At 60.2% G+C, this 55,403-nt stretch carries 53 protein-coding genes and 3 pseudogenes (1 of these 56 only partly in view); 36 read left to right on the forward strand and 20 right to left on the reverse strand.

The features are described from left to right. Positions 1-10, reverse strand: the beginning of a protein-coding gene (locus tag ACGSLL_RS23980; protein WP_394508196.1) for an RNA polymerase sigma factor. The gene continues 509 nt to the left of window position 1, outside the view; 10 of the gene's 519 nt are visible here — the first part of the coding sequence; it begins with the start codon at positions 8-10; the stop codon falls past the left edge of the window. A 200-nt stretch (positions 11-210) separates the two neighbouring features. Then, entirely contained in the window at positions 211-1,212 is a 1,002-nt protein-coding gene (gap, locus tag ACGSLL_RS23985; RefSeq protein ID WP_203419217.1) for a type I glyceraldehyde-3-phosphate dehydrogenase, read from the reverse strand. Between the two features lie 220 nt (positions 1,213-1,432). Between gap and edd the strand changes: the two genes are divergently transcribed. The 11 genes from edd to ACGSLL_RS24040 all read left to right on the forward strand — a co-directional run bounded on the left by edd (position 1,433) and on the right by ACGSLL_RS24040 (position 15,197). Then, positions 1,433-3,259 carry a phosphogluconate dehydratase gene (gene edd / locus ACGSLL_RS23990; protein WP_394508197.1) on the forward strand — a complete coding sequence of 609 codons (1,827 nt, stop codon included), beginning with the start codon at positions 1,433-1,435 and terminating at the stop codon, positions 3,257-3,259. Continuing rightward, complete coding sequence (locus ACGSLL_RS23995; RefSeq protein ID WP_394508198.1) at positions 3,256-4,215, forward strand: glucokinase; 960 nt, start codon at positions 3,256-3,258, stop codon at positions 4,213-4,215. The genes edd and ACGSLL_RS23995 overlap by 4 nt, the downstream gene beginning before the upstream one ends. A 296-nt stretch (positions 4,216-4,511) precedes the next feature. Further along, complete coding sequence (locus ACGSLL_RS24000) at positions 4,512-5,243, forward strand: response regulator (RefSeq protein WP_394508199.1); 732 nt, start codon at positions 4,512-4,514, stop codon at positions 5,241-5,243. Next, on the forward strand, positions 5,233-6,702 hold the full coding sequence (locus ACGSLL_RS24005; RefSeq protein WP_394508200.1) for an ATP-binding protein: 1,470 nt from the start codon (positions 5,233-5,235) through the stop codon (positions 6,700-6,702). The genes ACGSLL_RS24000 and ACGSLL_RS24005 overlap by 11 nt, the downstream gene beginning before the upstream one ends. Positions 6,703-6,927: 225 nt before the next feature. Continuing rightward, a complete protein-coding gene (locus tag ACGSLL_RS24010; protein ID WP_394508201.1) occupies positions 6,928-8,187 on the forward strand; it encodes a D-mannose isomerase in 1,260 nt (419 codons plus the stop codon). Between the two features lie 118 nt (positions 8,188-8,305). Next, positions 8,306-9,607 (forward strand): ABC transporter substrate-binding protein, encoded by a 1,302-nt coding sequence (locus tag ACGSLL_RS24015; RefSeq protein ID WP_394508202.1) that lies wholly within the window; start codon positions 8,306-8,308, stop codon positions 9,605-9,607. A gap of 145 nt (positions 9,608-9,752) precedes the next feature. Then, the gene (locus tag ACGSLL_RS24020; protein WP_042607263.1) at positions 9,753-10,661 is read left to right on the forward strand and encodes a carbohydrate ABC transporter permease; all 909 of its coding nucleotides are present in this window, start codon (positions 9,753-9,755) and stop codon (positions 10,659-10,661) included. Beyond that, positions 10,654-11,499: a carbohydrate ABC transporter permease gene (locus ACGSLL_RS24025; RefSeq protein ID WP_016773534.1), complete on the forward strand. Its 846-nt coding sequence runs from the start codon at positions 10,654-10,656 to the stop codon at positions 11,497-11,499. The genes ACGSLL_RS24020 and ACGSLL_RS24025 overlap by 8 nt, the downstream gene beginning before the upstream one ends. A 2-nt stretch (positions 11,500-11,501) precedes the next feature. Further along, the gene (locus tag ACGSLL_RS24030; RefSeq protein ID WP_208940064.1) at positions 11,502-12,662 is read left to right on the forward strand and encodes an ABC transporter ATP-binding protein; all 1,161 of its coding nucleotides are present in this window, start codon (positions 11,502-11,504) and stop codon (positions 12,660-12,662) included. 223 nt (positions 12,663-12,885) lie between these two features. Then, positions 12,886-14,235 carry a carbohydrate porin gene (locus ACGSLL_RS24035; RefSeq protein WP_039758111.1) on the forward strand — a complete coding sequence of 450 codons (1,350 nt, stop codon included), beginning with the start codon at positions 12,886-12,888 and terminating at the stop codon, positions 14,233-14,235. A 107-nt stretch (positions 14,236-14,342) separates the two neighbouring features. Further along, on the forward strand, positions 14,343-15,197 hold the full coding sequence (locus ACGSLL_RS24040) for a D-hexose-6-phosphate mutarotase (RefSeq protein WP_133339717.1): 855 nt from the start codon (positions 14,343-14,345) through the stop codon (positions 15,195-15,197). A 122-nt stretch (positions 15,198-15,319) separates the two neighbouring features. Here ACGSLL_RS24040 and ACGSLL_RS24045 read toward each other — a convergent pair whose 3' ends face one another. Beyond that, positions 15,320-16,180, reverse strand: a complete 861-nt coding sequence (locus ACGSLL_RS24045; protein ID WP_169842436.1) for a MurR/RpiR family transcriptional regulator — start codon at positions 16,178-16,180, stop codon at positions 15,320-15,322. Positions 16,181-16,406: 226 nt separating this feature from the next. On the opposite strand from ACGSLL_RS24045, the gene zwf reads away from it, so the two are divergent. The 4 genes from zwf to ACGSLL_RS24065 all read left to right on the forward strand — a co-directional run bounded on the left by zwf (position 16,407) and on the right by ACGSLL_RS24065 (position 20,018). Continuing rightward, a complete protein-coding gene (gene zwf, locus ACGSLL_RS24050) occupies positions 16,407-17,873 on the forward strand; it encodes a glucose-6-phosphate dehydrogenase (protein WP_394508203.1) in 1,467 nt (488 codons plus the stop codon). Then, complete coding sequence (gene pgl, locus ACGSLL_RS24055) at positions 17,860-18,573, forward strand: 6-phosphogluconolactonase (protein ID WP_394508204.1); 714 nt, start codon at positions 17,860-17,862, stop codon at positions 18,571-18,573. Before zwf ends, pgl begins: the two co-directional genes overlap by 14 nt. A 17-nt stretch (positions 18,574-18,590) precedes the next feature. Beyond that, positions 18,591-19,256: a bifunctional 4-hydroxy-2-oxoglutarate aldolase/2-dehydro-3-deoxy-phosphogluconate aldolase gene (locus ACGSLL_RS24060; protein WP_090285536.1), complete on the forward strand. Its 666-nt coding sequence runs from the start codon at positions 18,591-18,593 to the stop codon at positions 19,254-19,256. Positions 19,257-19,442: 186 nt separating this feature from the next. Further along, positions 19,443-20,018 (forward strand): peptidase associated/transthyretin-like domain-containing protein, encoded by a 576-nt coding sequence (locus ACGSLL_RS24065; RefSeq protein ID WP_394508205.1) that lies wholly within the window; start codon positions 19,443-19,445, stop codon positions 20,016-20,018. Here ACGSLL_RS24065 and ACGSLL_RS24070 read toward each other — a convergent pair. Continuing rightward, a complete protein-coding gene (locus ACGSLL_RS24070) occupies positions 20,015-21,196 on the reverse strand; it encodes an aminotransferase class V-fold PLP-dependent enzyme (RefSeq protein WP_394508206.1) in 1,182 nt (393 codons plus the stop codon). The genes ACGSLL_RS24065 and ACGSLL_RS24070 overlap by 4 nt on opposite strands. Before the next feature lie 30 nt (positions 21,197-21,226). Then, positions 21,227-21,463: a DUF3820 family protein gene (locus ACGSLL_RS24075; RefSeq protein WP_208940070.1), complete on the reverse strand. Its 237-nt coding sequence runs from the start codon at positions 21,461-21,463 to the stop codon at positions 21,227-21,229. A 204-nt stretch (positions 21,464-21,667) separates the two neighbouring features. On the opposite strand from ACGSLL_RS24075, the gene ACGSLL_RS24080 reads away from it, so the two are divergent. Further along, a complete protein-coding gene (locus tag ACGSLL_RS24080; protein ID WP_090285529.1) occupies positions 21,668-22,135 on the forward strand; it encodes a ferritin-like domain-containing protein in 468 nt (155 codons plus the stop codon). A gap of 257 nt (positions 22,136-22,392) precedes the next feature. On the opposite strand, the gene ACGSLL_RS24085 is transcribed toward ACGSLL_RS24080, so the two are convergent. After that, positions 22,393-22,863, reverse strand: a complete 471-nt coding sequence (locus tag ACGSLL_RS24085) for a MaoC family dehydratase (RefSeq protein ID WP_003227420.1) — start codon at positions 22,861-22,863, stop codon at positions 22,393-22,395. A 39-nt stretch (positions 22,864-22,902) separates the two neighbouring features. Then, positions 22,903-23,847 carry an alpha/beta hydrolase gene (locus tag ACGSLL_RS24090; RefSeq protein ID WP_394508207.1) on the reverse strand — a complete coding sequence of 315 codons (945 nt, stop codon included), beginning with the start codon at positions 23,845-23,847 and terminating at the stop codon, positions 22,903-22,905. 200 nt (positions 23,848-24,047) lie between these two features. Between ACGSLL_RS24090 and fadD2 the strand changes: the two genes are divergently transcribed. Continuing rightward, positions 24,048-25,736 (forward strand): long-chain-fatty-acid--CoA ligase FadD2, encoded by a 1,689-nt coding sequence (gene fadD2, locus ACGSLL_RS24095; RefSeq protein ID WP_394508208.1) that lies wholly within the window; start codon positions 24,048-24,050, stop codon positions 25,734-25,736. Positions 25,737-26,085: 349 nt separating this feature from the next. After that, positions 26,086-27,783, forward strand: coding sequence for a long-chain-fatty-acid--CoA ligase FadD1 (gene fadD1, locus ACGSLL_RS24100; RefSeq protein ID WP_090285522.1), 1,698 nt, complete (start codon positions 26,086-26,088; stop codon positions 27,781-27,783). Positions 27,784-28,001: 218 nt separating this feature from the next. On the opposite strand, the gene ACGSLL_RS24105 is transcribed toward fadD1, so the two are convergent. Next, on the reverse strand, positions 28,002-28,379 hold the full coding sequence (locus tag ACGSLL_RS24105) for a hypothetical protein (protein WP_007917843.1): 378 nt from the start codon (positions 28,377-28,379) through the stop codon (positions 28,002-28,004). Between the two features lie 192 nt (positions 28,380-28,571). Between ACGSLL_RS24105 and ACGSLL_RS24110 the strand changes: the two genes are divergently transcribed. The 3 genes from ACGSLL_RS24110 (at position 28,572) to def (ending at position 30,419) form a co-directional block, all read left to right on the forward strand. Beyond that, on the forward strand, positions 28,572-28,763 hold the full coding sequence (locus tag ACGSLL_RS24110) for a CsbD family protein (protein ID WP_394508209.1): 192 nt from the start codon (positions 28,572-28,574) through the stop codon (positions 28,761-28,763). A 163-nt stretch (positions 28,764-28,926) separates the two neighbouring features. Continuing rightward, positions 28,927-29,877, forward strand: coding sequence for a YihY/virulence factor BrkB family protein (locus ACGSLL_RS24115; RefSeq protein ID WP_258448234.1), 951 nt, complete (start codon positions 28,927-28,929; stop codon positions 29,875-29,877). Positions 29,878-29,879: 2 nt separating this feature from the next. Beyond that, a complete protein-coding gene (gene def / locus ACGSLL_RS24120) occupies positions 29,880-30,419 on the forward strand; it encodes a peptide deformylase (protein ID WP_394508210.1) in 540 nt (179 codons plus the stop codon). A 116-nt stretch (positions 30,420-30,535) separates the two neighbouring features. Here def and ACGSLL_RS24125 read toward each other — a convergent pair whose 3' ends face one another. Continuing rightward, positions 30,536-30,958, reverse strand: a complete 423-nt coding sequence (locus ACGSLL_RS24125) for a GNAT family N-acetyltransferase (RefSeq protein WP_394508211.1) — start codon at positions 30,956-30,958, stop codon at positions 30,536-30,538. Positions 30,959-31,538: 580 nt separating this feature from the next. Here ACGSLL_RS24125 and ACGSLL_RS24130 point away from each other — a divergent pair. Next, positions 31,539-32,309 (forward strand): annotated as a pseudogene (locus ACGSLL_RS24130) (PAS domain-containing protein); the annotation flags it as partial. A 120-nt stretch (positions 32,310-32,429) separates the two neighbouring features. Continuing rightward, positions 32,430-32,858, forward strand: a pseudogene (locus ACGSLL_RS24135) (methyl-accepting chemotaxis protein); the annotation flags it as partial. 140 nt (positions 32,859-32,998) lie between these two features. On the opposite strand, the gene ACGSLL_RS24140 reads toward ACGSLL_RS24135, so the two are convergent. From ACGSLL_RS24140 to ACGSLL_RS24150, 3 genes are all read right to left on the reverse strand, one after another. Next, positions 32,999-33,541 (reverse strand): hypothetical protein, encoded by a 543-nt coding sequence (locus ACGSLL_RS24140; RefSeq protein WP_394508212.1) that lies wholly within the window; start codon positions 33,539-33,541, stop codon positions 32,999-33,001. Between the two features lie 153 nt (positions 33,542-33,694). Then, the gene (locus ACGSLL_RS24145; RefSeq protein WP_394508213.1) at positions 33,695-35,119 is read right to left on the reverse strand and encodes an MFS transporter; all 1,425 of its coding nucleotides are present in this window, start codon (positions 35,117-35,119) and stop codon (positions 33,695-33,697) included. Positions 35,120-35,245: 126 nt separating this feature from the next. Continuing rightward, positions 35,246-35,686, reverse strand: coding sequence for a PACE efflux transporter (locus ACGSLL_RS24150; RefSeq protein ID WP_394508214.1), 441 nt, complete (start codon positions 35,684-35,686; stop codon positions 35,246-35,248). Positions 35,687-35,807: 121 nt separating this feature from the next. On the opposite strand from ACGSLL_RS24150, the gene ACGSLL_RS24155 reads away from it, so the two are divergent. Next, complete coding sequence (locus ACGSLL_RS24155) at positions 35,808-36,680, forward strand: LysR family transcriptional regulator (RefSeq protein ID WP_394508215.1); 873 nt, start codon at positions 35,808-35,810, stop codon at positions 36,678-36,680. Between the two features lie 153 nt (positions 36,681-36,833). Here the strand turns inward: ACGSLL_RS24155 and gntR are convergent, their stop codons facing one another. Then, on the reverse strand, positions 36,834-37,865 hold the full coding sequence (gene gntR, locus ACGSLL_RS24160; protein WP_394508216.1) for an HTH-type transcriptional regulator GntR: 1,032 nt from the start codon (positions 37,863-37,865) through the stop codon (positions 36,834-36,836). Positions 37,866-38,081: 216 nt separating this feature from the next. Here gntR and ACGSLL_RS24165 point away from each other — a divergent pair, with 216 nt between their 5' ends. Beyond that, the gene (locus tag ACGSLL_RS24165; RefSeq protein ID WP_394508217.1) at positions 38,082-38,615 is read left to right on the forward strand and encodes a gluconokinase; all 534 of its coding nucleotides are present in this window, start codon (positions 38,082-38,084) and stop codon (positions 38,613-38,615) included. 82 nt (positions 38,616-38,697) lie between these two features. Continuing rightward, positions 38,698-40,050, forward strand: coding sequence for a GntP family permease (locus tag ACGSLL_RS24170; RefSeq protein ID WP_093099116.1), 1,353 nt, complete (start codon positions 38,698-38,700; stop codon positions 40,048-40,050). 178 nt (positions 40,051-40,228) lie between these two features. Here ACGSLL_RS24170 and alaC read toward each other — a convergent pair whose 3' ends face one another. Continuing rightward, complete coding sequence (gene alaC, locus ACGSLL_RS24175) at positions 40,229-41,446, reverse strand: alanine transaminase (RefSeq protein WP_394508218.1); 1,218 nt, start codon at positions 41,444-41,446, stop codon at positions 40,229-40,231. Positions 41,447-41,585: 139 nt separating this feature from the next. Here alaC and ACGSLL_RS24180 point away from each other — a divergent pair, with 139 nt between their 5' ends. The 3 genes and pseudogenes from ACGSLL_RS24180 (at position 41,586) to ACGSLL_RS24190 (ending at position 43,377) form a co-directional block, all read left to right on the forward strand. Continuing rightward, positions 41,586-42,248 (forward strand): LysE family translocator, encoded by a 663-nt coding sequence (locus ACGSLL_RS24180; RefSeq protein WP_394508219.1) that lies wholly within the window; start codon positions 41,586-41,588, stop codon positions 42,246-42,248. A 69-nt stretch (positions 42,249-42,317) separates the two neighbouring features. Next, the gene (locus ACGSLL_RS24185; protein ID WP_394508220.1) at positions 42,318-42,803 is read left to right on the forward strand and encodes a GyrI-like domain-containing protein; all 486 of its coding nucleotides are present in this window, start codon (positions 42,318-42,320) and stop codon (positions 42,801-42,803) included. Between the two features lie 86 nt (positions 42,804-42,889). Next, positions 42,890-43,377 (forward strand): annotated as a pseudogene (locus ACGSLL_RS24190) (GNAT family N-acetyltransferase). Between the two features lie 139 nt (positions 43,378-43,516). Here the strand turns inward: ACGSLL_RS24190 and ACGSLL_RS24195 are convergent. Both ACGSLL_RS24195 and ACGSLL_RS24200 read right to left on the reverse strand, forming a co-directional pair. Then, the gene (locus ACGSLL_RS24195; RefSeq protein WP_394508221.1) at positions 43,517-44,122 is read right to left on the reverse strand and encodes a pyridoxamine 5'-phosphate oxidase family protein; all 606 of its coding nucleotides are present in this window, start codon (positions 44,120-44,122) and stop codon (positions 43,517-43,519) included. Between the two features lie 18 nt (positions 44,123-44,140). After that, positions 44,141-44,626: a GNAT family N-acetyltransferase gene (locus ACGSLL_RS24200; RefSeq protein ID WP_394508222.1), complete on the reverse strand. Its 486-nt coding sequence runs from the start codon at positions 44,624-44,626 to the stop codon at positions 44,141-44,143. Positions 44,627-44,766: 140 nt separating this feature from the next. On the opposite strand from ACGSLL_RS24200, the gene ACGSLL_RS24205 reads away from it, so the two are divergent. Genes ACGSLL_RS24205 through ACGSLL_RS24215 form a run of 3 tightly spaced genes read left to right on the forward strand, consistent with a single transcriptional unit; the run spans position 44,767 to position 46,811 of the window. Further along, positions 44,767-45,192, forward strand: coding sequence for a YybH family protein (locus ACGSLL_RS24205; RefSeq protein ID WP_394508223.1), 426 nt, complete (start codon positions 44,767-44,769; stop codon positions 45,190-45,192). A gap of 40 nt (positions 45,193-45,232) precedes the next feature. After that, positions 45,233-45,577 carry a YciI family protein gene (locus ACGSLL_RS24210; RefSeq protein ID WP_336355244.1) on the forward strand — a complete coding sequence of 115 codons (345 nt, stop codon included), beginning with the start codon at positions 45,233-45,235 and terminating at the stop codon, positions 45,575-45,577. Next, a complete protein-coding gene (locus tag ACGSLL_RS24215) occupies positions 45,570-46,811 on the forward strand; it encodes an RNA polymerase sigma factor (protein ID WP_394508224.1) in 1,242 nt (413 codons plus the stop codon). The genes ACGSLL_RS24210 and ACGSLL_RS24215 overlap by 8 nt, the downstream gene beginning before the upstream one ends. 184 nt (positions 46,812-46,995) lie before the next feature. Here the strand turns inward: ACGSLL_RS24215 and ACGSLL_RS24220 are convergent, their stop codons facing one another. Next, the gene (locus ACGSLL_RS24220; protein ID WP_394508225.1) at positions 46,996-47,850 is read right to left on the reverse strand and encodes a LysR family transcriptional regulator; all 855 of its coding nucleotides are present in this window, start codon (positions 47,848-47,850) and stop codon (positions 46,996-46,998) included. A gap of 89 nt (positions 47,851-47,939) precedes the next feature. On the opposite strand from ACGSLL_RS24220, the gene ACGSLL_RS24225 reads away from it, so the two are divergent. Continuing rightward, a complete protein-coding gene (locus ACGSLL_RS24225) occupies positions 47,940-48,377 on the forward strand; it encodes a multidrug/biocide efflux PACE transporter (RefSeq protein ID WP_394508226.1) in 438 nt (145 codons plus the stop codon). A 48-nt stretch (positions 48,378-48,425) separates the two neighbouring features. Here the strand turns inward: ACGSLL_RS24225 and ACGSLL_RS24230 are convergent, their stop codons facing one another. Next, positions 48,426-49,184, reverse strand: a complete 759-nt coding sequence (locus tag ACGSLL_RS24230; RefSeq protein ID WP_394508227.1) for an SDR family NAD(P)-dependent oxidoreductase — start codon at positions 49,182-49,184, stop codon at positions 48,426-48,428. Between the two features lie 122 nt (positions 49,185-49,306). Here ACGSLL_RS24230 and ACGSLL_RS24235 point away from each other — a divergent pair, with 122 nt between their 5' ends. Then, a complete protein-coding gene (locus tag ACGSLL_RS24235; RefSeq protein ID WP_394508228.1) occupies positions 49,307-50,203 on the forward strand; it encodes a LysR family transcriptional regulator in 897 nt (298 codons plus the stop codon). Between the two features lie 122 nt (positions 50,204-50,325). Here ACGSLL_RS24235 and ACGSLL_RS24240 read toward each other — a convergent pair whose 3' ends face one another. Together ACGSLL_RS24240 and ACGSLL_RS24245 are read right to left on the reverse strand one after the other, a co-directional pair. Continuing rightward, a complete protein-coding gene (locus ACGSLL_RS24240) occupies positions 50,326-51,939 on the reverse strand; it encodes an inorganic phosphate transporter (RefSeq protein WP_332766649.1) in 1,614 nt (537 codons plus the stop codon). Positions 51,940-52,189: 250 nt separating this feature from the next. Then, positions 52,190-53,212 carry a transporter gene (locus ACGSLL_RS24245; protein WP_090285469.1) on the reverse strand — a complete coding sequence of 341 codons (1,023 nt, stop codon included), beginning with the start codon at positions 53,210-53,212 and terminating at the stop codon, positions 52,190-52,192. Between the two features lie 276 nt (positions 53,213-53,488). Here ACGSLL_RS24245 and ACGSLL_RS24250 point away from each other — a divergent pair, with 276 nt between their 5' ends. Beyond that, positions 53,489-55,111: a methyl-accepting chemotaxis protein gene (locus ACGSLL_RS24250; protein WP_394508229.1), complete on the forward strand. Its 1,623-nt coding sequence runs from the start codon at positions 53,489-53,491 to the stop codon at positions 55,109-55,111. A 220-nt stretch (positions 55,112-55,331) separates the two neighbouring features. After that, on the forward strand, positions 55,332-55,403 hold a 72-nt coding region (locus ACGSLL_RS24255), incomplete at its 3' end, for a hypothetical protein (protein ID WP_394503822.1).

Below are 55,403 nucleotides of genomic sequence, written 5' to 3' on the forward strand. Positions count from 1 at the left end.
ATTGACTCACGGGAGGACCTGATCCATTTCAAGCGAATGATAATGCTTATCATCTAGGTGAATGGTCAAGCAATGATTTCAGATTGAAATCAGAAACCCCTGTGGGAGCGAGCCTGCTCGCGAACGCGGAGTGTCAGGCGACCTGGATATCGACTGACAGATAGCTTTCGCGAGCAGGCTCGCTCCCACAGGGAAGGGGATAACCTGAAGTTATTCGGCGTTACACAACGCCAGGCAGTTATCCAGCATGCGGTTGGAGAAGCCCCATTCGTTGTCGTACCAGGCCAGCACTTTCAGCAGTTTGCCGCTGGATTTGGTGTGGTTGGCGTCGAAGATCGACGACAGCGGGTTATGGTTGAAGTCGCTGGAAACCAGCGGCAACGTGTTGTAGCCGAGGATCTTCGAATGCTGGCTCGCCGCTTTGAGCAGGGCATTGACTTCGTCGGCGCTGGCTTCTTTCTTCAACTGCACGGTCAGGTCCACCAGCGACACGTTGATCACCGGCACACGCACGGCCATGCCGGTCAGTTTGCCGGCCAGTTCCGGCAGCACCAGGCCTACCGCTTCGGCGGCGCCGGTCTTGCTCGGGATCATGTTCTGCGTGGCCGAACGCGCGCGGTACGGGTCGGTGTGATAGACGTCGGTGAGATTCTGGTCGTTGGTGTAGGCGTGGATAGTGGTCATCAGACCGCTTTCGATGCCCAGCTCGCGGTGCAGCACCTGCGCAACCGGCGCCAGGCAGTTGGTGGTGCATGATGCGTTGGAAATGATCTGGTGCGACTGGCGCAGGATGTCGTGGTTGACGCCGTAGACCACGGTGGCGTCGGCGCCTTTGGCCGGGGCCGAGATGATCACTTTGCGTGCGCCGGCGCTAATATGCGCGGCGGCTTTGGCGCGGTCGGTAAACAGACCGGTGCATTCGAACACCACATCGATCTTTTCCGCCGCCCATGGCAGTTCGGCCGGATTGCGAATGGCGCTGACTGCGATGCGGTCGCCGTTGACCGTCAGGCTCTCGTTATCGTGCGCCACTTCGGCGTCGAAGGTGCCGTGAACGGTGTCGTATTTGAGCAGATGGGCATTGATCGAACTGTCGCCCAGATCGTTGATGGCGACGATCTGCAGATCCTGTCGATAGCCTTGGGTATACAGTGCGCGCAGGACATTACGGCCGATGCGGCCAAAACCATTGATTGCGATTCGAAGAGTCATGGAACAGCGCCGCCGTCGTTTTGTTGTTGGAATTACAAGATTATTCGCATAAAAATAGAAAACAAGCCTTTTTAGTGGCAATATTTTGTTTTATCTACAACGAGTGACCTGAATCAACTGGTCCGAATGGTCAAAAAAGCCGTCTGTCATTCCACCGACACCGGCGTTTGATCAGCATAGACAATCAGGTCGCCACATCCGTTAGCCTGGAGTTCTACACATGCATCCCCGCGTTCTTGAGGTCACCGAACGGCTTATCGCCCGCAGCCGCGCCACGCGTCAGGCTTACCTTGCATTGATTCGCGGCGCCGCCACTGACGGGCCGATGCGCGGCAAGCTGCAATGCGCCAACTTCGCCCACGGGGTAGCCGGTTGCGGCAGCGAAGACAAGCACAGCCTGCGGATGATGAACTCGGCGAACATCGCCATTGTGTCTTCGTATAACGACATGCTCTCGGCGCACCAGCCGTACGAAGTGTTCCCCCAGCAAATCAAAAATGCCCTGCGCGAAATCGGCTCGGTCGGCCAGTTCGCTGGCGGCACCCCGGCGATGTGCGACGGCGTGACCCAGGGCGAGCCGGGCATGGAGCTGAGCCTGCCGAGCCGCGAAGTGATTGCCATGTCGACCGCCGTGGCGCTGTCCCACAACATGTTCGACGGTGCGCTGATGCTCGGCATCTGCGACAAGATCGTGCCGGGGCTGATGATGGGCTCGCTGCGCTTCGGTCATCTGCCGACCATTTTCGTCCCGGGCGGGCCGATGGTCTCGGGGATTTCCAACAAGGAAAAAGCCGACGTGCGGCAGAAGTACGCCGAAGGCAAGGCGACCCGCGAAGAGCTGCTGGAATCGGAGATGAAGTCCTACCACAGCCCGGGCACCTGCACCTTCTACGGCACCGCCAACACCAACCAGTTGCTGATGGAAGTCATGGGCCTGCACTTGCCGGGCGCGTCTTTCGTCAACCCGAACACGCCGCTGCGTGACGCGCTGACCCGCGAAGCCGCGCATCAGGTCACGCGCCTGACCAAGCAGAACGGCAACTTCATGCCGATTGGTGAAATCGTCGACGAGAAGGCGCTGGTCAACTCGATCGTTGCCCTGCACGCCACCGGCGGCTCGACCAACCACACCCTGCACATGCCGGCGATCGCCATGGCCGCGGGCATTCAACTGACCTGGCAGGACATGGCCGACCTCTCCGAAGTCGTCCCGACCCTGAGCCACGTCTACCCGAACGGCAAAGCTGACATCAACCACTTCCAGGCAGCGGGCGGCATGTCGTTCCTGATCCGCGAACTGCTCGGCGCCGGTCTGCTGCACGAAGACGTCAACACCGTGCTTGGCCACGGTTTGAGCCAATACACCAAAGAACCATTCCTTGATAACGGTGAGCTGGTCTGGCGCGAAGGCCCGACCGACAGCCTCGACGAAAACATTCTGCGCCCGGTGTCCCGTGCCTTTTCGGCCGAGGGCGGCTTGCGCGTGATGGAGGGCAACCTCGGTCGCGGCGTAATGAAGGTTTCGGCGGTGGCGCTGGAAAACCAGATCGTCGAAGCGCCGGCGATGGTGTTTCAGGACCAGCAGGATCTGGCCGACGCGTTCAAGGCCGGTCTGCTGGAGAAGGATTTCGTTGCAGTGATGCGCTTCCAGGGTCCGCGTTCCAACGGCATGCCGGAGCTGCACAAGATGACGCCGTTCCTCGGCGTGCTGCAGGATCGCGGCTTCAAAGTCGCCCTGGTGACCGACGGGCGCATGTCCGGCGCGTCGGGGAAAATCCCGGCGGCGATTCACGTCAGCCCCGAGGCTTATGTCGGTGGTGCTTTGGCGCGCGTGCAAGAGGGCGATATCATCCGCGTCGATGGCGTCAAAGGCACCTTGGAACTGAAGGTCGACGCCGACGAATTTGCCGCACGCGAACCTGCCAAAGGCCTGTTGGGCAACAACATCGGCAGCGGTCGCGAACTGTTCGGCTTCATGCGCATGGCCTTCAGCTCGGCGGAGCAGGGCGCCAGCGCCTTCACTTCTGCCCTGGAGACGCTTAATTGAAACTGGCTTTGGTCGGTGACATCGGAGGCACCAACGCACGTTTCGCGTTGTGGCAAAACCAGCAACTGCAATCGGTTCAGGTGCTGGCCACGGCCGACTTTGCCAGCCCGGAAGAGGCGATCAGCCTGTATCTGAGCGGGCTCGGTCTGGCGCCGGGGGCGATCGGTTCGGTGTGCCTGTCGGTCGCCGGCCCGGTCAGCGGCGACGAATTCAAGTTCACCAACAATCACTGGCGCCTGAGCCGCAGTGCGTTCTGCAAGACCTTGCAGGTCGAGCAGTTGTTGCTGACCAACGATTTTTCAGCGATGGCGCTGGGCATGACCCGCTTGCAACCGGGCGAATTCCGGGTGATCTGCGAGGGCACGCCGGAGCCGTTGCGTCCGGCGGTGGTGATTGGTCCCGGCACCGGACTTGGCGTCGGCACCCTGCTGGATCTCGGCGAAGGCCGGTTCGCCGCATTGCCGGGCGAGGGCGGTCACGTCGACCTGCCGCTGAGCAGCCCGCGCGAAACGCAACTGTGGCAGCACATCTACAACGAGATCGGCCATGTCAGCGCCGAGACCGCATTGAGCGGCGGCGGCTTGCCGCGACTGTACCGGGCGATCTGCGCAGTCGACGGGCATGAACCGATCCTCGACACGCCGGAAGCGATTACCGCGGCCGGTCTGGCGGGCGATCCGATTGCCCTCGAAGTGCTCGAGCAATTCTGCTGCTGGCTCGGCCGCGTGGCCGGCAACAACGTGCTGACCACTGGCGCGCGCGGTGGGGTGTATATCGTTGGCGGGGTGATTCCACGGTTTGCCGATTTCTTCGCCAGCAGCGGTTTCGCCCGCAGCTTCGCCGACAAGGGCTGCATGAGCGATTACTTCAAAGGCATCCCGGTGTGGCTGGTGACGGCGCCGTATTCCGGCCTGGTCGGCGCCGGCGTGGCCCTCGACCAAGCCCTCCCGATCTGAAACCCAATCCGCCTCTGTGGGAGCGAGCCTGCTCGCGAAAGCGGTGTATTAGTCAACAAATGTGTTGAAGGTAAAACCGATTCGCGAGCAGGCTCGCTCCCACAGTGGATTTGTGGTGTTAGTGATCGTTCCCACGCTCTGCGTGGGAATGCAGCCCGTGACGCTCCGCGTCACTGGACGCGGAGCGTCCCCAGAGGCATTCCCACGCAGAGCGTGGGAACGATCAGCAGAGCGTGGGAATGATCGGTTCATCAGGCATAATCCGCCCCAATTCCAACAACAAGGATGCCTTCGAAGTGAGTTCAGTCAACAAGTCGATATTGTTGGTCGATGACGATCAGGAGATACGCGAGTTGCTGGAAACCTACCTGACCCGCGCCGGGTTTCAGGTACGCGCCACCGCCGACGGGGCCAGTTTCCGTCAGGCGCTCAACGAGGCGCCAAGCGATCTGGTGATTCTCGACGTCATGCTGCCCGACGAAGACGGCTTCAGCCTGTGCCGTTGGGTGCGTCAGCATCCGCGTCAGGCGCAGGTGCCGATCATCATGCTGACCGCCAGTTCCGACGAAGCCGACCGGGTGATCGGTCTGGAACTCGGCGCTGACGATTACCTCGGCAAACCGTTCAGCCCGCGCGAACTGCAAGCGCGGATCAAGGCCCTGCTGCGCCGCGCACAGTTCGCCCACGAACGCAGCGGCAGTGAAGTGCTGGCTTTTGATGAGTGGCGGCTGGATATGGTCAGCCATCGGCTGTTTCACACCGACGGCGAAGAGGTAATTCTCTCTGGTGCCGATTTCGCGCTGCTGAAACTGTTTCTCGATCACCCGCAGGAAATCCTCGACCGCGACACCATTGGCAATGCCACCCGTGGCCGCGACCTGATGCCGCTCGACCGGATCGTCGACATGGCGGTCAGCCGCTTGCGCCAGCGTCTGCGCGACACCGATAAACCGCCGCGACTGATCCGCACCGTGCGCGGCAGCGGCTACCAACTGGCAGCCAACGTGGTTGCCGGCAATGCTCACTGAGTCGCTGCGCAGACTCGCCGCGAAAGTGCCGATGCCGCGCTCACTGCTCGGGCGCATGCTGCTGCTGACCCTGCTCGCGGTGCTGTTTGCGCAAACCCTGTCGAGCGTGATCTGGGTCTCGCAGTTGCGCGCGACGCAGCTCGAAGGGCTGGTCACCAGCGCTCGCAGCCTGGCCCATTCGATGACTGCCAGCGTCAGCTATTTTCGCTCGCTGCCGGTGGCCTACCGGCCGCTGGTACTCGACCAGTTGCGCAGCATGGGCGGTACGCGTTTCGTCGTGACCCTGAATGACAAACCGCTGGGCATGGACGTGTTGCCGGTCACCCCGCGCAAAGCGGCGGTGATGCAAGCGGTGGATGAAGTGCTGCGCCAGACCCTGGGCCATGACACCGATATTTCGGTGACCTTCGTCAGCCCCGAGGACCTGCGCATCTTCAATGCCGGCCTGAAGCTCGATGAGCTGCCGCGCTCGTGGGCGCACTACGCGCTGACGCTCGAGCCGGTCAATCCGCCGGTGCTGGTCACACAGATTCAAATGGCCCCGGGCGAATGGCTGTACATCGCCTCGCTGCTGCCCGAGCCCTACACCAGTCTCGAAGAACAAGGCCTGCCGTCGCAGCAGGTGTGGTTCATCGTCCTTACCAGCGGTTTTCTGCTGTTGTTCATCGGCCTGCTGGTGCACTGGCAGAGCCGCCCGCTCAAGCGTCTGGCGCGCTCGGCGCGGGATCTGTCGCTGGGCGCCGACGTCGAGCCGGTCGCCGAGGGCGGCGGCAGCGAAGTGGTCGAAGTGGGCCGTGCGTTCAACACCATGCGCGAGCGCATCAGCCGTTACTTGACCGAGCGCAGCCAGTTGTTCAGCGCGATTTCCCATGACCTGCGCACGCCAATCACCCGTTTGCGTTTGCGCGTTGAACTGCTCGAAGACGAACAGCTGCAAGCCAAGTTCGGCCGTGATCTGGATGAGCTGGAACTGCTGGTCAAAGGCGCGCTGCAATGCGTCAAGGACACCGATATCCACGAGAACATCGAACCGGTGGATCTCAACCATGTGCTCGATTGCCTGGTCGAGCCGTACCTGGCGCCGAATGGAAACGGCCGCGTGACCCAGCACGGCCGCGCGTTGACGGCGTATCCGGGCAAGCCATTGGCGTTGAAGCGCTGCATCGGCAACCTGATCGACAACGCGCTCAAGTACGGGCAGAACGCACATCTGCACATCGACGACGATGAAAGCGCGTTTGTGCTGCACGTCGACGACGAAGGCCCGGGCGTGCCGGAGCAGCGCCTGGAGCAGGTGTTCGAACCGCATTTCCGCCTGGCCGGGCAGCAGCAGGGTTATGGGTTGGGGTTGGGCATTGCGCGCAATATTGCCCATAGCCATGGTGGGGAAGTGACGTTGCAGAATCTGCGTGAGGGTGGGTTGCGGGTGACGTTGCAGTTGCCGCGCAGTGTGGATTAGTCAGACCGCGTTATCGTTCTTCGCGAGCAGGCTCGCTCCCACAGGGGATTGCGTTCCAACTTAAGGAATGCGGTGGAATGTGGGAGCGAGCCTGCTCGCGAAGACGTCAGATGCATCAATACAAATGTCACAGGTCAGTGACAAACCCCGTCCCCTTCGTTACAAGCCCACCCCGGCCCGTTGTTTAGACTGCCCGCAGTCCTAACAACAAAAAAGGGTCACGCCATGGACACCTTTCACCCAGGCTTCAGCAGTTGGCTGAACGCTCCTGCCCACCAGCAATGGCTCGCCGCCGAAGGCTTGCGCCTGCTGGATTTCGCCAAGGCAGCAAGACTCCCCGAAGGTTTCGGCAACCTCGACGAGCGCGGCCAATTACCGGCCAATGCGCAAGCCGAAACCATGAACACCGCGCGCATGACTCACAGCTTCGCCATGGCCCATATCCAGGGCCTGCCGGGCTTCGCCGAGCTGGTCGACCATGGCATCGCCGCGTTGCGCGGGCCGTTGCGTGATGCGTTGCACGGTGGCTGGTTCGCGGTCGCCGAACATCGCGACGACAACACCGGCAAGAATGCCTACCTGCATGCTTTTGTCGCACTCGCCGCCAGCTCCGCCGTGGTCGCACAACGGCCCGGCGCCCAGGCTCTGCTCGATGATGCGATCGACATCATCGACACGTATTTCTGGAGCGAAGAAGAGGGCGCCATGCGCGAATTCTTCAACCGCGACTGGAGCGAAGAAGAAGCCTATCGCGGCGCCAACAGCAACATGCACGCGACCGAAGCGTTCCTTGCGCTGGCTGATGTCACCGAAGACCCGCGATGGCTGGTGCGCGCCCAGCGCATTGTCGAGCGAGTGATTCACGGCCACGCTGCGGCCAACGATTACATGGTCATCGAACACTTCGATCGCGACTGGCAGCCGCTACGCGACTACAACCACGACAATCCCGCCGACGGCTTCCGTCCGTACGGCACCACGCCGGGCCACGGTTTTGAGTGGGCGCGGCTGTTGCTGCACCTCGAAGCGGCGCGGGTCCAGGCCGGCATGCTGACGCCGGGGTGGCTGGCCACTGATGCGCAAAAACTCTTCGACAACAACTGCCGGCACGGCTGGAACGTCGACGGGGCGCCGGGCATCGTTTACACCCTCGATTGGGACAACAAAGCGGTGGTCCGCCATCGCTTGCACTGGACCCACGCCGAAGCCAGCGCCGCCGCGAGTGCCTTGCTCAAGCGCACCGGCGAGGCGCAATACGAGACCTGGTACCGACTGTTCTGGGAATTCTGCGAAGTGCATTTCATCGACCGCTGCAACGGCAGTTGGCACCACGAACTCAACCCACAAAACCAGCCAAGTGCCGATATCTGGCCGGGCAAGCCTGATCTGTATCACGCCTGGCAGGCTGTTTTGATTCCGCGATTGCCGCTGGCACCGAGCATGGCCACGGCTTTGGCGCAGTTATCCCAAGGCAGTCCTGTGTAACCATGTCGTGACATTTACGCGTCCCTTCGTTACCTGCGAAGGGAAACGCTCTGTTTAAACTCCGTGCAGCGCAAGCACCAGACTTGCAATGCATAACAACAAGAAAGGTACATCTCGAATGAATGCGATTTCTCGCCTCGCTACTGTCGTTTCTGTCGCCTCCCTGTTCCCGCTCGCAATCCTGCCGCTCAGTGTCTCCGCTGCCGAATCCAAAGGTTCGGTCGAAGTCGTGCACTGGTGGACCTCCGGTGGCGAAAAAGCCGCTGTCGATGTGCTCAAGGCCCAAGTCGAAAAAGACGGTTTCACCTGGAAGGACGGCGCTGTCGCCGGGGGTGGCGGTGCGACTGCCATGACCGTGCTGAAAAGCCGCGCCGTTGCCGGCAACCCGCCGGGCGTTGCGCAGATCAAAGGTCCGGACATCCAGGAATGGGCGTCAACCGGCCTGCTCGACACCGACGTTTTGAAAGACGTTGCCAAGTCGGAAAAGTGGGACAGCCTGCTCGACAAGAAAGTCTCCGACACCGTCAAGTACGAAGGTGATTACGTGGCGGTTCCGGTGAACATTCACCGTGTCAACTGGCTGTGGATCAACCCGGAAGTGTTCAAGAAAGCCGGGATCACCAAAAACCCGACCACTCTTGAAGAGTTCTACGCCGCCGGCGACAAGCTGAAAGCCGCAGGCTTCATTCCGCTTGCTCACGGCGGTCAGCCTTGGCAGGACAGCACCGTGTTCGAAGCCGTGGTGCTTTCGGTCATGGGCGTGGATGGCTACAAGAAAGCCCTGGTCGACCTCGACAACAAAGCGCTGACCGGCCCGGAAATGGTCAAGGCGCTGACCGAGCTGAAAAAAGTCGCGACCTACATGGACGCCGATGGCAAAGGTCAGGACTGGAACCTCGAAGCAGCCAAGGTCATCAACGGCAAGGCCGGCATGCAGATCATGGGTGACTGGGCCAAGTCCGAATGGACCGCGGCCAAGAAAGTCGCCGGCAAGGACTACGAGTGCGTAGCGTTCCCGGGCACCGACAAAGCGTTCACCTACAACATCGACTCGCTCGCCGTGTTCAAGCAGAAGGACGCAGGTACTGCAGCCGGTCAGCAGGACATCGCCAAAGTCGTGCTGGGTGAAAACTTCCAGAAAGTCTTCAGCATCAACAAAGGCTCGATCCCGGTACGCAACGACATGTTGAACAACATGGACAAGCTCGGCTTCGACTCCTGCGCACAGACCGCTGCCAAAGACTTCCTCGCGGACGCCAAGTCCGGCGGCCTGCAACCGAGCATGGCGCACAACATGGCGACCACGCTGGCGGTGCAGGGCGCGTTCTTTGACGTAGTCACCAACTACATCAACGACCCGAAAGCCGACCCGGCCGATGCGGCGAAGAAACTCGGCGCGGCGGTTCAGTCAGCCAAGTAAGCAAAAGCAGGTTCGACCCTGTGGGAGCGAGCCTGCTCACGAAGGCGTTATGTCAGTTGCTACATCCGTCGACTGACCTACCGCTTTCGCGAGCAGGCTCGCTCCCAAAAGGGAAGGCGTTTGTAATCTAATTGTGGATTTGCTCATGAGTTCTGTTGCTGTGTTCAGCAAGGCCTCGCCGTTCGATGCATTGCAGCGCTGGCTACCGAAACTGGTGCTGGCGCCGAGCATGTTCATCGTGCTGGTGGGCTTCTATGGCTACATCCTGTGGACGTTCATTCTGTCGTTCACCACGTCGACTTTCCTGCCCAATTACAAGTGGGCCGGTCTGGCGCAATACGCGCGCTTGTTCGACAACGACCGCTGGTGGGTCGCGAGCAAAAACCTTGCAGTGTTCGGCGGCATGTTCATCGGCATCACCCTGGTGATCGGTGTGCTGCTGGCGGTGTTCCTCGACCAGCGCATCCGTCGCGAAGGCTTTATCCGCACCATTTACCTGTACCCGATGGCGCTCTCGATGATCGTGACCGGTACCGCGTGGAAATGGCTGCTCAACCCGGGCATGGGCCTGGACAAATTGTTACGTGACTGGGGCTGGGAAGGCTTCCGTCTCGACTGGCTGATCGACCCCGATCGCGTGGTTTACTGCCTGGTGATTGCCGCTGTGTGGCAAGCCTCGGGCTTCATCATGGCGATGTTCCTCGCCGGCCTGCGTGGCGTCGATCAATCGATCATCCGTGCTGCGCAAATCGATGGCGCGAGCATGCCGCGCATCTACTGGAAAGTCGTGCTGCCAAGCTTGCGTCCGGTGTTCTTCAGTGCGGTGATGATTCTGGCGCACATCGCGATCAAGAGTTTCGACCTGGTCGCCGCGATGACCGCCGGTGGTCCAGGTTATTCCTCCGACCTGCCAGCGATGTTCATGTATTCGTTCACCTTCAGTCGCGGCCAGATGGGCATGGGCTCGGCCAGTGCGATTCTGATGCTCGGTGCGATCCTCGCGATCATCGTGCCTTACCTGTATTCCGAGCTGAGGACCAAGCGCAATGACTAGTCTCGCTGCCAAACCTGCGATCAGCTTCAGCCGCATCGCGATCTACGCGGTGCTGATCCTCGCGGTATTCCTGTATCTGGTGCCGCTGGTGGTCATGTTGCTGACCAGCTTCAAAACGCCCGAAGACATCAGCACCGGCAACCTGCTGAGCTGGCCCACCGTGGTCAGCGGCATCGGTTGGGTCAAGGCCTGGGCCACGGTTGACGGTTACTTCTGGAACTCGATCAAGATCACCGTGCCAGCCGTGATCATCTCGACCGCCATCGGTGCGTTGAACGGTTATGTGCTGTCGATGTGGCGCTTCCGTGGTTCGCAGTTGTTCTTCGGGCTGCTGTTGTTCGGCTGCTTCCTGCCGTTCCAGACCGTGCTGCTGCCGGCCTCGTTCACCCTCGGCAAGATGGGGCTGGCGAGCACCACCACCGGCCTGGTGTTCGTGCATGTGGTTTACGGCCTGGCGTTCACCACGCTGTTCTTCCGTAACTACTACGTGAGCATTCCCGATGCGCTGGTCAAGGCTGCGCGTCTGGACGGTGCCGGTTTCTTCACGATTTTCCGCCGGATCATTCTGCCGATGTCGACGCCGATCATCATGGTCTGCCTGATCTGGCAGTTCACCCAGATCTGGAACGACTTCCTCTTCGGTGTGGTGTTCTCCAGCGGCGATTCGCAGCCGATCACCGTGGCGCTGAACAACCTGGTCAACACCAGCACCGGCGCCAAGGAATATAACGTGGACATGGCAGCGGCGATGATCGCCGGCCTGCCGACCCTGCTGGTCTATGTGGTCGCAGGCAAGTATTTCGTGCGCGGGCTGACGGCCGGCGCGGTCAAGGGGTAATCATGGCAACGCTCGAACTTCGCAACGTCAACAAGACTTACGGTGCCGGCCTGCCGGACACCCTGAAGAACATCGAACTGTCGATCAAGGACGGCGAATTTCTGATCCTCGTCGGCCCGTCGGGCTGCGGCAAATCGACTTTGATGAATTGCATCGCTGGCCTGGAAACCATCACCGGCGGCGCGATCATGATCGGCGATCAGGACGTCAGCGGCATGAGCCCCAAGGATCGTGACATCGCCATGGTGTTCCAGTCCTACGCGCTGTACCCGACCATGAGCGTGCGCGAGAACATCGAGTTCGGTCTGAAGATCCGCAAGATGCCGCAGGCAGCGATCGACGAAGAAGTCGCGCGCGTGGCCAAGCTGCTGCAGATCGAACACTTGCTCAATCGCAAGCCGGGCCAGCTCTCCGGTGGGCAGCAACAGCGCGTGGCGATGGGCCGTGCGCTGGCGCGGCGGCCGAAGATCTACCTGTTCGACGAACCGCTGTCCAACCTCGACGCCAAGCTGCGTGTCGAGATGCGCACCGAAATGAAGCTGATGCATCAGCGTCTGAAAACCACCACGGTTTACGTGACCCACGACCAGATCGAAGCGATGACCTTGGGCGACAAAGTCGCGGTGATGAAAGACGGAATCATTCAGCAGTTCGGCACCCCTAAGGATATCTACAACGATCCGGCCAACCTGTTCGTCGCCAGCTTCATCGGCTCGCCGCCGATGAACTTCATTCCGCTGCGCTTGCAGCGCAAGGACGGTCGTTTGCTGGCGCTGCTCGACAGCGGCCAGGCGCGTTGCGAGTTGCCGATGAGCATGCAGGACGCCGGGCTTGAAGACCGCGAAGTGATCCTCGGCCTGCGCCCGGAGCAGATCTGTCTGGCGAACGGCGAGGGCAATGGCCTGCCGAGCATTCGTGCTGAAGTGCAGGTCACCGAACCGACCGGTCCGGACACGTTGGTGTTCGTCAATTTGAATGACACCAAAGTCTGCTGCCGACTGGCGCCAGACGTGGCACCGCAGGTGGGCGAAAGCCTGACGCTGCAATTCGATCCATCGAAAGTGTTGTTGTTCGACGCCAAAACCGGCGAGCGTCTGGGCGTTGCGGGCCAGATGCAGACAGAAACCCGGTCGGCGAATGTGGCGCAGTTCAAAGGCCGCTGAAGAACAAGGCTGGAATGCTGTCCTGTGGGAGCTGGCTTGCCAGCGATGGCATCAACCCGATTCGACGACGGACCGAGTTGCCTGCATCGCTGGCAAGCCAGCTCCCACATGGGCCGGTTCCAACAAAAAAGGAGCACGCGGCGAATGGCCTGTCATTCGTCGCACTTTATGTAAACCGCGTTAGATAAAAACAGTTAATAACAATAAAGACGAGGATGTAGGGATGAAAAAGAAACACGTCAATGCCCGGTTGATCTGCCAGGTTTCTGCGGCGGCAGCACTGGTGCTGGCCGGTAACGCGATGGCGGCGGATGCGTTCAGCTCCGACTCCAAATGGATGACCGGCGACTGGGGCGGTGAGCGGACCAAGCTGATCGAGCAGGGTATCGACATCAAGGCCGACTACGTGGGTGAAATGGGCGCCAACCTGCACGGCGGTTACGACGACGACAAGACCGGCCGTTACAGCGACCAGTTCGGCCTCGGCGTGGCGCTCGACCTGCAGAAACTGTGGGGCTGGGACAACACCCAGGCGAAGATCCAGCTGACCAACCGTAATGGCTACAACATCTCCAACGACCGCGTTGGCGATCCGCGTGCCGGCACCCTCAGCTCCTCGCAGGAAGTCTACGGTCGTGGGCACATGGTGCGTCTGACCCAGTTGTGGATTCAGCACCAGTTCTTCGACAACAAACTCGACGTCAAGGCTGGTTACTTTGGTGAAGGCGAAGACTTCAACACCTTCCCGTGCGACTTCCAGAACCTCGCGTTCTGCGGTTCGCAAGTGGGTAACTGGGCAACCAACATCTGGTACAACTGGCCCGTCAGCCAGGCCGCTATCCGGGTGAAGTACAACATCAACGACGAGCTCTACGCACAGATCGGTGCGTACAACCAGAACCCGTCGCAGCTGGAACACGGCAACGGCTTCAAGCTCAGCGGCAGCGGCACCAAGGGTACCGTTCTGCCGGTCGAACTGGTCTGGTCGCCGAAGGTCAACAGCCTGCCGGGCGAGTACCGCGTCGGTTACTACAAGAGCACGGCTGATGCCGACGACGTTCGCGAAGACGTCAACGGTTTCGATGCAGCCACCACCGGCGACGCCTACAAGTCGCACAACAGCAAGAGCGGTTACTGGTTCGTCGCGCAACAGCAACTCACCAGCCACAACGGTGACGCCACTCGCGGTCTGAACATCGCTGCCAACGCGACCTTCCACGACAAGGACACTAACTTCATCGATAACTACCAGTCGGTGATGTTTGTCTACAAAGGCCCGTTCGATGCCCGTCCGAAAGATGACATCGGTATTGGCGCAGCGCGTATCCACGTCAACAAGGACGTCAAGCGCAATGCCGAATTGCTGAACGCTTCCAACGGTGTTTCCGACTACGACAACGCCGCGTTCTCGCCGATTCGTGAAACCGAATACAACTACGAGCTCAACTACGGCTTCCACGTCACCAACTGGCTGACCGTGCGTCCTAACCTGCAATACATCACTCATCCGGGCGGTGTGGATGAAGTGGACAACGCTTTGGTCGCTGGCCTGAAAATTCAGTCAACGTTCTAACGCGTCTGCGATAAGCTCCTCTCTATGTGCGCATATTTGCGGACAGCCCAGGCTGTCCGCTTTTTTTTGGGGCAGGGCGCAGCCCAACGATTTCAGGACCGTGGCCAATGCATGAGCATCCGCTGCAACGCTTCTTCAAATCCCTGCGCGAGCGACCGGTGTTCGCCTGGGAACGCTATCAGCTGCGCGATGTGCTGGTGATCGATCATCCGTTGTGTCAGGCGGTGTTCAGTCGGCAGGGCGCGCAATTGCTGCACTTTCAGCCGCGCGGGCAAAAACCGTGGTTGTGGTGCGCGGCGAAGTGGCCGCATGTCGGCGCGATTCGCGGTGGCGTGCCGGTGTGCTGGCCGTGGTATGGCCGCCATCCCAGCGAAAATGCGTGGCCGTCGCATGGCTGGGCGCGACTGCTCGACTGGAAACTGCTCGACAGCAGCAGCGCCGAAGACGGCGTGCGCCTGCACTGGCAATTGCAACTGTGCGACTGGCAGGTCGACCTGCACGCGCATCTGGGTGAACGCATGGAGTTACGCCTGAGCACCGAGCATCAGGACGACATGCCGTGCCAGTTGAGCCAGGCTTTGCACGCTTACTGGCGTATTGGCGATGTCGGCGAGATAGCGCTGTCTGGGCTCGAAGGCGCGCAGGGTTACGACCAGTTGAATCGTCAGGTTTGTCAGCAGGAAGGCGAGTTGCGCGTGGATGGCGGCTGTCAGCGAGTGTTCCAGCATGACGGTGAATTACAGCTCAAGGACCACGCCTGGCAGCGTGAGTTGTGCATCGACACTGGCGACAGTGGCGACACCGTGGTGTGGCATCCGGGCGCGCGGCCACTGCTCGGGGTGAGCTGGGATGAGATATCCGAGTTTGTCTGCGTCGAAGCGGCGGCGGGCGGGACCGACAGTCTGCATCTGGCGCCGGGGGAGAAGGCGCATTTGAGTTTGCAGGCGTGGGCGGCGGCCTGATCGTTCCCACGCTCCGCGTGGGAATGCAGCCCGGGACGCTCTGCGTCCCCTTCGGAGCTGGAACGCGGAGCGTCCCTTGAGGCATTCCCACGCAGAGCGTGGGAACGATCAGCCGTCAGAGATCAGTTGAACTCATCTCCAACCGGATACCGGCTGGCATTCAAGCTCTCTTTGATCTTGCGCAGATGCGGCTGGAAATCCACGCCACGGCGCAAGGTCATCCCCGTCGCCAGCACATCCAGCACGGTCAACTGAATGATCCGCGAGGTCATCGGCATATAGATGTCGGTGTCTTCCGGCAGCGGAATGTTCAGGCTCAGCGTACTGGCCTTGGCCAGCGGAGAATTTTCCGCGGTCAGGCCCAGTACCGAAGCGCCATTCTCACGAGCGATACGTGCGACTTCGACCAACTCACGGGTGCGCCCGGTGTAGGAAATGATCACGAACAGCTCACCGGTGTGCGCCACCGAAGCGATCATTCGCTGCATCAGCACATCGGCATGCGCGGTCACCGCCAGGTTGAAGCGGAAAAACTTGTGCTGCGCATCCAGCGCCACCGGGGCTGAAGCGCCGAGGCCGAAGAAGTGAATCTGCCGGGCCTGAATCAACAGGTCGACGGCGCGGCTGATCAGGTTCGGGTCCAGCGCCTGGCAAGCGCTGTCCAGCGAGGCGATGGCGCTGCCGAAAATCTTCTGCGTGTACGCTTCTGGATTGTCGTCGGCCTCGACCGCGCGGCTGACGTACGCTGCGCCGCTGGCCAGGCTCTGTGCCAATTGCAACTTGAGTTCGGGGTAGCCGCTGACACCGAAGGAGCGGCAGAAACGGTTGACCGTCGGCTCGCTCACCGATGCCGCCTGGGCAAGGGCGGCGATGCTGAAGCGGGTGGCCTGCTGCGGATTGAGCAGGATCACCTCGGCGACCTTACGTTCGGCCTTGTTCAGCTCTTCAAGGCGACTCTGGATCTGTTCCAGTAAATTTCGCACGCGGTCCATATCGAATTCCTGATTCACCGACGCAAAGGCGCGCCGGGCTATGCAAATTGGGCCTTTGATATGGCCCGTGACGGTGGCCTATCCTACTGATGCGTCCGGGCGACCACCACTCGGATTGAGTATTCTGCGAAAATGTTGTGGTTATTACTACATTTTCCCTTGAGTGATGCCTTGAAAAAAGGTATTTGTAGCTTAACTTGATAAAAGAACAAACATCATGCCTTCGATTACGGTTGAACCGTGCACCTTTGCCTTGTTCGGCGCCCTTGGCGATCTCGCCCTGCGCAAGCTGTTTCCTGCCCTTTATCACCTCGATGGCGCTGACCTGTTGCACGAGGACACGCGCATCATCGCGCTGGCCCGTGAGGCCGGCAGCGAGCAGCAACACATGGCGTTCATCGCCGCCGAACTGCGCCGCTACGTCGGCAAAGAGCTGAACGAAACCGTGGCCGAGCGCTTTCTTGCGCGCCTGACCTATCTGCACGTCGACTTTCTCAAGGCCGAAGATTACGTGGCGCTGGCGGAACTGGCCGGCAGCAGCCAGCGCATGATTGCCTACTTCGCCACCCCGGCGGCGGTGTACGGCGCCATTTGCGAGAACCTCGAGAAAGTCGGTCTGGCCGAAAATACTCGCGTGGTACTGGAAAAACCGATCGGCTCCGACCTTGAGTCTTCACGCAAGGTCAACGACGCCGTGGCGCAGTTCTTCCCGGAAGACCGCACCTACCGCATCGACCATTATCTGGGCAAAGAAACCGTTCAGAACCTGATCGCGCTGCGTTTCGCCAACAGCCTGTTCGAAACCCAGTGGAACCAGAATTACATCTCCCACGTGGAAATCACCGTGGCCGAGAAAGTCGGTATCGAAGGCCGTTGGGGCTACTTCGACAAGGCCGGCCAGCTGCGCGACATGATCCAGAATCACCTGTTGCAGCTGCTTTGCCTGATCGCCATGGACCCGCCGGCCGACCTGTCCGCCGACAGCATCCGTGACGAAAAAGTGAAAGTGCTCAAGGCGCTGGCGCCGATCAGCCCGGAAGGCCTGACCACGCAAGTGGTGCGCGGCCAGTACATTGCCGGCCACAGCGAAGGCAAATCCGTTCCGGGTTACCTCGAAGAACCGAATTCCAATACCCAGAGCGACACCGAAACCTTCGTCGCTTTGCGTGCCGATATCCGCAACTGGCGCTGGGCCGGCGTGCCGTTCTACCTGCGCACCGGCAAGCGCATGCCGCAGAAGCTGTCGCAGATCGTCATTCACTTCAAGGAACCGTCGCACTACATCTTCGCCCCGGAGCAGCGCCTGCAGATCAGCAACAAACTGATCATCCGCCTGCAACCGGACGAAGGCATTTCCTTGCGCGTGATGACCAAGGAGCAGGGCCTGGACAAAGGCATGCAACTGCGCAGCGGGCCGCTGCAACTGAATTTCTCCGACACCTGGCGTAGCGCGCGGATCCCCGATGCCTACGAGCGGTTGTTGCTGGAAGTGATGAACGGCAATCAGAACCTGTTTGTCCGTAAAGATGAAATCGAAGCCGCGTGGAAGTGGTGTGACCAGCTGATCGCCGGGTGGAAAAAATCCGGTGACGCGCCCAAGCCGTATGCGGCCGGGTCGTGGGGGCCGATGAGCTCCATCGCACTGATCACGCGGGACGGGAGGTCGTGGTATGGCGATATCTGATGTGCAACTGCCCGCGGGCGTAAATGCCCACCCATTCAACAGCCCGGTGTTGTTGGCCGAAGGTCTGGCGCTGAACGTGGCCGCGCAATTGCGCGAAGCCATCGGCGCGCGCGGCAACGCCGTGCTGGTGGTGTCCGGCGGTCGTAGCCCGGTGGCGTTTTTCCAGCACCTGGCGAAAGCGGATCTGGACTGGTCGAAGGTCGTCGTGACCCTCGCCGACGAGCGCTGGGTGCCGGTCGAGCACGCCGACAGCAATGCCGGCCTGCTCAAGCAATACCTGTTCAAAGGGCCGGCGGCCAAGGCGCAATTTCTCAGTCTCTACAGCGCGGCAGCCAGTGTTGAGCAGGCGGCCGAGCAAGCTGACCGTTTGCTCGCCGAGTTGCCGCCGATTGACGTGCTGGTGCTGGGCATGGGCGACGACGGCCACACCGCGTCGCTGTTCCCCGACAGTCCCAATCTGACTGAAGCCTTGCAGGTCGACGGCACGCGCCGTTGCTGGCCGATGCTGGCGCCGAGCGTGCCGCGTCAGCGTCTGACCATGAGTCGGGCGCTGCTGGCTTCGGCCAGACACAAGATCCTGTCGATTTCCGGTCAATCGAAACTGACCACCCTGAATGCCGCGCTGGCATCCGATGACGTCGCGGCCATGCCGGTGCGCGCATTCCTGCAACCTACGTTAGAGATTTACTGGTGCCCATGAGCCAAGGAACAGCCGCTATGACAATCGCATCCCCGACCGTTTCCATGGCGGACAAAGTTGCCCTGATCGACAGCCTCTGCGCCAAGGCGCGGATCCTGCCGGTGATCACCATCGCCCGCGAACAGGACGTGCTGCCGCTGGCCGACGCGCTTGCCGCTGGTGGTCTGACCGCGCTGGAAGTGACCCTGCGTTCACAGTTCGGCCTCAAGGCCATCCAGATCCTGCGCGAACAGCGTCCGGAATTGATGACCGGTGCCGGCACCGTGCTCGATCGCAACATGCTCGCGGCGGCGGAAGCGGCCGGTTCGCAATTCATCGTCACCCCGGGCATCACCCGTGACCTGCTCGAAGCCAGCGTCGACAGCCCGATTCCGCTGTTGCCGGGCATCAGCAACGCCTCCGGCATCATGGAAGGCTACGGTCTGGGTTATCGCCGCTTCAAGCTGTTCCCGGCTGAAGTCAGCGGCGGCGTGGCGGCGATCAAGGCCCTTGGCGGCCCGTTCGGCGAAGTGAAATTCTGCCCGACCGGCGGCGTCGGCCCGGCCAACATCAAGAGCTACATGGCGCTGAAAAACGTCATGTGCGTCGGCGGCAGCTGGATGCTCGATCCGGAATGGATCAAGAACGGCGACTGGGCGCGTATTCAGGAGTGCACCGCCGAGGCCTTGGCGCTGCTGGATTGATACCGCCGGATTCAATTGTTACCTGACACTTCGTTGTGTGTTCTACGGCTTTACGGTGCGCTTGGTCGGTGCACCGTTTTTTTTTGCCTGAAAAAAGCGCCAGGAAATCACGCGATACACAGTTACCGCACGGCCGTTTTTGTGTGGCGCTAATCTGCGTTCATCTTACGGAAGAGAGAACGCCTCATGGACGACCATCAGACTGTAGCTTTATCAATTGAATCTCTGTCCCCGCGACAGTTGCCTGTCGCGCACAGCTTCAAACAGCGCGAAACCTCGGCAAGCGTACGCAACATCAGCCGAGGCCTCGAAGGCCCGCCGCTGCTGTTGCGGCTGGCATTGGTCGATGCCATGACCGGTGAGCCGATCGTCGGCGCGCGAGTGCAGATCGAGCAGCGCATCGGCGTCGACATGTTGTGCGGTAGCCAGTCGACCGACAGTCAGGGCATCGTTCGTTTCACCAGCCTTTACCCGGATCGGCATAGCGCCTTTGCTTGCCTGGCTCTGAGTGTCGCCCTCGCCAGCGACGATCAACAACCGCAGCTCTATCAGCAAGCCTGGGCAGGTAGCGTGCATCTGCCGGGCGTCTGCAATTGTGCAGTTGTAGATGACGATTCGGCTCGGTTGGTGGTGCGCCCGATCACAGACCACGGCCTGGATGACGGCTATTACGCCAGCCTGACAATCGGCATCGACACCTTTGCACTGTCATCGCAAATCGGCGTGGCGGGCTACGACAAGCAGCTCATCTCGCCGTTCTAGCGCAGCTCGCGCAGCGCGCGCACCAGCCGCTGCATGTCTGCCGCAGTGGTGGTCAGCCCCGGTGTGACGCGGATGCTCGGTCCGCTGGCGGCGCCATGGCGGACCACGGTGAACAGGTTGTGCTCGTTGAGTAGACGCTCGGCCATCACCTGTTGATCGTCGTGGCGGGTGAAACGCAGCGAAGTGATCCCGCAATACAAGCGTGGATCGTCCGGGGTCATCACCTCGATACCCGGCAAGTGCCGCACCGCGCCGACCCAGAGATTGCGCAGGTAATTGACGCGTGCACCCTTGGCGGCGGCGCCACCGAGTGCAGCGTGTTCCTCGAACACCAGCGGCAAGGTCATCAGCGCCGGTATGTTCGGCGTGCTGTAGGAGGTGCGTGCACGTACGTCGTTGGCCGGGAAATGCATCTCGCCCATGTCTGGATCGATATCAGCCAGGCGATGCGGTGCGATATAGAGGAAGCCCAGGGTCAGCGGGGCGCCGATCCACTTGTGCAGGTTGTAGCCGGCGAACGCGATGCCGAGGGCGTCGAGATCGAAATCGATCTGGCCGAGGGCGTGGGCGCCGTCGAGGATGATGTCGACGCCATGTTCTTTCGCCAGCGCAGCGATGGCCGCTACCGGCATGACCAGACCGGTGCGGTGGGTGACGTGAGTGAGCGCCATCAATTTCAGCTTTGGCTGAAGGGTGAACGCTTCGCGGTACGTCTCCAGCAGGCCCTCGAAACTGGCCGGGTGCGCATGGGCAATCTCGATCACCTCGGCGCCGCGCTGCCGGGCCAGCCAGCGCATGGCGCCTTTGACCGTGTCGTATTCCAGATCGCTGATCAACACCTGATCGCCAGGCTGCAAACGGTTGTAGTTGCGGATCAGCGATTGCAGGCCTTCGGTGGCGTTGCGGGTAAACGCCAGGCTCTGTGCATGCACGCCGATCAGCTCGGCCAGTTGCGCGCGGATCTCGAGGTTGTCGTGCTGCTCGAAACGCTGGCGCACGTACACCGAGTTGCTGGTGTTGATCAGCTCGATATTGCGTTGGTATTCCTCGATCACCGTGCGCGACATGCGCCCGAAATAACCGTTCTCCAGGTTCACGGGGCCGGGCTGCACGTCGTAACGGTCGGCGAACGTTCGCCAGAAGTCTTCGTCACGGGCGCGGCGGGTATTATCGGGCATGGTCGACGAGCTCTTAAAGAGGAGGGCGCTTCAATGGCGCGGTGCGGGTTTGCCATGTTTGGCGCGCAGCGGTTCGAGCAGATCGGAGAGGCCGTTGTGGTCGATCTCGTGCATCAGCGCGAGCAGGCCGCCGAGTTCGCCGTGGGGAAAACCCTGACGGGCGAACCAGTTCAGGTAAGGCCCCGGCAGGTCGGCGATGATCCGGCCCTTGTATTTGCCGAAGGGCATTTCGCGGGTGATCAGCAATTCGATTTTTTCGGGATTCATCGTTCTTCGTCTGGCTTCAAAGCTAGCGTGGAAAATACAGGCATTCTGCATGCAGGCCAAATGACAGATCATGCAAAAAACCAGCATACAGATGGTTCAATGTTTTATAACTTATTGAAATTTAACGATTTATTTTTGAAAGCGAAGCTGGCACGCACACTGCAATATTCCTTGCATCTTCAACCAACCGCAAGGAATTGGAAAATGACTGACGTAAACAAAGAAGCCATTTCTGTACTCAACGACCTGATTGAAACCTGCAAGGACGGTCAGGAAGGGTTCAAGACTTGCGCCGAAGACATCAAGCACCCAGAACTGAAAACCCTGTTCGTACAGCGCTCCGCTGACTGCGCCACTGCCGCTGCCGAGCTGCAGGCGCAAGTGCGTTCGCTGGGTGGCGATCCGGAAACTTCCACCAGCGTCAGCGGTGACCTGCACCGTCGCTGGGTCGACGTCAAAGCCATGTTCACCGGCAAAGACGAAGAGGCTGTGCTGAACGAGGCCGAGCGCGGTGAAGACCATGCACTGAAGGCTTATCGTGAAGCGATCGAGAAGATCAACAAGCACAACCTGGTGGGCATCAAGGATCTGGTTGAGCGTCAGTACCACGGCGTACAACGCAACCACGACCAGGTGAAAGCCCTGCGTAACCAGGCTCGCGCTAACTCGTAAGGGTTAGGCGACTGATAAAAAACGCCAGCGTGTCTGGCGTTTTTTTGTGCCTGCTGAAAAAGCCCCTCACCCTAACCCTCTCCCGGAGGGAGAGGGGACTGACCGAGGTGGATGTTAGAGATCCGCCGACTTTGGCGATCTGAGGTGAACTCAAGTTCTGAAAGCCACGAAGATCGGCTCCCTTTCCCCCTCGCCCCCCCTTGGGGGAGAGGGCTGGGGTGAGGGGGCAGCAATCTACCTGACACCCCATCAATCCATCAGCCAATACTGATCGCCGGCAACGTCGGCAACGTCACTGTCTGCTGTTTGCGCGGCGCGAGAATTTCAGCTTCGCCATCCACCACCAATTCATCGCGCTGGTTGAACACGCGGGTAGCAATGCGCACACGAAACTTCGGCAGTTTCTCAAGAATTTCCAGGCGCACGGTCAGCGTGTCGCCAATCTTCACCGGCTTCTGAAAGCTCATCTGCTGGCCGATATAAATGGTCCCCGGCCCAGGCAGTTCGCACGCCACCGCCGCGCTGATCAGCGCACCGCTGAACATGCCATGGGCGATACGCTCCTTGAACATGCTCGCCGCGGCAAATTCGGCGTCCAGATGCACCGGGTTGTGGTCGCCCGACATCGCGGCGAACAATTGGATGTCGCGCTCTTCGACGGTCTTGCTGTAGCTGGCGGTCTGGCCGACTTCGAGGGCTTCGTAAGGGATGTTGGTAACCTGGGTCATCGGTGTCGATTCCTGTGGCGGACAGTCAATCCGCAAAAATTATTCGCTGCGATGCGCACGCGGATGGCTCAAGGCCTGATCAATCCAGGCCAGCACATCGGCGATCACTTCGCCGCGGTTGGTTTCGTTGAACAATTCGTGCCGGGCCTGCGCATAGATCTTCAGTTGCAGGTGCTGGCTGCCGGCCGCGCGCAAGGCGTTGGCCAGATCTGTCAGACGCTTGCCCTCACTCACCGGATCACATTCGCCGCCGATGACCAGCAGCGGCAGGCCCGGATCGATCTGGGCGAGATTGGACGCTTTGCTGATCTGCTGCAAGCCGCCGAGCAGGTCGATCCATAATTGATTGGTGCAGCGAAACCCGCACAACGGGTCGCTGATGTAGCGATCGACTTCGGCCGGGTCACGGCTGAGCCAGTCGAAGGGTGTGCGCACGGGTTTGAATTTGTTATTGAACGAGCCGAACGACAGCCACTCGATCAATGCGCTGCGGCCCTTGCCGCCCTGACGCAGTTTTTCCAGGCGGGCGATCTGCCGCGCGGCGCGATAAAGAGCGACCGGCTGAAAATTCGAGCCGCTGAGAATCGCCCCGTGCAGGCTGGCGCTGTGGTGCAGCAGATAACCCTGGGCGAGGTAGCTGCCCATGCTGTGCCCGAGCAGAATGATCGGCACGCCGGGGTGTTGCTGGCCGATGTGTTGGTTGAGGCTGGCCAGATCGCCGAGCATTTTGCACCAGCCGTCAGCATCGGCGTAATGACCGAGCGTGCCGTGGTGCGCGGTTCGGCCATGGCCACGCAAGTCCGGTGCGTATACGCCATAACCTTTGTCGCAAAAGGTTTCGGCGATCCGTGCGTAGCGGCCGCTATGCTCCGCCATGCCATGGGCCACCAGAATCAGCGCGTTCAACGGCCCCGCGGGCAGCCATTGATTGACGAAGAGCCGGCTGCGGTCACTCGCGTCCAGCCAGAAGGTGTCGTGGATCATGGCGCTTCCTTTGCTCAGAGTCCGCACATTGTATAGCGCGTCTGATCAGCCCACGCCACGGCAGGAAGATTCACACGATCAATGACGGCTTTGCTCATATTTGCCTGAATGGCCATAGCTGCTAGTGTCCGTGAAGCTCCGCTTTTTCAGAAATGACAGAAGCGGCTCCCGGATCGGCTCAGGTAAAGAGGACAAGAACAATGCAACCTGATTTCTGGAACGACAAGCGCCCGGCCGGCGTACCGCTGGACATCGACATGACTGAATTCAAGTCGGTGATCGAAGTGTTCGAGCGTTCCTGCAAGAAATTCGCTGATCGCCCGGCGTTCAGCAACATGGGCATCACGCTGACCTACGCCGAGCTTGAACGCCAGAGTGCCGCGTTCGCCGGTTATCTGCAGGCGCATACCGATCTAGTGCCGGGCGATCGCATCGCGGTACAGATGCCCAACGTCCTGCATTATCCAATCGCCGTGTTCGGCGCCTTGCGCGCCGGGCTGATCGTGGTCAACACCAACCCGCTGTACACCGCGCGGGAGATGCGTCACCAGTTCAAGGATTCCGGCGCCCGTGCGCTGGTGTACCTGAACGTGTTCGGGCAGAAAGTCCAGGAAGTGCTGCCCGAGACCGACATTCAATACCTCATCGAAGCGAAGATGGGCGACCTGATGCCTGCCGCCAAAGGCTGGCTGGTCAACACCGTGGTCAGCAAAGTGAAGAAAATGGTCCCGGCCTATTCACTGCCACAGGCGATCTCTTTCAAAAGCGCATTGCGCATGGGCCGCGGCCTGGGGATCAAACCGCTTAACGTGACGCTCGACGATATCGCCGTGCTGCAATACACCGGCGGCACCACTGGCCTGGCCAAAGGCGCGATGCTGACCCATGGCAATCTGGTCGCGAACATGCAGCAAGTGCGCGCCTGTCTCGCGCAACTCGGCCCGGACGGCCAGCCGCTGTTGCGTGAAGGCCAGGAAGTGATGGTGGCGCCGCTGCCGCTGTACCACATCTATGCCTTTACCGCGAACTGCATGTGCATGATGGTCTCGGGCAACCACAACGTCCTGATCACCAACCCGCGGGACATTGCCGGGTTCATCAAGGAGCTGAAAAACTGGCGCTTCTCGGCGTTGCTGGGCTTGAACACCTTGTTCGTCGCGCTGATGGAGCACCCGGATTTCAAGACGCTGGATTTCTCCAGCCTGAAACTCACCAACTCCGGCGGCACCGCGCTGGTCAAGGCCACGGCCGAGCGCTGGGAGCAGGTCACCGGTTGCCGCATCACCGAAGGTTACGGCCTCACCGAAACCTCGCCGGTGGCTTGCACCAATCCTTACGGCGACCAGTCGCGCCTGGGCACGGTCGGCCTGCCGGTGCCCGGTACGCTGTTGAAAGTGATCAGTGACGACGGCGCCGAGCAGCCCTTGGGCGAGCGCGGCGAGCTGTGCATCAAGGGCCCGCAAATCATGAAGGGCTACTGGAACAAACCCGAAGCCACTGCTGAAGTGCTGGATGCCGAAGGCTGGTTCAAGTCCGGCGACATCGCCGTGATCGACCCCGATGGCTTTGTGCGCATCGTCGATCGCAAGAAAGACATGATCATCGTTTCCGGCTTCAACGTGTACCCGAACGAAATCGAAGACGTGGTCATGGCCCACCCGAAAGTCGCCAACTGCGCGGTAATCGGCGTGCCGGACGAGCGTTCGGGCGAGGCGGTGAAGCTGTTTGTGGTGGCGCGAGAAAGCGGCGTCAGCCTCGAAGAATTGAAGGCCTACTGCAAAGAGAATTTCACCGCGTACAAGGTGCCGAAACACATCGTCTTGCGTGAGTCATTGCCGATGACGCCTGTCGGCAAGATTCTGCGGCGGGAGTTGCGGGATATCGCATAGGCCTGAACCGTAGCGCGTCTGACATTCGCGAGCAGGCTCGCTCCCACAGGAATAGTTGGTATCTGTGGGAGCGAGCCTGCTCGCGAATCTCTCAATGCCTATGAAAACCGGGGCTTTTGCGAGGTTCTAGGATTTTTGCTCTAAAATGACTGCCAGATAGTCTTGAGTCATCAATATGACTGTAGGGGCCGCTTTTGGCTCTAGTCGACCCTCGGCAAAGCTGCTACTCTCGGCGCGCTTTGTGACTTCTCGGCCTGTGTAAAAGCCAGATTCACCAATACAAAACACACACCAATAATAATCGCATCAAATGCGGTGAAGAATTCGCGTTGCTGAGGAGTGGGCTTCCATGATCGAAGACTTTTGGAAGGATAAATACCCGGCTGGAATCGCTGCCGACATCAATCCGGACGAGTATCCGAACATTCAGGCAGTGTTGAAGCAATCCTGCCAGCGCTTCGCCAACAAACCGGCTTTCAGCAACCTCGGCAAGACGATCACCTACGGTGAACTGTACGAATTGTCCGGGGCGTTTGCCGCGTATCTGCAACAGCATACCGATTTGCAGCCCGGCGATCGAATTGCCGTGCAACTGCCCAACGTTCTGCAATACCCGGTCGCCGTCTTCGGGGCGATTCGCGCCGGGCTGATCGTGGTCAACACCAACCCGCTGTACACCGCGCGGGAAATGGAACACCAATTCAACGACTCCGGCGCAAAAGCGCTGGTGTGCCTGGCGAACATGGCGCACCTGGCTGAAGCCGTGGTGCCGAAAACCGGCGTCAAGCACGTCATCGTCACCGAAGTCGCCGACCTGTTGCCGCCGCTCAAGCGCCTGTTGATCAACAGCGTCATCAAGTACGTGAAGAAGATGGTGCCGGCCTACCACCTGCCCAAAGCCGTCAAGTTCAACGATGTGCTGAGCAAGGGCCACGGTCAGCCTGTGGCCGAAGCCAATCCGCACAGTGGCGATGTGGCGGTGCTGCAATACACCGGCGGCACCACCGGCGTGGCCAAGGGCGCGATGCTGACCCACCGCAATCTGGTCGCCAACATGCTGCAGTGCAAGGCGCTGATGGGTTCCAACCTCAATGAAGGTTGCGAGATCCTGATTACGCCGCTGCCGCTGTACCACATCTATGCGTTCACCTTTCATTGCATGGCGATGATGCTGATCGGCAACCACAACATCCTGATCAGCAACCCGCGCGACCTGCCGGCGATGGTCAAGGAACTGTCGAAGTGGAAGTTCAGCGGCTTTGTCGGCCTCAACACCTTGTTCGTGGCGCTGTGCAACAACGAAGCGTTCCGCAAGCTGGATTTCTCGGCACTGAAAGTCACCCTGTCCGGTGGCATGGCCCTGCAACTGGCTGCTGCCGAACGCTGGAAAGCGGTGACCGGCTGCGCCATCTGCGAAGGTTACGGCATGACCGAAACCAGCCCGGTGGCCACGGTCAACCCGATCCAGCACATCCAGATCGGCACCATCGGCATTCCCGTGCCATCGACCCTGTGCAAAGTCATCGACGATGCCGGTGTCGAGCAGCCGCTGGGTGAAATCGGCGAACTGTGCGTCAAGGGCCCGCAAGTGATGAAGGGTTACTGGCAGCGTCAGGAAGCCACCGATGAAATGCTCGACAGCGATGGCTGGCTGAAGACCGGCGACATCGCGCTGATCCAGCCGGACGGCTACATGCGCATCGTCGATCGCAAGAAAGACATGATTCTGGTCTCCGGTTTCAATGTCTACCCGAACGAACTGGAAGACGTGCTGGCAACCTTGCCGGGCGTGCTGCAATGCGCGGCCATCGGCGTGCCGGACGACAAATCGGGTGAAGCGATCAAGATTTTCATCGTTGCCAAACCGGGCGTGACCCTGACCAAAGAACAGGTCATGGACCACATGCGCGCCAACGTCACCGGCTACAAGGTGCCGCGTTCGGTGGAATTCCGCGATGCGCTGCCGACCACCAACGTCGGCAAGATCCTGCGCCGCGAGTTGCGTGATGAAGAGCTGAAGAAGATCAAGGCCAAGTCTGCCGCGTAAATAAAAAGCCCCGCAGATGCGGGGCTTTTTGTTGGTGCTGAGTGCGGCTTGGATGCTGGGGTGAAGCGGCCCCCTCACCCCAGCCCTCTCCCGAGGGAGAGGGAGCCGAGCGGGGGGCTTTTCAGAACCTTAGTTCGACTCGATATTTCAGGTCGGCGTACCTCGCCCTAACACTTCGGTCAGTCCCCTCTCCCTCTGGGAGAGGGTTAGGGTGAGGGCTATTGACGAAACGGCGCAAAATTCACATTGGTCCCCGCCGGACGCATGTCCTGCAGATACGAATCCTTGTCCGCACTCAGCTCCAGGCTCAACGCCGCCTTGCGCTTGCCTTCGTTGCGAATCACCAGCCCTTCGAGCTTCTCGCGCAGAAACACCGTCGGCACTTTCAGGTGCAGCAGTTCGTCGGTGGCCGGGGTGTGCATCAGCAGGTGAATCCACTCGTACTGACCGATCGCCAGGCGCGACACCGGCAGGTCGAACCACCAGATGTTGCGGTTGCGGTTCAGTTCAGCGAAGTGGCAGTTGTTGGTGCCAAGCACGGCGCCGCCCAGTTCCTTGTTGCGACGGGCGATGGCCTGCGTTTTATCGAGTTTCATAACATTCCTGCGGATCGGTGTCTGGCGCCCAGCGCCCATGGGTGAGCATTCTCAAGGCAATGCCGGCAAACATAAAGCGCAACCTGCGCACCGCGACGAAATCAGCGGCAAATAAATGAAACTTGCAGCGAAGCGCTCCAGTCAATCGTTACGTACTGACTTTCTTCCCTTTATGCATCACGGAGAAACACCATGAGTAGCACAGGCGATAAAGTAAAAGGCATGGCCAACGAAGCCGTCGGTAACGTCAAGCAAGGCGTCGGCAAAGCTACTGACAACGACAGGCTGCATGCGGAAGGCAAGATTCAGGAGAAAAAAGGCGAAGCCCAACAAGCGGTTGGCAACGCCAAGGACGCAGTGAAAAAAGGCGTCGACAAGGCTTAACCCAGCCTTGAACGAATCACACGAGCGGCCATCCAAGGATGGCCGTTTTTGTGTCAAGAACCTGCGGATGCCGACGAAGATCGCCAAACAGGCTAACGTGATGTAAAAAACGGCCCCTGAGTCGCCACGACTTCAACCTGTACTGCGGCGAAAGGAGACGCGAATGATTTTTCCGGACATGAAAGGTCTGCCCCTGCACCGGGTGATGGTGCGCACGGTCACTGAATTCGTCGACGACGAAATGTCGACCTATGCCTCGGCACTGGCCTACCAGATGCTGTTCTCGCTGTTCCCGTTCATTCTGTTCCTGATCGCGCTGATCGGTTTCCTGCACTTGCCGGATTTCTTTTCCTGGCTGCGCCTGCAGTCGGAACTGGTCCTGCCGCCGCAGGCGCTCGAGCAGGTCAACCCGGTGATCGACCAGTTGCAGCAATCCAAGGGCGGCCTGCTTTCGATCGGTATCGTCATCGCGCTGTACACGGCCTCGGCCGGCGTGCGCCTGATGATGAGCGCGATGAACGCAGCGTACGACGTGGTCGAGGGCCGACCGATCTGGAAGCGCTTCCCGCTGTCGATTGTCTACACCGTGGGCATTGCCGGCATGTTGCTGGTCGCGGCTGCGCTGATGGTGCTTGGGCCGCAGGTGATGGGCTGGATCGCCGCGCAAGTGGGGCTTGAAGACTTCATTGTTACCGTGTGGACGATCGCGCGCTGGCCGGTAATCGTGATTCTGATGATGATAGCCGTGGCCCTGATCTACTACGTCATGCCCGACGTCAAACAGGAATTCCGCTTCATCACCCCAGGTTCGGTGCTGGCCGTGGTGGTGTGGATCCTGGCGTCGTTGGGGTTCGCCTTCTACGTTAAAACCTTCGCCAACTACAACGCGATGTATGGCAGCATCGGGGCGATCATCGTGCTGTTGCTGTATTTCTATATTTCCGCCGCAGTACTGCTGCTCGGCGCGGAAATGAACGCGGTGATCGAACACATGTCCAGCGAAGGCAAGGACAAGGGCGAGAAAGCCCCCGACGAGCCCGACGAACATCCCAAACAACATGTCTCGGGCCTGGGCCGCGATCACTCGCTCAAGCCGGACACTGACGAAGTCTGACCATGATCCGTGAAATTCTCAAAATGGGCGACGAGCGTCTGCTGCGCATCGCCCCGCCGGTTCCGCCGGAGATGTTCAACAGCGCCGAACTGTGGCAACTGATCGACGACATGTTCCAGACCATGGAAAGCGTCGGCGGCGTCGGCCTGGCCGCGCCGCAGATTGGCGTCGATCTGCAACTGGTGATTTTTGGTTTCGAGCACAGCGAGCGCTATCCGGATGCTGAAGCGGTGCCGCAGACGATCCTGATCAATCCACTGATCACACCGTTGAATCCGTACACGGAAGAGGGCTTCGAAGGTTGTCTGTCCGTGCCCGGCTTGCGTGGTGCGGTGGATCGCTATCAGCAGATTCGTTATGAGGGTTTCGATCCGAAGGGCGAGCCGATTGTGCGCGTGGCCTCAGGCTTTCATGCGCGAGTGGTGCAGCATGAGTGCGACCATCTGATCGGCCGACTGTACCCGTCGCGCATTACCGATTTCAGCAAGTTCGGTTTTACCGAAGTGATGTTTCCGGATCTTGATCCCAGCGCTGACGACTGATCCAAACCCTGCATTATCCCCTGTGGGAGCGAGCCTGCTCGCGAAGCCGGTGCATCAGCCCACACATGCGGGACTGATAAACCGCTTTCGCGAGCAGGCTCGCTCCCACATTGGTTTCAATGCGAGCTCAAAGAATTCATTCCCATGGCAATCATCGGCTTGCTCCGCGCATACCGGCTCAAGCGTTCCGCCATCGCCTGCGGCAGTGCCGGGTCGAAGCTGAAGCCGCGCCGCTCATAGAATCCGCGCAAATCCGGATGACAGAACAGCCACACCGGCTCACTCACCGCTTGAGTGGCCGCCGTGATCAACTGCGCGGCAATCCCCTGTTCGCGGCACTGCGGATCGACGAACAACCCGGTCAACCAATACCCACCCGCCACCGGTCGCAGGCACAGCGCCGCGACGATGTCTCCACGCCGCGCCACCCACAGTTGCGCATCACGCACGGCTTTCATTGAGGACTGGTGGCTGCGGTAGAACTTGTTCATCAACGGCCAGAGCGACGCGTCGAGCAAGGTGTAATGGGTGTTGGGCATGGACAGGGCTGTTTTGGGCAAAGCGGCGATTATAAGAGAACGCGTGCCATCCGATAGCCCGGCGTGGAAGCCATCGCGAGCAGGCTCACTCCTACATTTGATCGTGTGAGCTGGCGGTACATGCCGTCATTCCTCCATTCAAACCTGCGCTGAACCGTTTCTTGTGCAAAAAGTGCCAGATACTGGCCGACTAGTGGCCTTGCGTACGGCAGCCGTCTGGCTATGCTTGACGTAACTAACTATGTCGACCGTCATGTCAAAACCCGACTGACTGGCATCGTTGGCCCGTGATTCATGCTGCCAGAGTGCGCAACCCAAGGCACCGACACTGAACCAACAAGGAGCGTCGCCTAAATGGAAGTTCTTCAATGCGTTAGGGCTGGCCCGCGTGCGGGCTATCAAGAGAAGGATGTCTTGATTAGAACGTCGCTGCACGGACGCTCCGATTGATCATCATTTATCACCTGACAACTTCCTCCTGTGGAGGAAGGCGTGTGCCTGTTCCACGGAACGTAGTGGTGGATCTTGAAAGACCTGAACTTTCATCAAATCAAAAGACCGCGCGGAAGGTGATACAACCATGTTCAACCTACATCACAAGGCTGACCTGCAGGAAATCGAGCGCTTCAGTTGCGCGCTGACCGAGACCAACGCCAAGTTGGCCGCGATCAGCCGCTCGATGGCCATGATCGAGTTCAGCCCTGACGGCATCGTCCTCGATGCCAATGACAACTTCTGCAAGACCATGGGCTACAGCGCCGATGAAGTGCGCGGCAAACACCATCGGATCTTTTGTGAAGAGAGTTACTACCGCAGCGAGGACTACGCCAGATTGTGGCGCGACCTGGCCCGCGGCGAACCGCTGAGCGGGACGTTTCTGCGTTTGAACAAGAGCGGCCGGGAGATCTGGCTCGAAGCCAGTTACATGCCGGTGTTCGGTCCCGACAAAGAAGTCAGAAGCGTGATCAAAGTTGCCGCGGACATCACCGCGCGCATCAACAAGGAACACGAAGAAGAGGCGATGCTGGCCGCGATCAGTCGTTCCATGGCGGTGATCGAGTTCACTCCTGAAGGCAATGTCATCGCCGCCAACGATAACTTTCTGCAGACCATGCAGTATTCGCTCAACGAAATCGTCGGCCAGCATCACAGCCTGTTCTGTCACCGCAGCGAATCCGAGTCGGCGCAATACAAGGCGTTCTGGGCGTCGCTCAATCGCGGCGAATATCACTCGCACCGCTTCGAGCGCAAGAACAAGTCCGGGCACATGGTTTATCTGGAGGCCTCGTACAACCCACTGTTCGATGCCAAGGGCCGCTTGTACAAAGTGGTCAAGTTCGCCAGCGATATCACCCGCCAGATGACCACCTTGCAGAGCGCCGCCGAATCGGCCCACAGCACGTCGGTACAAAACGACGCCTGCGCGCAAAAAGGCTCGCAGGTGGTGCAGCAGACAGTGCAGATCATTCAGGACATCTCCCGCGACCTCAACGAAGCCGCAGTCAGCATCGATGCGGTGAGCAAACAGTCGGACATCATCGGCACCATCGTCCAGACCATTCGCGGCATCGCCGACCAGACCAACCTGCTGGCGCTCAACGCCGCCATCGAAGCCGCGCGGGCCGGCGAGCATGGCCGTGGATTTGCGGTGGTTGCGGACGAAGTACGCAGCCTCGCGGCGCGGACCAGTCAGGCCACCCTGGAAATTGTCGACGTGGTGCGCAGGAATCACGACCTGTCACTGAGCGCAGTGTCGAGCATGCAATCGAGCCTGAGCCGTACCGGGCTGGGTGTGGAACTGGCGAATGAAGCGGGGGAGGTGATTCTGGAAATTCAGCAGGGCTCACGGCATGTGGTGGATGCGATCAGCCAGTTCAATGAGACGTTGCAACTTAACTAACTCGTTTTCAGCATCAGCAATGACCCATGTGGGAGCGAGCCTGCTCGCGAAAGGGCGTTTCAGCCAAGCATAAAGTGACTGATACAACGCCTTCGCGAGCAGGCTCGCTCCCACATTTGATTCAAGGTGATCTCAAAAAATCAAAGCGCAGCAAGAAACTTCTCCGCCGCTTTGTCGCTGTCCTTCACGTCGTTGTCTTTCTCGACCTGCGCCAGTTTCACCTTGTCCTGCAAGCGCTCGGCGATCTCTTTACCGATGGCCAGTTGTTTCTCTGGCGGCATGGCTTTGATGTCGTCTTCGGTCAGGCCCATCTCCTGCAGGATGCTGTCGCGCAGGCGCTGTTCCGGCGTTTTGCTCATGTAGTCCTTGAATTCGTCGGTGGCGGTTTTCGCGGCGACGGTGGTGTCGGTCGATTGCAGGCCGACGCGAGTCTTGGCGAACGCCTCGTCGACGTTGTCACTGATGCGTGTGGCTTCGCTGACCTGTTGAGTAGCGATCTGCGTTGCCGATTCCTGCACCCTGGCGGTGGCTTCGGCGGTTTGCGCCTGGGTCTGGTTCTGCAGGGTTTGCAGCATGGCGCCGTGCAGGCCACCTTGCAGACCGGCCGCAGCGGTAGACGTCGCGTCGTCGTTCAACGCTTTCGGCAGGTGGGTGATTTGTTGTTGTTTGGCACTGATCAACATGATGGGTAGACCTGTGGGTGATGGCTGACCCGGGGTCAGGAGCAATTACCGTGCCTTGTACTAAAATCCTTTATTTTCAATCAGTTGAGGCAAGTCGCACGATGCGTAGCGGTCAGCCCTTGCCGACGGACGGCAACGGCTGACCGGTGCCGGTCAGCGATGGGCAATGTTTTCCAGCGCCAGATTACGCGTACGCGGACCAAAGCCACCGATGGTCAACATCACGATCAGCATGCTGCAAACAATGAACGCCAGCACGCCGGGCGTACCGAAGTTGTCGAGAAACAAGCCGATCAACAAGCTGCTGAACACCGTCGACAAACGGCTGAACGAATAACAGAAGCCGACCGCGCGGGCGCGGATGTTGGTCGGGAACAGTTCGCTCTGGTAGGAGTGATAACTGAAGCTCAGCCAGGCATTGCAGAAGGTGATCATCACCCCGCAGAAGATCAGCCCGACGGCGCTGGTCTGCAGGGCGAACAGGGTGCCGAAGGTCATCGCACCAAGGGCCGAGCCGACGATCTGCCATTTGTTTTCGAAGCGGTTGGCAAACTTGACGAACAACAACGGCCCGAGCGGGTAGGCGAGGGTGATGATGAAGGCGTACATCAGGCTGTGGGTGACGCTCACGCCTTGGCCTGAAAGCAGCGCCGGCAACCAGTTGCCGAAACCGAAGAAGCCGATCGCCTGAAAGATATGGAAGACGATCAGCATCAACGCGCGGCGGCGATACGGCGGTTGCCAGATGTCGGCGAAACGGCCCTTGCCTTCGACATCCACCGGCACCGCTTCGGGCGCGTCCAGCGCTTTGCCGTGATCTTTTGCGCAGCGCGCTTCGAGGCGGTCGAGAATCTGATTGGCCTCGTCGAAACGGCCATGCTGCGCCAGCCAGCGCGGCGATTCCGGCAGACGCTTGCGCAGCCACCAGATAAACAATGCAAACACCGCGCTCGCCAGTACCACCCACCGCCAGCCGGAAATACCGAACGGCGCCTGCGGCACCAGCCACCAGGACATCAACGCCACCGCCGGCACCGAGAGGAACTGCACGAAAAACGCAAAGGCAAACGCCGAGCTGCGCATGCGTTTGGGCACCAATTCCGACAAGTAGGCGTCGATGGTCACCAGTTCGATGCCCAGGCCGATGCCCACCAGAAAGCGCATGCCGATAATGCCCAGCGCCGAGGTCTGGATGCCCATTAACACCGTCGCCACCGTGTACCAGATCAGCGCGAAAGTGAAGATCGCCCGGCGGCCGAACCTGTCTGCCAACGGACTGAGCAGGCTGGCACCGAGGAACAGGCCAAGGAACGTCGCCGAGGCGAATGCTGCCTGATCGGAAAAACCGAACACGCCCTGATTACCGGTGGCAAACAGGCCGTCGCGGATCAGGCCCGGGCTGATGTAGGCGGTCTGGAACAGATCGTAGAGTTCGAAGAACCCTCCGATCGACAACAGCGCCACCAGCCGCCAGATCGTCGCCACGGCGGGAAGGCGATCGATGCGGGCGGAAATTTCGGCGGCGCGGACCGGGTCGATGCCGTCGCGGGGCGCGGCGGCGAAGGCGTGAGCAGTCATGGGCAGATCCATTTTTTATTTGATGGAAAAGCTTAGCCTGCTATCGGAGTTCACGGATTGTGAATATCCACGATTAACGATGCGTCACGACACTTTTCTTGCAATATTCACTTACGAATTAACGATTTATGCTGCTGCCGCGGAATCCGGCAAAGCTGACGCAGGCAAACCGAACACCCGGTCGAACAGCCAGTTGAACACGAAGGTGTAACACGGGATGAAGATGATCAGCGCCAGATCCAGCAGAAACGCCTGCACCAGGCTGATGTTCATCCACCATGCGATCAGCGGAATCAGGAACACGATCAGTGTCAGCTGAAAGCCGACGGCATGGGCGATGCGTCGTTTCACCGTGCGGGTGCGGGAAATCTGGCGACTCTCCCAGTGCTCGAACAGCGAGGTGTAGATGAAATTCCAGGTCACGGCGATGGTGGTGATGATCACCGCCAGTGGCCCGGTACTGCCCGGCGACGTGCCGGACAGGAGCGCCAGACCGAGGGCGGAGAAGGTCATGCCGATGACTTCGTAAAGCGATATGTAGACCAGTTTGCGTTTCACGCCTTGCATGGAGATTTGCCTCTATCTTGCGAATGACAGCCAGCGGGGCTGGCGTAGGCGACGAAAGATAGCTTCAATAGAGTTAACAGAAAAAGTCAGCTCTTTTCAGTTTTATTGATAGGTAGTCCGATTGAATTTCAACAGCGACAGCATCGAATTGTTTCTCGCAGTGATCGAGCGCGGCTCGTTTTCCTCTGCCGCACGGGCGTTGGGCAAAGTGCCTTCGGCGGTGAGCATGGGCATTGGCAATCTAGAAGCCGAGCTTGGCTATCTGCTGTTCGATCGCAGCCATCGTGAACCGCAACCGACCGCCATGGCCCTGTCTCTGGTGCCGCACGCACGGCTGATCGCCGAGCAGCTCAAGCAGTTACAGGTGCATGCGGTGGAGTTGTCGCTGGGGCTGGAAAGCAAGTTGTCGATTGGCGTGGTCGCCGACATTGACCGGCGCCGTTTGCTCGCGGCGGTCAAGGTGATTGTCGAGCGTTATCCGTTGCTCGACATCGAAGTACTGACGGCGCCGCAGGATGACGTACTGGCGATGCTGCACAGCGGTCGCGTCGGTCTGTGCCTGGCGTTTGCCGGGTTGCGCATGAACGTGCTGGAGCGCTTCCAGTTTGTCGGCAATGAACGGATGATCGCCACGCTGGCGGCGGACAGTCCGTTGTTGCAGGGGCGGGATGTGTTTCTTGAGGATTTGGTCCAGGTGCGGCAGATCATCGTCGCCAGCCGTGATTTGCCGATCAGCGAAACGCGACCCTTGGTGGCGCAATCGTATTGGCGCACCGACAGCCTGGAAGCGGCGATGGACATGGTTGAGGCGGGATTGGGCTGGGGCAATTTCCCGCTGTCGGTGGTGCAATCACGACTGGATGCGGGGCGCTTGCAGCGGCTGAATTTCCGCAACATCGAAAACGGCCTGGTGATGCCGGTGCACGCGGTGTGGCTCAAGAGCCAGCCGTTGCAGAAGGGCGCGTTGGCCTTGGTCGACCTGCTCAGCCATTAAAGTAACAGGGGCGTTACGCGTCGATCGTTCCCACGCTCCGCGTGGGAATGCAGCCCGGGACGCTCTGCGTCCCTCCCAGAGCCGAACGCGGAGCGTCCGTTGCGGCATTCTCAGGCAGAGCGCGGGAACGATCGGTCGTGATCGGTAAGGGGTTTATGTACTTTCGCGAACCTTCAGCTCAAAACCCATGTCCTCGACCGGGCGCGGCACTTTGTTGCCGGCCATCAGCGTCAGCATCTGCTCCGCCGCCCGTCGGCCGATCGCCTCGCGCGGGGTGTTGATGCTGCTCAGGCGCGGCACCATGTGCTCGGACATCGGCAGGTCATTGAAGCCAAGAATCGCCACCTGCTCGGGGATCTTGATGCCATTGCGCAACGCTTCGAGCAAGGCGCCCTGAGCGAGGTCGTCGTTGCCAAAGAAGATCGCATCGACATCCGGGTGCGCCGCCAGCAACTGCAGAAACAACTCGCCGCCCAAGCCCACCGATGAAGACCGCGGCGTCAGCACTTCCAGATCCGGGTCGTAGCGACCGGCCTTCTGCAAGGCCCGGCGAAAGCCCTCACCGCGCAGCAGGGTGCGCTGATCGAGTTGTGCGCCGATGTAGGCCAGGCGTTTGCGTCCGCGAGAGAGCAAATGTTCGGCGGCGGTTTCCCCGGCGCTCAGTTGCGAGAAACCCACGCAATTGAGCCCGGCGCTGCTGTCCAGCTCCATCATGTAAACACAGGGAATATTGCTCGCCTCGATCATCCGTCGCGAACTCTCGGTGCGATCGAAACCAGTCAGCAGAAACCCGCGCGGCTGGTAGGCCATGTAGTTGCGCAGCAGGTTTTCTTCTTCATCGCGTGAGTAGTGAAAGTTGCCGATCAGCACTTCGAAGCCCTTGGGCGTCAACACCCGATGAATGGCTTCCAGCGTGTCGATGAACAGCAGGTTGGACAGCGACGGTACCAGTACGACTACCGAATGACTCTGCGCCGAAGCCAGCGCACGGGCGGCGGGGTTGACCACGTAGTTGAGTTCGAGCGCGGCTTTCTGCACTTTTTCCACCAGTTCGGTGGCCACGGTGCTGACGCCGCGCAAGGCACGGGAGGCGGTAATCGGGCTGACGCCGGCCAGGCGGGCAACTTCATTAAGGGTAGGACGGCCGGTGGTGCGGGTATTTTTATCGTTCTTGGGGGAGGTCATCGGGCGGCTTGCCAAACAAAAATCAAGGCACTAAGGTAGCGCTGTCCTGATGCAGCTGCAAATGCGTGAGCGAGGTCCTGCCTGATCTTGGCTCTTTGGCGTTGGGAACGAACCTGCTGCAACCCAAAAAAACGACAAGAAGGCGTCGGCAACTTCTGCCTGTGCACTAGAGTCATAGCTAGCAAAGGTAGCGCTGTCTGCGCGCTGAGGTGTTATATGAGTCATCCCATCACCGCCCTGGTCATCATGGGCGTTGCCGGTTGCGGCAAGACGTGCGTCAGCGAGGCCCTGTGCCATTTGAGCGGCGCCACTGCCATTGAAGGCGATACTTTTCATCCGGCCGCGAACATCGAAAAGATGAGCGCGGGGATCCCCCTGAACGATGATGACCGTGCCGGCTGGCTCGACAGCCTGTGCGATGAACTGCGTCGCGTCGATGCGTCGGGCAAGCGCCCGGTGCTCACCTGCTCGGCCCTTAAACACAGTTATCGCGAACGCCTGCGCAGCGCCTTGCCGGGCCTGGGTTTCGTGTTTCTGGAACTGACCCCTGAAGTGGCCGCCGAACGTGTCTCGCACCGTCCGGGCCATTTCATGCCGGCCACGCTGATCGAAAGCCAGTTCGCCACCCTCGAATCGCCCAAGGGCGAGCCGCTGACCCTGGCGCTCAACGCCTCGGTACACAGCGTTGAAGAGCTGGCCCTGCAGGCTCACGTCTGGTGGCAGGCCCACGGTCTGAAACAGGCGGTATGAGTATGTTGAAAAAGACAGCGCTGTCCTCCCGACTTCTGTTCAACCCGCTTTAATAACAACAACAATCCAGGAGACACCCCCAATGTTCGGCATGTCCCACGAGACGTTCCTGCTGCTCGATGCAGTGGTCACGGTAATCGGTCTGATTATCCTGATCACCAAATTCAAGATTCACCCCTTTATTGCCCTGACCATTGCCGCCGCGTTCCTTGGCCTGACCTCGGGCATGCCGATCGGCACCATCATCAAAGCGTTCCAGGACGGCTTCGGTGGCGTGCTCGGTTTCGTCGGCATCATTCTGGCGCTGGGCACCATGCTCGGCAAAATGATGGCCGAATCGGGCGGGGCGGATCAGATTGCCCAGACCCTGATTCGCGCGTTCGGCAAGGACAAGGTCCAGTGGGCGATGATGTTTGCCGCGTTTCTGGTCGGCATCCCGCTGTTCTTCGAAATCGGCTTCGTACTGCTGATTCCGCTGGTGTTCATCGTGGCCCGTCGCACCGGTGTGTCGATCATCAAGATCGGTATCCCGCTGCTCGCCGGCCTGTCCGCTGTACACGGTCTGGTGCCACCGCACCCGGGCCCGCTGCTGGCCATCGGTGTGTTCGGCGCTGACATCGGCAAGACCATTCTCTACGGCCTGATCGTTGCACTGCCAACCGCAATCATCGCCGGTCCGATCTTCGGTACGTTCATCGCCAAGCACATTCCTGGTCACCCGAATCAGGAACTGGTCGATCAACTGGCCCGCGAAAACGATTCGACCGATCTGCCAAGCTTCGGCATCACCCTGGTCACCGTGCTGCTGCCGGTGTTCCTGATGCTGCTGAAAACCTTCGCTGACGTGGCGCTGCCGGACGGCAACTTCTTCCGCACCTGGATGGACATGATCGGTCACCCGATCTCGGCGCTGCTGCTGGCGTTGCTGCTGTCGCTGTACACCTTCGGCTACAAGCAGGGCATCGGTTCCAACCAGATGCTCAAATGGCTCGACGCGAGCCTGGCGCCAACCGCCGCGATCATTCTGATCATCGGTGCCGGCGGCGGCTTCAAGCAGATGCTGGTCACCAGCGGCGTGGGCGATGTGATCGGTCACATGGCGGTCAGCGCGCAGATCTCGCCGATCCTGCTGGCGTGGCTAGTGGCGGCGGTGATCCGTATCGCTACCGGTTCGGCGACTGTGGCGACCATCACTGGTGCCGGCATTGTCGTGCCGGTGGTGGGGATGATTCCGGGCGTCAACCGGGAGCTGCTGGTACTTGCGACTGGCGCCGGTTCGCTGATCCTGTCGCACGTCAACGACGCCGGTTTCTGGCTGGTCAAGCAGTACTTCAACATGACCGTGGCCGAGACCTTCAAGACCTGGACCGCGATGGAAACCATCCTGTCGGTGGTCGGCCTGGGCTTTATCCTGCTGTTGTCGCTGTTCGTTTAAACCGCTTCTTGCAGGCACAAAAAAACCGCAGCGATGCGGTTTTTTTGTGCCCTGAGTGAACGGTTCACTGAAAGCCATTGTGGGAGCGAGCCAGCTCGCGAAGGCGTCGTGTCAGCTGCATCTATGCTGACTGACCCACCGCTTTCGCGAGCAGGCTCGCTCCCACAGGGGACAGGTGTCAGGCAGGGGATTTCGGATTGAAGCCATCCGCGCGAAACATCCCGCGAATCCCGCGCACGGCCTGGCGGATGCGGTCCTGGTTTTCGATCAGCGCGAAGCGCACGTGATCATCGCCATATTCGCCAAACCCCACTCCCGGCGAGACGCAGACCTTGGCCTCAGCGAGCAGTTTCTTGGCGAACTCCAGCGAGCCGAGATGCGCATACGCCTCGGGGATCTTCGCCCAGACGTACATCGAGGCTTTCGGATTCTCGACCATCCAGCCCAGCTCATGCAGGCCTTTGACCAGCACGTTGCGGCGCTGGCGATACTGCTCGGCAATGTCGCGCACGCACTGTTGATCGCCTTCCAGCGCAGCAATTGCCGCCACTTGCAGCGGGGTGAACGTGCCGTAATCGTGGTAGCTCTTGATTCGCGCCAGGGCGTTGACCAGTTCCGGGTTGCCGACCATGAAGCCAATGCGCCAGCCAGCCATGTTGTAGCTCTTGGACAGGGTGAAGAACTCCACGGCGATGTCCTTGGCACCCGGTACCTGCATGATCGACGGGGCTTTCCAGCCATCGTAGACGATGTCGGCGTAGGCCAGATCGTGGATCACCAGCACGTCGTACTGCTTGGCGAGGGCGATCACCCGTTCGAAGAAATCCAGTTCCACGCACTGCGCGGTCGGGTTCGACGGGAAGCCAAGGATCATCATTTTCGGCTTGGGAATCGAGCCGCGAATCGCCCGCTCCAGTTCGTCGAAGAAGTCCACGCCCGGCACCAGCGGCACCGAACGCACCTGGGCACCGGCAATCACCGCGCCGTAAATGTGAATCGGGTAGCTCGGGTTAGGCACCAGCACCGTGTCGCCCTGATCCAAAGTCGCCAGCATCAAATGCGCCAGGCCTTCCTTGGAACCGATGGTGACGATGGCTTCGCTTTCCGGGTCGATATCGACCTCGTAGCGTTGCTTGTACCAGTTGGAAATCGCCCGGCGCAGGCGCGGAATGCCCCTGGAGGTCGAGTAACCGTGGGTGTCTTCGCGTTGGGCGACTTGTACGAGTTTTTCGACAATGTGCGGCGGCGTGGCGCCGTCGGGGTTGCCCATACTCAAGTCGATGATGTCTTCACCACGACGCCTGGCAGCCATCTTCAGCTCGGCGGTGATGTTGAAAACGTACGGGGGGAGTCGATCGATGCGCGCAAAGCGGCGCGGCGAACCTTGTTCGGCCATTGTTGCCTCGGATAACGTAAGCGCCCGGAACCGTCCGAGCGACGCTGGTCACTGCGGTGACCTGTGGCGGAAGATAAGGGCGCTGATGGCATACTGTCCAGCCTGTTTGTAAACATTTTTTTCCGAAGGAAATCGGTCAATGGAATTCACCAGCGGCTTCTTGCTGAGCCTTTCGCTGTGCCTGGACATCGGCGTGGCCAATATCGCAATGATCACCTTGGCCATGCAGCGCGGTTATTTTCAGGGCTTTGCGCTGGGCTTGGGCACCTGCGTTGGTGATTTGATTTACGCGGTGCTGGCGCTGGCCGGGATGACCGTGTTGTTGCAATACGAAACCGTGCGCTGGGTGTTGTGGATCGGCGGTTCGGCGCTGCTGATCTACTTTGCAGCGAAGATGATTTACTCCGCTATTCACCATGAAGCGCAGTTGGCAACCAAGGCAGAAGTGGGGCAGAACTCCCATCGCAAGGAGTTCTTCCGGGGGATCTTTCTCGCCATGTCGTCGCCGAGCGCGATTCTCTGGTTTGCGGCGGTTGGCGGCACATTGATTGCGCGATCCGGTGGCGGTGGCGCGATCAGCTCGGCGCTGTTTCTCGGCGGTTTCCTGTGTGCCGGGCTGCTGTGGTCGGCCGGTCTGTGCTTCGCCGCCAGCCACGGTGGCAAGCTGCTGGGCGATAAGCTGTTGCGCTATTCCTACCTGGCATCGGCGGCGATCTTCTGCTATTTCGCGGTCTACGTGATTCTTTCCGGCTACAACGAGTTTGTCGGTTCAGGCGCCGCCGAGCAGTTGCACACGCTGTAAACGAGCGAAACGGCTCGGGCTTCCTATACTCCCAGCCGAACCCACTTTTTTGTAGCAAGGAGTCGCGTCATGGATGAGCAAACACGCGTCGAAGTGGCAGAGCCTCGCTTCGAACATGGGCCGTTTCTGTTGATTGCCGGATTCGGCGGGCGATTTACCCAGGATTCCACCGAAGACATTCCGGCGTTGTGGGAAAAGCTCATGCCGCACCTGGGGAAGATTCCTGCGCAAGTGGGTGAGGTGACTTATGGCGTCTGCTGCAATGCGGACGGCAAGGGCGGCTTCGAGTACATCGCGGGAGTGCAGATCGACAAGCTTGATGAGTTGCCGGAGAAGTACCGTTGGGTTGAAATCCAGCCGCAGAAATATGCCGTGTTCGAGCACAAGGGATCACTGACGCAACTCCCCGACACCTTCCAGTACATCTGGAAAACCTGGCTGCCGCAGTCTGGGTACGAAGCGGCGGACGCCCCGGAGTTCGAGCGCTACAGCGAGGATTTCAATCCGAAACTGCTCACTGGCGAGCTGGAAATCTGGTTGCCGCTCAAACCCTGACAGCTCCGAACCGGGGTGAATCATGTCCGCCCCGGTTGATCTGCTTTATGCTTGGCGACCTCAATTCCAATGATTTCCGAGTTGCCATGAACACCGTCATCCGTAACGTCACCGCCGCCGACCTGGACCGCTGCTACGCCATCGAAACCGTTGCCTACGAAGGCGACGAAGCTGCGACCCGCGAGAAGATCGCCACGCGCATCGCCACCTGGCCGGACGGTTTCATCGTCGCCGAGGTGGAGGGGGGGTCGCCGGTTTCGTCAATTCCGGCGCAGCGTTCGATGTGCAGATGTCCGACGAAGCGTTCAAGGAACTGATCGGCCACGACCCGAAAGGGCCGAACGTGGTGATCATGTCGGTTGTCGTGCATCCAGATTATCAAGGACAGGGTCTGGCCAAGCGCTTGATGGCCGAGTTCATCGAACGCATGCGCGGGATGGATAAAGCGACGATTCATCTGATGTGCAAAGAGCAACACATCCCGCTATATGCCGGGTTTGGTTTTGCCTACATCAAACCGTCGGAGTCCGACCACGGCGGCATGGCGTGGCACGAGATGATCCTGACCCTCTGACCCTCTGACCCTCTGACCCTGATCGTTCCCACGCTCCGCGTGGGAATGCAGCCGGGGACGCTCCGCGTCCCAAAACCGTGACGCAGAGCGTCACAAGAGGCATTCCCACGCGGAGCGTGGGAACGATCATCGGTGGCAGTCAGTACAGAGAGTCGCGTACCCGTTTCGGCGCTTCCCGGTCGTAGGTGTCGGCATCGAACTCGCCGTCATTCAGGCGCTTGTGAAACGCGCCGGCACTTGGCAACGCCGAGCGCGGCAGGTGGGTTTGCGGGTTCCACGCATCCGAACGAACGAACGCTTTCGAGCAGTGAAAAAATGCCGCCTCCACCGTCACCAGCAACACCGTTTTCGCCGCTTTGCCATTCACCGCAAAACTCTTCAGCAACTCAGGCTCCGCGCTGATCTGCGCAGTGCCGTGGACCCGTAGTGTCTCGCCAATCCCCGGAATGATGAACAGCAGTGACACCCGAGGATCGTGCAGGACATTGCGCAAGGTATCGATGCGGTTGTTGCCCGGGCGATCGGGCAGGGCCAGGGTGCGTTCGTCGATGATCCGCACGAACCCGGGCTTGTCGCCGCGTGGCGAATTGTCGAGGCCATCGACGCCTATGGAGCTGACAATCACCAGCGGCGACAGCCGCACCATCGCCTGATAATCCTCGTTGAGGAAACCGATCTGCTTGCGCACCGCGCGTTCGTGCGGCTGGCCGTATATTGCTTCGAGTGCTGCGATTGACTTGATCATCGTGCCTCCTTCGACGATTTAGAAAAACAGCCCCATGCGCCGCTCGTAACCGATCCGGCCCTTGTAAGCTTCGCCGCTGTCGACGTAGCCGTGTTTGGCGTACAGCGCGATGGCCGCTTCATTGTCGGCGTCCACCGACAGTTCCAGCCCCTTGATTTCCGGCCAGGCTTCGCGCGCAACCTGGGGCAGCGCTTGCAGGCATGCCTTGCCGTAACCCTTGCCTTGCGCACGGTGATCAACCTGTAACGCGTGCAATGTGGCGCTGTGTTCATTAGCCCAGTCGGGCAGTACCGGCGGACGCTTGAGCAGCAGAAACGCCACCGGCACCTCGTCCACCAGCAGGGCGAACCCCTTCACCCCAGGGCCGGGTTTTGACAGCAGCGTGTGCAACGCACCGTGAATGTCGCCGGAGAACTTGATCTGTTCGGCGTGAATTTCAATCGCCTCGACTTGCTGACGCTGCAAGGCGTTCAGGCTGTCGTACGGCACGAGTCTGGCTGACAAGGGAATTTCCTTTTTCCTACAAAGAGTGAGTCTCGGATTCTAGCGATATTGGCGTCGTGAAATATTTTTGTTTGGCCTGTCGATTCGCGCAAAGCACAAACGACTAAGGGTGTCTTCCCACAAAAACCACGGAGAACACCATGAACGCACACAGCGAAATTCAGACCCTGATCAACACCTACCGCGAAGCGGTGATGACCAAAGACGTCGAAAAAGTCATGGCCCTGTACGCCGACGACATCGTCTCGTTCGACGCGATCAAGGCCCTGCAATTCAAGGGCAAAGCGGCATACCGCGCGCATTGGGTGGAGTGCATGCAAATGTGCCCTGGCCCGCACGTTTTCGAATTTCAGGAAATCGCCATCGAAAGCGCCGACACCATCGCCTTCGCTCACTGGGTCGCCAATTGCGGCGGGACCAATGAAAAAGGCGAAACCCAGAGCTGCTGGATGCGCGTCACCGCGTGTTATCGGCAGGTCGGCGGGGCGTGGAAAATCGCCCATGAGCATTGGTCGGCACCGTTCGATCCGATGAGCGGCGCGACCCTGTTCGATGTGCAGCCCTGATCTTCAGCCATAGTTGAACCGTTCGAATCAGGAGAATGCCATGAAGTATTTATGCCTGGTCTACAGCGACGAGCGCCTGCTGCATTCGTCGCCCGACAGCCCCGAAGACGCCGAATGCTGGGCCTACGCCGAGTCGATCCAGGGCAGCGGGCGGATGGTCGCCGCTGAAGCGCTGGAATCAGTGGACACCGCCACCACGGTCAGAATGCGCAACGGCAAACTGTCGATCACCGACGGGCCGTTTGCCGAAACCAAGGAGCAACTGGCCGGCTTCTACCTGATCGACGCCAAGGACCTCAACGAAGCGCTGCAGGTCGCCGGCAACATTCCGGCAGCGCGCGTCGGCAGCGTTGAGGTGCGACCGGTGCGGCAGTTGAATGTCTGATGTTCGGGCGCGGGTCGAGCAGGTCTACCGCCAGGATTCGCGGCGGATTCTGGCAACGCTGATTCGCCTGCTCGGTGATTTCGATCTAGCCGAAGAAGCCTTGCATGAGGCGTTCTTCGTTGCGGTCGAGCGCTGGCAGCGCGACGGCGTGCCGGACAACCCGCGCACCTGGCTGGTCTCGACCGGGCGCTTCAAGGCGATTGATGTGTTGCGCCGGCGGGCGCGGTTCAAGGCTTCGCAACCGTTGCTGCTGGCGCAACTGGAAGAACTCGAACAGGCCGACTGGAGTGGCGAGGACGTGGAAGACGATCGCCTGCGGCTGATCTTCACCTGCTGTCACCCGGCGTTGGCGGCGGACGCGCAAGTGCCGCTGACCTTGCGTGAAGTCTGCGACCTGACCACCGAAGAAATCGCCCGCGCCTTTCTTTCTGCGCCGGCAGCGATCGCCCAGCGCATCGTGCGCGCGAAAGCCAAGATTCGTGACGCGAAAATCCCTTATCAAGTGCCCAGCCTGAAGGAATTGCCCGAACGCCTCGACAGCGTGTTGCGAGTGATTTACCTGGTGTTCAACGAAGGTTATTCGGCATCGATCGGCACTGAGCTGACCCGCGAAGACCTGACCCGCGAGGCGATCCGCCTCGGGCGCTTGTTGATGGAATTGCTGCCGGAGCCGGAGGTCATGGGCCTGCTGGCGCTGATGCTGCTGCACGAATCGCGGCGACCGGCGCGCACTTCGCCGAGCGGCGAACTGGTGTTGCTGGATGATCAGGACCGCGTGTTGTGGGACGCCGGGTTGATCGCCGAAGGCTGTGCACTGGTGGAGCGTGCGCTGAGCACGCGGCAGTTTGGCCCGTATTGTCTGCAGGCGGCGATTGCCGCGGTGCACGCCGAGGCACCCAATGCGGCGCATACCGATTGGGTGCAGATCGTCGGGCTGTATGACGTGTTGCTGCGGGCGCTGCCGTCGCCGGTGATCGAATTGAATCGCGCGGTAGCGGTGGCCAAGCGCGATGGGCCGTTGGCCGGGCTGAGTCTGATTGAAGGGATTTTACAGCGTGGCGAATTGCAGGATTACCACCTGGCGCATTCGGCGCGGGCGGAGTTTTGTCGGCAGTTGGGGCGGCTGGCGGAGGCGCGCGAGGCGTATCAGCGGGCATTAGCGTTGACCCGACAGGAGCCGGAGCGGCGGTTTATTCAAGGGCGGCTTCTGGCGCTGGAAACGCCCTCACCCTAACCCTCTCCCAGAGGGAGAGGGGACTGATTGGGGGATATTGGAGAAATTCACCGACTCGCCTGAGCGTCTTGGAATCCATAATCGCAACGGTTGCCCAGGTCGATGCATGACGCAAGACACCTCACCCCAGCCCTCTCCCTTTGGGAGAGGGCTGGGGTGAGGGGCTTTTATTCAACGCCAAGCACTATTCCAGCATCTTCCCCAACAACCAGCTCCCCGCCGGCCCCGGTGGATACAAGCGTGACCACAGCGCATCGACAAACACCGGTTTCGGCCAGCCGCGCACGTTCAGTTCCACCAGCAAATCATTGCCATAACGCTGCGCCAGCCAGCGCGGCAGCGGTGCCCAGCCAAAACCTTTCTCGGCCATTTCCAGCAACATCAAATAACTCGGCGCCGACCACACCCGGCCTTTGCCACGGCTGTCATACGGATTGACGATGGTCGCCAGACGCAACTCGCGGTGCTCCTCCAGCAATTGCTGATCCACCTGTTCAAGCTTGGCCAACGCATGCTCGCGATTGACGAACAGGGCGATCTCGGTGCGTTCGGCCACGGTCGAGGTCACCAGATCTGGCGGGTAGGCTTCCTGCATCTCGGCGAAGGCCAGATGTGCGCGGCCGCGCTGGACCAGTTCAATCAGGTCTTCGCATTCGGCGATCAGGCATTCCAGTTGCAGATCCGGGTAGCGCTGCTCGAACTCCACCAGCGCCGCCTCGAAACGATACGACTGATAGGTGTCGGAAATCGCCACCGTCAGCTTCGGCTCGACGCCTTGGGACAATTGCCGTGCGGTCATTTCCAGGCGATTGCTCGCCGCCAGAATCGCCTCGGCCCGTTGCAGCAACACGTGCCCGGCCGGGGTCAGGGTCGGTTTACGGCTGCTGCGGTCGAACAGCACAACATCCAGATCGATCTCAAGACTCGCCACCGCCGCGCTGATGGTCGACTGACTGCGCCCCAATTTGCGCGCCGCGGCGGAGAACGAACCCTGCGTCGCCGCCTGCACGAACGCCAACAGCACTTCCTGGGAAATCATCAACTATCGCCTTGATCGATGGTTATTGGTTATGAAGTATCGATATGAGGACTGATCATGGCAACCATCTTCACTCAAGGAGTCAGGCCATGACTGCCGATAAATCCATCACTGAACGTATTTTCCAGGCCATCGGTTTCGAGCTGTTGGCGATCCTGATCTGCACGCCATTGCTGGCGTGGCTGTTGCAAAAACCGCTGCTCGACATGGGCGCGGTCACCGTACTGATTGCGCTGCTGGCGCTGGGTTGGAACGTGGTGTTCAACCGGTTCTTTGATCAGGTGCTGGCGCGTCTGAACGTTGCTCATAACGCTTGGGTGCGAGTGGTGCATGCACTGCTGTTCGAAGGCGGTTTGATCGTGATGGGTGTGCCGCTGATCGCCTGGTGGCTGTCGGTCAGCCTGTGGCAAGCGTTTTTGCTCGACATCGGTGTGCTGCTGTTTTTCCTGCCGTACACCTACGTTTATCACTGGGGTTATGACGTGCTGCGCGAGCGCTTCGTATCGCGCAACGTCTGTCAGGGTTAAACGCAAAAATCGCAGCCACTGAAGGCTGCGATTTTTTTTCGTTTCAAATCAGAGAAACATGCCGCCGGACGCCTCGACACGCTGGCCGTTGATCCACCGCCCGCCGTCGGACAGCAACAACGCCAGCGCGCCGCCTATATCGTCCGGTTGTCCGGCACGGCCCAGCGCGGTGTTGCTGGCGACCATCGCATTCAGCGCTGAATTGTCGCGCACGGCACCGCCACCAAAGTCAGTCTCGATGGCGCCCGGCGCAAGAATGTTCACGCCGATCTGCCGTGCGCCCAGCTCTTTGGCCTGATAGCGCGTCAGCACTTCCATCGCGCCTTTCATTGCCGCATAGGCGCCATATCCCGGCAGGCTGAAGCGGGTCAGGCCGCTGGAAACATTGATGATGCGCCCACCGTCGTTGATCAGCGGCAGCAACTGTTGAGTCAGGAAAAACGGTCCCTTCAGTTGCACATTCATCAGCAGATCGAACTGCTCCGGCGTGGTCTCGGCGAACAAGGCATGCACGCCAATCCCGGCATTGTTGACCAGAAAATCGAAGCGCTGACGGTCGAAGGTTTGCTGTAAGGCCTGCTCAACCCGCGCGCCGAAATCGGCAAAGCTGTCACTGCGGCCGACGTCGAGTTGCAGCATGACGGCTTTGGCGCCGAGCGCTTGTAGTTCGGTGACCAGCGCCTGCGCCTCGTCAGCGCGGCTGTGGTAGGTGCCGATGATGTCGATGCCTTGCGCGGCGAGGTGCAGTGCAGCGTTCTTGCCCAGGCCACGGCTGGCGCCGGTGATCAATGCGATTTTACGGTTCATGGGGCTTACTCCGATTGCGTTGAGTGGGGATGGATCAAAGTTTATTTATCCGCCCCAAGCTGATAAACAGAGTGAAAGCGGAATCACTGATCGGATCAGCCGAACAATCGTGGGGCGCCAAAATGAACAAACTGGAACTGCTGCGCACTTTTGTGCGGGTCAGCGAACTGTCGAGTTTCACCCTCGCCGGCGAAAGCCTGGGCCTGCCGCGCTCCACCGTGTCCGAACATGTGCAGGCGCTGGAAGCCTTGCTGGGCACGCGCTTGTTGCATCGCACCACGCGCAAGGTGCAAGCGACTCAGGACGGCATGGTCCTGTACGAGCGCAGCAAGGATCTGCTGTCGCACATGGACGAGATCGAAGGCTTGTTCCGCCAGGACGAGGCTTCGCTGACCGGGCGCATCCGTGTCGACATGCCGAATATTCTCGCCCGGCGTCTGGTCATGCCGCGTCTGCCGCAGTTCATGGCACGGCACCCGAACCTGCAGCTGGAAATCAGCAGCACCGACCGCCGCGTCGACCTGCTCAGCGAAGGTTTCGACTGCGTGCTGCGCGTCGGCGCGCAACCGGATCAATCGGTGGTGGCGCGGCACCTCGGCGACTTCTCGATGATCAACTGCGCCAGCCCCGCGTACCTCGAACGCTACGGCGTGCCGCAAACCCTGGAAGACCTTGCGCAGCATCGGCTGGTGCATTACGTCGGCGTGCTGGGGGCGCGTTCGGAAGGTTTTGTCTACGAGGAGGGCGGCCAGGTGCGACGCTTGGCGATGGCCGGCAGCATCACGGTCAACAGCACCGACGCCTACGAGTCGGCGTGTCTCGGTGGTTTTGGCCTGACTCAGGTACCGCGCACCGGCATGCAGCCGCATCTGGAAAACGGCGAGCTGGTCACCGTGCTGCCGCAATACACCGCGCCGGCGATGGCGATTTCGTTGCTGTATGCGCGGCAACGGCATTTACCGCTGCGGGTGCGGGTGTTCATGGATTGGCTGGGGGAGGTAGTTCAATCGACGCTCTGAAGCTGAGCGCATGACTCCTGTGGGAGCGAGCCTGCTCGCGAAGAGGGCGTGTCAGTTGATGTAGAGTTGGCTGATCCAGCGCCTTCGCGAGCAGGCTCGCTCCCACAGGGATTCTCATTTGCTCAGAAGATCTGGGTGAACAGCCAGTACAGGCTGCCCGACAGCAGGATCGCCGCCGGCAAGGTCAGCACCCACGCCATCAGCAAATTGCGGATGGTCTTCATCTGCAACCCGCCACCGTTGGCGACCATGGTCCCGGCCACACCGGACGACAGCACGTGGGTGGTCGAGACCGGCAAACCGAACATGTCCGCGGCACCGATGGTCAGCATCGCCACGGTTTCTGCCGAGGCGCCTTGCGCGTAGGTCAGGTGGGTCTTGCCGATTTTCTCGCCGACGGTCACCACAATGCGTTTCCAGCCGACCATGGTGCCGAGCCCCAGCGCAATGGCCACGGCAATCTTCACCCACAGCGGAATAAACCGCGTGGCGTTATCGATCTGCTGTTTGAACAATTGCAGTTTGCTGCTGGTGTCAGCGTCGAAATTGCCGACCTTGTTCTTGTCCATCAGGCGAATGCTTTCGCTGGCCAGGTACATGTCGTTGCGCACGTTGCCCATGGCCTCGGCCGGCACCTTGGCCAGCGAACCGTAGCCTCTGACTTGCTCGCCGATGTGCCCGGTCAGCGCGGCGAGGGCCGGGATCAGTTGCGGCGTGGCTTCCTTGCTGCGCACGTAATCGGAAAGGACCGGGCGCGGGTCGGCCGGTGCCGGCAGCGGTGCGCTTTTCACCAGTGCCTGCTGGGTGACTTGCGCGACGGCGGCGAACTGCAGCGATTGTTCTTCCGGCATGGTGCGGTTCAAGGCGTAGGCCATCGGCAAGGTGCCGACCAGAATCAGCATGATCAGGCCCATGCCTTTCTGCCCGTCGTTGGAGCCGTGGGCGAAGGACACGCCGGTGCAGGTGGCAATCAGCAAACCGCGAATCCACAACGGCGGCGGCGTGTTGCCTTCGGGAGCCTTGTACAACGAGCGATTCTTGACGAAGGCGCGCAGGGCCAGCAGCAACAGTGCGGCGCAACCAAAACCCACCAGCGGCGACAGCAGCAAGGCATAACCGATCTTGGTTGCCTGCGCCCAATCGACACCGCTGGTGCCGTCGCGGCCATGCATCAGCGCATTGGCCACGCCGACGCCGATGATCGAGCCGATCAACGTGTGCGACGACGACGCCGGCAGGCCCAGCCACCAGGTGCCGAGGTTCCACAGAATGGCAGCGATCAGCAAAGCGAAAATCATCGCGAACCCGGCGGACGAACCGACCTGCAGAATCAACTCCACCGGCAGCAGCGCAATGATGCCGAACGCCACCGCGCCGCTGGAAAGCAGCACGCCGAGGAAGTTGAAAAAGCCCGACCAGACCACCGCCACATTCGGCGGCAGCGAGTGGGTGTAGATCACCGTCGCCACCGCGTTGGCCGTATCGTGGAAACCGTTGACGAACTCGAAGCCCAGCGCAATCAGCAGCGCCACGCCGAGCAGCAGAAACGGCGTCCAGGTGGTCACCACCGTGCCGAGTTCGTGCATGTCGTGCATCAGGCTGTAGGCGGTGAACAGCATGCCCATCGCCAGCACGGCGAAAAAGATCACATAGGTGAACGGGCCGGGTTTCTTGTCCAGCGCCGGCCGGCCGCTAGCGGCAGAGGCGGGGCTGGCGGTCAGGGAGGGAGTAGCCATGAGCGGACAATCCTGAGCGAGGGAAGGAATGTCGCCCATGATCGTTGCAGAATGTTACAGAGAGACTGCGGCAGATCAGTGTTTGCGAGTTTAAGACCCGCCACGGATCCGAAGACATATGAAAATCCCCTGTGGGAGCGAGCCTGCTCGCGAACGCGCCGCGTCATTCACCATTGATTTATCTGACAGTCCGCCTTCGCGAGCAGGCTCGCTCCCACAATGGGGTCGTGGTGTGTGCAAGGTGGGTGCCTCAATAATCCCCACGCTTGCGAAACGCCCAGCGCCCGGCGATTACGGTGAACGTCGCCACCAGCGCGACCAGTACCCAGAACCCGTGCGGGTCTTGCGATAACGGCACGCCGCCGACATTCATGCCGAAGAACCCGGCGATGATGTTGATCGGCAGCGCCAGCACCGTGACCACGGTGAGGGTGAACAGCGTGCGGTTGCTCTGTTCGTTGAGGTTGGCGGCGATCTCTTCCTGAAGCAATTTGATCCGCTCGCCGAGGGCGGTGAGGTCGTTGATGATCAGCGCGAACTCCTCGGTGGACTTGCGCAACTCCTTCACGTCCTCTTTCTGCAACCACGGCGGCGGGCGGTTGAGCAGGCGCAGCAGTGAACCCGGTTCCAGTGCCAGCAAGCGTTGCAGGCGCACCAGCACCCGACGGTTGGCGCCGAGTTCGGCGCGGTTGGTCGACAACCGCGAGGAGAGCAATTCGTCCTCGATCTGGTCGACGCTCAGGCTGGTCTTGCGCACGATCTGCGTCAGCACTTCACCCTGATCGCGCAGCAGATGCACGAGCAATTCCGACGGCGAACGAAAGCGCTCGCCGGCCTTCACCGACGAGCGCAATTTGTCCACCGAGTGCAGCGGTTGCAAGCGTGCGCTGACGATCAGTTTGCTGCGCACACAAACCCACAGCGTCGACACGTCCGAGGAAACCATGCTGCTGAGGTTGAACACCACGTCGTTGACCACCGCCAGCAACGCCGAGTCGACATGCTCGATGCGCGTCGAGCGCGAGCCCTCATGCAGCGCTTCGAAAAATTCTTCCGGTAATTGCAGATGGCTTTTCATCCAGCGCTCACAGGCGGCGTGGGCCAGATTCAGGTGCAGCCAGAGGAATTCGCCGCTGTCGCTGTCGTCCTGCAAACAGCGCAACGCCGTCGCCGAGTCGACTTCGCGCCCGCGTTCGCCGGGCAGAAAACGGAAGCCATAGAGCAAACCGAACAGGTCCGGATCGCGATGGCTGATATCGAGGCTGTGATTCATGGCGGCTCGCTGCGAGGAGGGCGGCTGATGCGGGTTTTACAGGTTCACCTGAGCGGCATCATCGCAATGTCACATGACCGTTATGTGACAGTAAAACGGCGTCAAATCAATGCCTTACCGGCTGTCGGAAGATTCTCAAGAAAGGCTCTGGCACGCCGATCTCAGCTGAGTTAGGTTGCGCGCCATTGGCTTTGAGCCAAGGTGCGCCGACAGGGAGGTCCGGCCATTTTTCACGCTCGTTCCGGGCGTGCTCCACCCCTGTCGTGAGTACCTTCGATGCTGCAAAAATCCCTGAGAGCGCAAATGCTCGCCCTGTTGAGCGGCAGTCTGCTGGCGGTGCTGTTGATCGCGCTGGCCTGCTTCCATTTCCTGTCCAACGGCGTACAGAGTTACAGCCAGTTGCTCGCCGGGCCGTTGCACACCTCGCAACTGATCGACGAAGCCAACCTGCAATTCAAGGTGCAGGTGCAGGAATGGAAAAACGTCTTGCTGCGCGGCAAGCAACCGGCGGATCTGGCCAAGTACTGGGGCCAGTTCGAAGATCGTCAGCGCGACGTACAGAAAATCCTCGGCGAACTGGCCGGCCAGAGCGGCATCGAGCCGAGCCTGAAAACCCGCATCGAACGCCTGCGTGACGAACACCGCCAACTCGGCGCGGCCTACCAGAAGGGCCGCGATGCCTACGTCGCTGCCGGCGGTGACCCGGCGGCGGGCGATGCAGCAGTCAAAGGCGTCGACCGTGCGGCCAGCGATCAGATGAGCGAACTGGTGGCTGAACTGCGCCAGCAGGGCACCGAGCAGTCGGCGCTGATCAGTGCCGGGGCCGATCGCACGGTCTGGATCGGCTTGTTGGTGATGCTGGCGTCGGGTTTGTTGATCGGCCTGCTGAGCCTGTGGCTGGTCAACCGCAACCTGGTCGAGCCGATCCGCAAACTCATCGACTATGTGAGCCAATTGAGTCGCGGCCAACTCGCCGAACGAGTGACCAATGAGCGTCAGGACGAGCTAGGCAATCTCGCCACCGCGGCGAACACCTTGCGCGATTTCCTCGCCGACACCTTCAGCCGTTTGCAGCGCAGTGCCAGTGATCTGGACAGCGCCAGCGGCGAGTTGAACGCCATCGCCACAACCATGGCCGGCGGCACCAACGAGCAATTCAATCGCACCGATCAGGTGGCCACGGCGATGAACGAAATGTCCGCCACCGCCCAGGAAGTCGCGCGCCACGCCGCCGACGCCGCTCGCGCTGCCGACGATGCCGACCAGTCGGCGCAGCAGGGCGAGAAGGTCATGCAGACGACCATCCATTCGATCACGCAGATGCGCGGCGAAATCGCCAACACGGCGACGGTGATTCGTCGCCTCGAAGCGGACAGCGGGCGCATCGGCAAGGTACTGGAAGTGATTCGCGGCATCGCCGAACAGACCAACCTGCTCGCGCTCAACGCTGCCATCGAAGCGGCCCGCGCCGGTGAGGCCGGGCGTGGATTTGCCGTGGTCGCCGACGAAGTGCGCAACCTTGCGCAGCGCACCGCAGAATCGATCATCGAAATCAACCAGATCATCCAGAGCGTGCAGACCGGCGCGGTAGACGCTGCGCACGCCATCGACAACGGCCAGGCGCGCAGCGATGAAAGCGTCGAGCAAGTGACTCAGGCTGGCGCGATGCTCGAGCGCATCACTCATGCCGTGGAAGCGATTCGCGACATGAACCGGCAGATCGCTACCGCGGCTGAGGAGCAGACGTCGGTGGCGGAAGATATCTCGCGCAACCTCACCGAGATCACCGCGATTGCCAGCACCAATCTGGATAATGTGCAGCGCACCGAGAGTGCCAGCCAAAATTTGCATGGTTTGTCGGGGCAGTTGAATGAAGTGACGGCGCGGTTGAGTGCTTGATTGGTTTGGGTCGTGGTTCGTCAGTTTTTTCGGCGTGATGGCTTGGCCCTCACCCTAACCCTCTCCCACGGGAGAGGGGACTGACCGTGTTGATTGTTAGAGTGCAGTGGTCTAATTTCCCCGAACACCCCGATAGGTGGAAAATGCATCTATCGAGGAGTTATTCATGACCAAAAAACGCAGAGCATTCGACGACAGTTTTAAGCTGCAAGTCGTGAAGATGATCAAGGATCAGGGGCTGACCGTTGTGCAGGTTTGCCAGGATTTGAACATTGGTGAGACAGCCGTTCGA

Source organism: Pseudomonas retamae (assembly GCF_043496865.1).
Taxonomy (GTDB): Bacteria; Pseudomonadota; Gammaproteobacteria; order Pseudomonadales; family Pseudomonadaceae; genus Aquipseudomonas; species Aquipseudomonas retamae.

Bases quoted from the DNA above. Each gene is read 5' to 3' on its own strand.
- gap (WP_203419217.1), bottom strand. From the start codon at position 1,212: ATGACTCTTCGAATCGCAATCAATGGTTTTGGCCGCATCGGCCGTAAT.
- edd (WP_394508197.1), top strand. From the start codon at position 1,433: ATGCATCCCCGCGTTCTTGAGGTCACCGAACGGCTTATCGCCCGCAGC.
- ACGSLL_RS24005 (WP_394508200.1), top strand. From the start codon at position 5,233: ATGCTCACTGAGTCGCTGCGCAGACTCGCCGCGAAAGTGCCGATGCCG.
- ACGSLL_RS24010 (WP_394508201.1), top strand. From the start codon at position 6,928: ATGGACACCTTTCACCCAGGCTTCAGCAGTTGGCTGAACGCTCCTGCC.
- ACGSLL_RS24015 (WP_394508202.1), top strand. From the start codon at position 8,306: ATGAATGCGATTTCTCGCCTCGCTACTGTCGTTTCTGTCGCCTCCCTG.
- ACGSLL_RS24020 (WP_042607263.1), top strand. From the start codon at position 9,753: ATGAGTTCTGTTGCTGTGTTCAGCAAGGCCTCGCCGTTCGATGCATTG.
- ACGSLL_RS24025 (WP_016773534.1), top strand. From the start codon at position 10,654: ATGACTAGTCTCGCTGCCAAACCTGCGATCAGCTTCAGCCGCATCGCG.
- ACGSLL_RS24030 (WP_208940064.1), top strand. From the start codon at position 11,502: ATGGCAACGCTCGAACTTCGCAACGTCAACAAGACTTACGGTGCCGGC.
- ACGSLL_RS24035 (WP_039758111.1), top strand. From the start codon at position 12,886: ATGAAAAAGAAACACGTCAATGCCCGGTTGATCTGCCAGGTTTCTGCG.
- ACGSLL_RS24040 (WP_133339717.1), top strand. From the start codon at position 14,343: ATGCATGAGCATCCGCTGCAACGCTTCTTCAAATCCCTGCGCGAGCGA.
- zwf (WP_394508203.1), top strand. From the start codon at position 16,407: ATGCCTTCGATTACGGTTGAACCGTGCACCTTTGCCTTGTTCGGCGCC.
- pgl (WP_394508204.1), top strand. From the start codon at position 17,860: ATGGCGATATCTGATGTGCAACTGCCCGCGGGCGTAAATGCCCACCCA.
- ACGSLL_RS24060 (WP_090285536.1), top strand. From the start codon at position 18,591: ATGACAATCGCATCCCCGACCGTTTCCATGGCGGACAAAGTTGCCCTG.
- ACGSLL_RS24065 (WP_394508205.1), top strand. From the start codon at position 19,443: ATGGACGACCATCAGACTGTAGCTTTATCAATTGAATCTCTGTCCCCG.
- ACGSLL_RS24070 (WP_394508206.1), bottom strand. From the start codon at position 21,196: ATGCCCGATAATACCCGCCGCGCCCGTGACGAAGACTTCTGGCGAACG.
- ACGSLL_RS24075 (WP_208940070.1), bottom strand. From the start codon at position 21,463: ATGAATCCCGAAAAAATCGAATTGCTGATCACCCGCGAAATGCCCTTC.
- ACGSLL_RS24080 (WP_090285529.1), top strand. From the start codon at position 21,668: ATGACTGACGTAAACAAAGAAGCCATTTCTGTACTCAACGACCTGATT.
- ACGSLL_RS24085 (WP_003227420.1), bottom strand. From the start codon at position 22,863: ATGACCCAGGTTACCAACATCCCTTACGAAGCCCTCGAAGTCGGCCAG.
- ACGSLL_RS24090 (WP_394508207.1), bottom strand. From the start codon at position 23,847: ATGATCCACGACACCTTCTGGCTGGACGCGAGTGACCGCAGCCGGCTC.
- fadD2 (WP_394508208.1), top strand. From the start codon at position 24,048: ATGCAACCTGATTTCTGGAACGACAAGCGCCCGGCCGGCGTACCGCTG.
- fadD1 (WP_090285522.1), top strand. From the start codon at position 26,086: ATGATCGAAGACTTTTGGAAGGATAAATACCCGGCTGGAATCGCTGCC.
- ACGSLL_RS24105 (WP_007917843.1), bottom strand. From the start codon at position 28,379: ATGAAACTCGATAAAACGCAGGCCATCGCCCGTCGCAACAAGGAACTG.
- ACGSLL_RS24110 (WP_394508209.1), top strand. From the start codon at position 28,572: ATGAGTAGCACAGGCGATAAAGTAAAAGGCATGGCCAACGAAGCCGTC.
- ACGSLL_RS24115 (WP_258448234.1), top strand. From the start codon at position 28,927: ATGATTTTTCCGGACATGAAAGGTCTGCCCCTGCACCGGGTGATGGTG.
- def (WP_394508210.1), top strand. From the start codon at position 29,880: ATGATCCGTGAAATTCTCAAAATGGGCGACGAGCGTCTGCTGCGCATC.
- ACGSLL_RS24125 (WP_394508211.1), bottom strand. From the start codon at position 30,958: ATGCCCAACACCCATTACACCTTGCTCGACGCGTCGCTCTGGCCGTTG.
- ACGSLL_RS24140 (WP_394508212.1), bottom strand. From the start codon at position 33,541: ATGTTGATCAGTGCCAAACAACAACAAATCACCCACCTGCCGAAAGCG.
- ACGSLL_RS24145 (WP_394508213.1), bottom strand. From the start codon at position 35,119: ATGACTGCTCACGCCTTCGCCGCCGCGCCCCGCGACGGCATCGACCCG.
- ACGSLL_RS24150 (WP_394508214.1), bottom strand. From the start codon at position 35,686: ATGCAAGGCGTGAAACGCAAACTGGTCTACATATCGCTTTACGAAGTC.
- gntR (WP_394508216.1), bottom strand. From the start codon at position 37,865: ATGACCTCCCCCAAGAACGATAAAAATACCCGCACCACCGGCCGTCCT.
- ACGSLL_RS24165 (WP_394508217.1), top strand. From the start codon at position 38,082: ATGAGTCATCCCATCACCGCCCTGGTCATCATGGGCGTTGCCGGTTGC.
- ACGSLL_RS24170 (WP_093099116.1), top strand. From the start codon at position 38,698: ATGTTCGGCATGTCCCACGAGACGTTCCTGCTGCTCGATGCAGTGGTC.
- alaC (WP_394508218.1), bottom strand. From the start codon at position 41,446: ATGGCCGAACAAGGTTCGCCGCGCCGCTTTGCGCGCATCGATCGACTC.
- ACGSLL_RS24180 (WP_394508219.1), top strand. From the start codon at position 41,586: ATGGAATTCACCAGCGGCTTCTTGCTGAGCCTTTCGCTGTGCCTGGAC.
- ACGSLL_RS24185 (WP_394508220.1), top strand. From the start codon at position 42,318: ATGGATGAGCAAACACGCGTCGAAGTGGCAGAGCCTCGCTTCGAACAT.
- ACGSLL_RS24195 (WP_394508221.1), bottom strand. From the start codon at position 44,122: ATGATCAAGTCAATCGCAGCACTCGAAGCAATATACGGCCAGCCGCAC.
- ACGSLL_RS24205 (WP_394508223.1), top strand. From the start codon at position 44,767: ATGAACGCACACAGCGAAATTCAGACCCTGATCAACACCTACCGCGAA.
- ACGSLL_RS24210 (WP_336355244.1), top strand. From the start codon at position 45,233: ATGAAGTATTTATGCCTGGTCTACAGCGACGAGCGCCTGCTGCATTCG.
- ACGSLL_RS24215 (WP_394508224.1), top strand. From the start codon at position 45,570: ATGTCTGATGTTCGGGCGCGGGTCGAGCAGGTCTACCGCCAGGATTCG.
- ACGSLL_RS24220 (WP_394508225.1), bottom strand. From the start codon at position 47,850: ATGATTTCCCAGGAAGTGCTGTTGGCGTTCGTGCAGGCGGCGACGCAG.
- ACGSLL_RS24225 (WP_394508226.1), top strand. From the start codon at position 47,940: ATGACTGCCGATAAATCCATCACTGAACGTATTTTCCAGGCCATCGGT.
- ACGSLL_RS24230 (WP_394508227.1), bottom strand. From the start codon at position 49,184: ATGAACCGTAAAATCGCATTGATCACCGGCGCCAGCCGTGGCCTGGGC.
- ACGSLL_RS24235 (WP_394508228.1), top strand. From the start codon at position 49,307: ATGAACAAACTGGAACTGCTGCGCACTTTTGTGCGGGTCAGCGAACTG.
- ACGSLL_RS24240 (WP_332766649.1), bottom strand. From the start codon at position 51,939: ATGGCTACTCCCTCCCTGACCGCCAGCCCCGCCTCTGCCGCTAGCGGC.
- ACGSLL_RS24245 (WP_090285469.1), bottom strand. From the start codon at position 53,212: ATGAATCACAGCCTCGATATCAGCCATCGCGATCCGGACCTGTTCGGT.
- ACGSLL_RS24250 (WP_394508229.1), top strand. From the start codon at position 53,489: ATGCTGCAAAAATCCCTGAGAGCGCAAATGCTCGCCCTGTTGAGCGGC.